Consider the following 51,159-nt stretch of genomic DNA (forward strand, 5'->3'; position numbering starts at 1 on the left):
AAAAAGTGACCCGCCGTAAGGGCGGAACCCTAAGCCGCCGTTACCGCAGCAACGGATATGTACTCAATCTACCTAACCCCCTCACAGGCTTAAAGCGACACAAAGAGGTGCGTAGATACCTATGCTCATCGCGGGCAAGCCCGGCTCCCACCTTTGATGCGTGCATACCTTCAAAATGTGCGCGCTGGCTTGCCTGCGATGAGGCTGGTACAGCCACTGCACATCAAACAGCCGGGAAGTGAATCTTGAACGCCGCACCACCCAATGGCGAATCCCCAAGGGTCAGGCGCGCGCTATAGCTTTCAATGATGTCCTTGACCACCGCCAGGCCGATCCCCTGCCCCGGGTGCTGGCGATCCAGCCGTTCACCCCTTTGCAGAATCCGCGCACGCTGATCAGGCGGTACGCCTGGGCCGTCATCTTCAATGCACAGCTCGATACCTTCGAGATTCTCCACCAGGCTGATGCGCACTTCGCTCAGGCACAGGCGATAAGCGTTTTCCAGCAGGTTGCCGAGCATTTCGAGCAAGGCGCCCTTCTCGATCGGTACATCGCACTCGGGCGGCAAGTCAAAAGACACGGTGACGCGCTTGTCGCGGTAAACCTTATCCAGGGTGTCACACAGGCTTTGCAACACCGGCTCGATACGTACCTGGTGACGCACCAGGCCACTTTTGCGCAAGCTGGCGCGCTGCAGTTGATAGCCAATCTGTTGGCTCATGCGTTCGATCTGCGATTGCAATACCCAGGCCTGACCGCGTTCTTCCGGCCGCTGGGCCATGTCTTCGCTCACACCCTGCAACACGGCCAGCGGGGTTTTCAGGCTGTGGGCCAAATCGTCAAGGGAGTCGCGGTAACGCGCACGTTGCTCACGCTCGCTGTGCAGCAAACGGTTGAGGGAGCCGGTCAGACGCAGCAGTTCACGGGGGTGTTCTTCGGTAAGGCTTTCGCGGGTGCCGCCTTCGATCTGGTCAAGTTCCTGACTCAGGCGCCGCAGGGCTTGCAAGCCCCAGGTCAGCCCCAGCCACAGCAGGGTCAACAATACGAGCAAGGCCGCGCCAAACCCGAGGTAGAGGTTTTCCTGCAGGCCTTCCAGGGTCAGCTGGTATTCGCGCACCGGTTGCAACGCCACGATACTGAACGCCGCGCTCTTGCCGCCCAGCAGCTTGACCTCGACGTCATACACGAAGAACTCCTGGCCACTGGCCTCGCGAATACGCGCAAACTCGTTGCCGCGCCCGTCATAGCGCGGCTTGTAGTTGATGTTTTCTTCCTGGGTCGCCCGCGAGCGCCAGACCAGATGACCTTCTCGGTCGTAGATATAACCGAGCAGGCGGCTGTCAGTGAGGTTGAAGCGCTCGTCCGGCAACTGCGCCGGCATCAGCAGGCGGTTGTTTTCGACCCGCGCGGCGGATATCAGGGTGGTGACGTCCGACGCCAGGCGCTGCTCGATGGAATCCTGCAGCGCCAGGCTGAACGCGCCTTGCATGGCGGGCAACAAGCCCAGCATAAACAGCACGGCCAGGGTGGTGGCCGCGAGCATCAAGCGCACACGTAACGAGCGAATCAACGGCAGCGCTCATTGAACAGGTAGCCCAGGCCGCGCACGGTGTCGATCGGCTTGAACCCGGCCGGGCCTTCCAACTTGCGGCGCAGGCGTCCGACCAGCACTTCGATCACATTCGGATCACGCTCGTCGTCATCGGGGTAGAGCTGCTCCATCAAGCGATCCTTGGCCACCACCTGCTGATGGTGACGCATCAAGTATTCGAGAATCCGATACTCGTAGGCGGTCAGCGCCAGCGGTTGCTCATCCAGAGAGGCTTGCTTGCGATTGAGGTCCAGCAGCAGCGGCCCGGCGACGATGGTCGACTGGGTAAACCCGCTGGAGCGGCGCAGCAAGGCGTTCATCCGCGCTTCCAGCTCTTCGAACTGGAACGGCTTGACCACGTAATCGTCGGCGCCGGCGGCCAAGCCCTCGACCTTGTCCTGCCAGTTGCCGCGCGCGGTCAGGATCAGGATCGGGAAGGTCTTGGCCTGGCTGCGCAGTTGGCGGATCAGGTCCAGGCCGCCCATACCGGGGAGGCCCAGGTCGATAATCGCCAGGTCATGGTTGAATTGCCCGGTCTGGTACAGGGCTTCCTCGGCATTGGCCACGGCTTCGACCACATGACCACTGTCAGTCAGGCGGGTGAACAGGTGATGACGCAGCAGCGCCTCATCTTCCACGACCAGCAATTTCATAAGGCTCTCCAAGGCGATTCAACTGTCCGACAGGGGAATATCATAGCGGCCCTGCAAGTCTTGCGGGCGCAGTTTAATGCCATTGTATTGGCCCGTCAGGTGTTCGTAGCCGGTGCGATAAGCGGGTTGAGGCGTGACTTGCCCCAGCGACTGCCCCCACGGCGCGGCCTGACTGCCCGCATCGTCGAAGCTGACACGCTGGATCAGGTTGCTGGATTTTTTGGTTTTTTCGCTACCAAATGCCGCAAATGCGCCGTCCGAAGCCTGGACCCCGGCCGTAGCACTGAGCATGGTTAACGCCAACATCAGCTTTTTGATCGCAGTCATGGTGCTTACCTCTACGCGTTTGGCTGTTGAAGCCAGACTACGCAGGCGCCCCTGAACTCCCCCTGAACGGGCTCTGAACCTGGCCTGAATCGTTGCGGGCTATCCACTGGCGTGGCAACTCGGCAAAATACCGCACATGACGCCCCTACCCGCTTGCTGTACCCCACTCGATGCCCACTGGCCGCTGCCCGTTCCGTTACCGGGCACGGTGTTTCTCAGCACTCGATTCGACCCGGCCTTACTGATCGCCGACGACTTCCAGCGCAGTGCCGTGCCGCCGCCGGCGAGCATCCAGCGCTCGGTGGCCAAGCGTCAGGCAGAATTCCTCGCCGGCCGCGTGTGCGCCCGCGCGGCGTTGCTACAGCTTGATCAGCTCGATTGCGTGCCGGCCATCGGCGAAGACCGGGCGCCGGTGTGGCCCGGGCATATCAGCGGCTCGATCACCCACAGCACCGGTCATGCGGCGGCGATTGTCGCGCACAAGGCGCAATGGCGCGGGCTGGGGATGGACCTGGAGAATGTGCTGACACTGGAACGGGCGGAACGCCTGGCCGGGGAAATTCTCACTGCCGATGAATTGCAGCGCATGGCCGCCTTGCCCCGCGAGCAGATCGCCTTGCTGGTGACGCTGACGTTCTCGGTCAAGGAAAGCCTGTTCAAGGCGCTCTACCCGATCGTGCAAAAGCGCTTCTACTTTGAGCATGCCGAGGTGTTGGAGTGGTCGGCGGCTGGGTATGTGCGGCTGCGGTTGCTGACGGATTTGTCTGCACAGTGGTGCCATGGCACGGAGTTGGAGGGGCAGTTTGTGGTGGACGGGGAGCAGTTGTTGAGCGTGGTCGCTATCAGCGCCTGATAGATAGCTGTCGCAGGCAAGCCAGCGCCCACAGGAGAATGCATTCCAACTGTGGGAGCGGGCTTGCCCGCGATAGCAGTGTCAGGGTTTATCCTGATCCCGCGGCCAACTCAGGCTAAAGCATGCCCCGCCCAAATTATTGCTCTTGCTGATCAACGCCCGCCCGCCGTGCCAATAGATAATCCGTCGCACAATCGACAACCCCAGGCCATGCCCGCCCGACGCACGGGTGCGGCTATCGTCCAGACGCAGGAATGGCGTAAAGATCCGCTCCCAGGCGCTTTCCGGCACGCCAGGCCCGTCGTCTTCCACATCGATGCGACAACGCACCTGGCCCACCTGATAGCTGATCAACACCTGGCCCTGGGCATGGCGCATGGCGTTGCTCACCAGATTTTGCAGGGCCCGGTGCAAGTAGCGCGGCTCGGCGTCGACCCAGGCGTCATCCCAATGTGCCGAAGACAGGCAGATGCCTCGGGCTACGCTGACCTGCGGGCGCAGTGGCGATAATTCGCCGATCACCTGATCCAGTAACGCATTGAGGTCGACCCGCTGGAAATTCAGCGCCGGTGCGCCTTGCTCCAGGCGTGCGTAGGTGAGCATTTCGTCCACCAGGCCGTCCAAGTCCTGGATGTCGCTGTCCATGCCTTCCAGATATTTGCGCCGCGCCTCAGGGGTGGCGGCGTCGCCGATCATCTCCAGACCAAAGCGCAGGCGTGCCACCGGGGTGCGCAGCTCGTGGGAGACCGCGCGCACCAGTTCGCGCTGGATCGCCAGCAATTGCTGCAAGTGCTCGGCCATGCCATTAAAGGCAGCCGCCAAGCGCCCCACCGAGTCGGCACCCCGAGCCGGTACGCGAACCTCGAGGTTGCCTTTGGCAATGCGGGTGGCCGCCGCCTCCAGGCCTTTGAGGCGTCGCTCAAGCTGACGCACCAGTAAATAGACGATCAAGCCAATCAAGGTCAGGCTGATCAGCGCGATCAGGATCAGCCATTGCGGCGGGTAAGGGCTCATTTGATACAGCGGGCCGATTTCCAGTACCCACGGCGTACCGACCATGCCGGCAAACACACGGATTGAATCGCCGCCCTTGCCCAAGGCCATCACCGTATCGCCTTCTGATACCCGGCGGCGCTGGTCGTCGTCCATGTCCGCCGCATCCAGGGTCATGAGGTGCATGTCAAAACCAAAACCCTTGGCTTCCTTGATATCTGCCAGTTTCTGCGGCTGCTCGGCGACAGGGAAGCGCACCAGTTCGTCCGCCAGCAGGTAAATAGTCGCGCGGGCCAGTTGTTCGCTGATCTGCTGGACTTCGCCGGTGAGTACCAGTTGCGACTGCTCACTGACCAGACGCAGCACGCGCGCCGCATGCGGCCCGGTCTGCTCCACCAGCACCTGGCCGCGTTGCAGGCGAGTGCGTTGGCCCAGGTCCAACTGCGCATCGGCCAGCGGGCGCAATTCCAGAGGGATGCCCAACAAACGCTCCCACACCGCCAGGGCGCGCTGGCGCTCGATCGGGCTCATGGGCTGCAGGTTGTCGCCCATCAGCGCAAAAGTGCCGTGGGCCAGGCGCTCACGGTACTGGCCGCTGCGCACTTCATTGAGCAGGTGCAAGGCCAGCACGCCCAGTAATGCGACTAAAACCAGGGCAGCACACATACCGCCGTAGATGCGCAGAAAGATCGAGTTCACAGCGGCATATCGGCGGCGGCTTCGGGGACGAACAGGTAGCCCTTGCTGCGAATGGTCTTGATCAGCCGTGGGTGGATCGGATCGTCGCCGATTTTCGGCCGAATGCGTGAGATACGCACGTCAATGGAGCGGTCCTGGCCGTCGTAGCCAATACCGCGCAGGGCGATAAAGATTTCTTCGCGCGACAGAATGCGCCCGGCATTGGCGACCAGCAGCCACAACAGGTCGAACTCGGCGCTGGTCAACTCGATGCCGCCCTCGTGCAGCCAGGCTTCGCGCAGGGCGTTATCCACCACCAATGGGCCAAATTGCAGGCGGCGCTGGTTTTCCACGGCAGCAGGTTCCGCGGGCTCGCTGCGCCGCAACAAGGCCTGGATACGTGCCAGCAACAAGCGCGGGCGCACGGGTTTACACACATAGTCGTCGGCGCCCATGTCCAGGCCAAGCACCTGGTCCATGTCGTCAGTGCGTGCGGTGAGCATCAAAATCACGCCGTCATAGCGCTCGCGGACTTTGCGGCAGATGCTCAGGCCATCTTCGCCGGGCAGCATCAGGTCGAGGATCACCAGGTCAGGCTGTTCGGCGATGATGCGTGCCGCAGCCTGGGCGCCATCGCTTTCTACCGACACCTGCAAGCCGTTGCTCTCCAGGTATTCACGGGTCAACTCGGCCAATCGCTCGTCGTCCTCGACAATCAATATTTGCCAGGCTTCTTGCTCCACGGGTGATCCTCGTCGCGCTATAGAGAGTCGTCATGAAACTGCGACCGAATGTGGGAGCTGGCTTGCCTGCGATAGCATCAACGCGGTGTAACTGATAGACCGCGGTGATGCTATCGCGGGCAAGCCCGGCTTCCACATTTTGATCTTCACCGGTCATACCCTATTTGTAATGTTGTACGGGCATAACAGCGACTGTAAGTAGGCCGATTGTAGCCACGGGCCAGCCCTCCAGCACAAGCCGGGAAATCCATTCGGTGATCACGTTTTTTTGTGATAGGGTTCGCGCCCCCAAAATTCCAATCGGCTGTTTTTACCTTGGAATATTCAGTGACAAACGGCGCAATCCAGCCGCACTGCGGCCTACACGGGCGTTCCATGTTTCATACACATTTTACCCACAGCGTTATCCACAGGTAGTGCGTTGCTAAGACCCCCAAAACGCATTATCTTGTACCTCGGCGCTAAAAAAACCCTACATGTAGGGTTTCAAGCGAAAAACCAAACACAGATCAGACAAGAAACTCAAGTGCTTTCTTGCTCCCGTTTGGTTGAACCAAAGCATTTTTTGAAAGCCCAAACCGCGCACGCGGATGGCAGCCGTTTTCCAGCCACAAGGGCGAAAAACGGTACGGGTGTTGCAGTGCTTGAAGCGAGCAACTGTCACCCAACAGGAATACGGCGCAGGGTTCTTTAAAGGCCCGAGCCGAAGACTTCGGCATGGAAGCGGCGCGATGAGCTCCCTTCCTCCTGTCCCGAAGTTGTTATGCCAGGCCAAGGCCTGTTGTAAGTGCTTCAGGACGGAACGGTGGGCACCGTGATGGTGCCCAAATAAATATAGAATGTGGAGACAACCCCCCATGCAAACCGACACAACTCGCGAGAACCCGCAGGGCTCCGTGCCGCAGGCCGCTGATTCGAACCTGGATCTGTCCGCCACCGCACCTGGCCAATTGCGCGTGATCAAGCGTAACGGCACTGTCGTTCCTTACACCGATGACAAAATCACCGTCGCCATCACCAAAGCGTTTCTTGCAGTTGAAGGCGGCACCGCTGCTGCCTCGTCGCGCATCCACGACACCGTTGCCCGCCTGACCGAACAAGTCAGCGCAACCTTCAAGCGTCGCATGCCATCGGGCGGCACCATCCACATCGAAGAAATCCAGGACCAGGTCGAACTGGCCCTGATGCGTGCCGGCGAGCAGAAAGTGGCGCGCGACTACGTGATCTACCGTGACGCCCGTTCCAAGGAACGCGCTGTACGCACCCCGGCTGAAGAAGCTGCCGTACAAGCTCACCCGTCGATCCGTATCACCCTGGCTGACGGCACGTTTGCGCCGCTGGACCTAGGCCGCCTGAACACCATCATCACCGAGGCCTGTGAAGGCCTGGAAGAAGTCGACGGTGACCTGATCCAGCGCGAAACCCTGAAAAACCTGTACGACGGCGTGGCCCTGACCGACGTCAACACCGCACTGGTGATGACCGCCCGCACCCTGGTTGAACGTGAGCCGAACTACTCGTTCGTGACCGCGCGCCTGCTGATGGACACCCTGCGTGCCGAAGGCCTGGGCTTCCTCGGCGTCGCCGACAGCGCTACCCACCACGAAATGGCCGACCTGTACGCCAAGGCTCTGCCTGCCTACATCGCCAAGGGTATCGAATTCGAATTGCTGAACCCGATCCTGGCCACCTTCGACCTGGAAAAACTCGGCAAGGCGATCAACCACGAGCGCGACCAGCAGTTCACCTACCTGGGCCTGCAAACCCTGTACGACCGTTACTTCATCCACAAGGACGGTATCCGCTTCGAACTGCCGCAAGTGTTCTTCATGCGCGTGGCCATGGGCCTGGCGATTGAAGAGAAGCACAAAGAAGACCGCGCCATCGAGTTCTACAACCTGTTGTCGTCCTTCGACTACATGTCGTCGACCCCGACGCTGTTCAACGCCGGCACCCTGCGTCCACAGCTGTCCAGCTGCTACCTGACCACCGTGCCGGATGACCTGTCGGGCATCTACCACGCGATCCACGACAACGCCATGTTGTCCAAATTCGCCGGCGGCCTGGGCAACGACTGGACCCCGGTACGTGCCCTGGGTTCGTACATCAAGGGCACCAACGGCAAGTCCCAGGGCGTTGTACCGTTCCTGAAAGTGGTGAACGACACCGCCGTAGCGGTCAACCAGGGCGGCAAGCGCAAAGGCGCTGTCTGTGCCTACCTGGAAACCTGGCACATGGACATTGAAGAGTTCATCGAGCTGCGCAAGAACACCGGTGATGATCGTCGTCGTACCCACGACATGAACACCGCCAACTGGATCCCGGACCTGTTCATGAAGCGCGTCTTCGATGACGGCCCGTGGACCCTGTTCTCGCCATCCGAAGTACCGGACCTGCACGACCTGACCGGCAAGGCCTTCGAAGAGCGTTACGAGTACTACGAGGCCCTGTCCCAGTACCCGGGCAAGATCAAGCTGTTCAAGACCATCCAGGCCAAAGACCTGTGGCGCAAAATGCTCTCCATGCTGTTTGAAACCGGCCACCCGTGGCTGACCTTCAAAGACCCGTGCAACCTGCGCAGCCCGCAGCAGCACGTGGGCGTGGTCCACAGCTCGAACCTGTGCACCGAGATCACCTTGAACACCAACAAGGACGAGATCGCCGTTTGCAACCTGGGCTCGATCAACCTGCCGAACCACATCACCAACGGCAAGCTGGACACCGCCAAGCTGGAACGTACCGTGAACACCGCCGTTCGCATGCTCGATAACGTTATCGACATCAACTACTACTCGGTGCCACAGGCGAAGAACTCCAACTTCAAGCACCGTCCGGTCGGGCTGGGCATCATGGGCTTCCAGGACGCACTGTACCTGCAGCACATTCCTTACGGTTCCGACGCTGCTGTCGAGTTCGCCGACAAGTCGATGGAAGCGGTCAGCTACTACGCGATCCAGGCTTCCTGCGACCTGGCCGATGAGCGCGGTGCCTACGAGACGTTCCAGGGCTCGCTGTGGTCCAAAGGCATCCTGCCGCTGGATTCGCAACAGATCCTGATCGAGCAACGTGGCCAGAAGTACATCGACGTTGACCTGAACGAATCCCTGGACTGGGCACCGGTACGTGCCCGTGTGCAGAAAGGCATTCGTAACTCCAACATCATGGCCATCGCGCCGACCGCCACCATCGCCAACATCACTGGCGTGTCGCAGTCGATCGAACCGACTTACCAGAACCTGTATGTGAAATCGAACCTGTCGGGCGAATTCACCGTGATCAACCCGTACCTGGTTCGCGACCTTAAAGCCCGCGACCTGTGGGACTCGGTCATGATCAACGACCTTAAGTACTACGACGGTTCCGTGCAGCAGATCGAACGCATCCCGCAAGAACTCAAAGAGCTCTACGCGACCGCCTTCGAAGTGGACACCAAGTGGATCGTTGACGCTGCCAGCCGTCGTCAGAAGTGGATCGACCAGGCTCAGTCGCTGAACCTGTACATCGCCGGCGCTTCGGGCAAGAAGCTGGACGTGACCTACCGCATGGCTTGGTACCGTGGCCTGAAAACCACTTACTACCTCCGTGCCCTGGCTGCGACCAGCACCGAGAAGTCGACCATCAACACCGGTAAGCTGAACGCTGTTTCCAGCGGCAACCACGGTGATGATTCGGTACTCGCCGCCCCAGCCGGCCCGGCCCCCGTGCCAAAGGCTTGCGCGATTGATGAGCCGGATTGCGAAGCTTGCCAATAAGCTAAGCGAGTGAATAAAGCCCGTTAACCCTATAAGAGGTTAACGGGCTTTTTCGTTTTATTGCAGCGTGAAATGCCGCTTCACCTGCCGCTGTATAGCTATATAAATGCGTACGCCTCCCCGTGATCCTCCCGCTGAGGCCGACCGCCTCGCCCGCCCCATAGCTCTATCTGGCCGCCAATGACCGCCATCGAATGGCCGCCGTAGTTCACAACGCCCAACGCACCGCTGGCAAGCTCATCGCTCGTCGTCTGCCGGTACAGGCCTTTGAGGCCCAGACGATCCAGCCCCTCATTGGCGTGTTCACCGTCGTTCAAGCTCACCAACGCATCCATGTAGCTTCGGCGAGCGTTATGATCGTTACCGTAACCTTGCCCGTTATTACCTTCCATATGAGCCCGCATGGCGCTGGCGGCGTACATGAAGTTGGCGTCGGTCATCATGGCCGGATCGTCCCCCATGAACCGAGCCTGTTGTGCCGCCTGCTGTAATTGCCCCTTGCTCAAATGGAGCTGAAACCCGTCCCGCATCTGCACATCATAGCCATCGCCTGACGCTTTCACGTCCTTGAAAACATCGGTGGGCTTCTGGCCGAACTTCATCATTGCGCTCTTTATGGCTGAAACAGTGATGCAGTTTCCGTCCGGCCCCTGTTTGAAACCACTCCAGATATTGCCGGCTTCTCTGCCCATACCCGGTTTTTTTGCAGGATTGCTATTGTCAGGCTTGTAGTCAGTGAAATTAGCCCCTTTGGTAAACGGCTTGTTACTCATGGACTCTACGGAGCCAAAATTCTTCGGGTTAACTCTACCGCCTCCACCACCGCCACCACCGCCCGGCGATGGTTTTGGAGAAGGCGCCGGAGACGGAATCGCCTCTTCCGGAAAAAGATCCGGAAACAGCCTCTTCATCCGCGTGAGCCAATCCTCAAATATTTCTTTTTTCAGCTGCTCGAGGATTTCTTTGAATTTTTCATCTCCGAGCGCTTTCCGCTGTTCATTCAGCTTGTCTCGCAGATCCTTGACGGTCTGGCTCTTGGACGTTTTCTCGGCATCATCAAGCTCTCTGAGAAGCTTACCGACAACATCCTTATTGGCATCTACGTCGTCCTTTTTGTCCTCAGAGCGACTTACGCGCCCCAGGTGCTGCCCTGCCCCACCCACGTCATAACGCACACCCCCAGCCCCATGGCCAGGCACCGATGAATTCCACATACCAAGCCCCTTTTAAAGACAGGATCCAACGCCTTTCGGCTTGATATGTGGAAAGAACGGTGTAGTCAGTTCCAATCAGCGCGTGTCATCTCGCGAACGGGCAGGTGGTGGGAAAAGGGCTAAATGCCAAATGACAGGCAAAAAAAAGCCCCTCGACTGAGGGGCTTTCGCTTCGCTTGCGCGTCAGGGCTACAGCATCAGGTCATCTGAATGATGGTCTGCATGATGGTGCTCTGGGTGGAGATCGTCTTGGCGTTCGCCTGGTAGTTGCTCTGGGCCTTGATCAGGTCCACCAGTTCGTTGGTCAGGTTGACGTTGGAGTTCTCCAGGGATTTGGACACGATCGAACCCAGCGTACCGGCTTGCGGGGTGTCGTAACCCGGCTGGCCCGACGCGAAGGTTTCTTTCCAGGCCGTGCCGCCAGCCGGCTGCAGGCCCTGCTCGTTGTTGAAGCTGGCCAGGGAAAGCTGGCCGATGGCCTTGCTCTGCTGGTTGCTGAAGGTAGCGAACAGCACGCCGTTACCGTCAATGCTCAGGCCGGTGATCTGGCCGGTGGCGTAGCCATCGGTGACCGGCGGGTTGCGGTATGTGGCCGAGTTGTACTGGGTAATGTTGGCCATGTTAATGGCAATCCCGCCAGGGTTGGCGTTCGCACCGTTTTTGGTCCATACGCCGTTGGTCACGGTGCCCGGCACCCAACCGGTCAGCTGCAAGGTGGTGCTGGACGTTGTACCGGTGATAATCCCGGTGAGTTTGCCAGAACCGTCGAAGCTCAATGTCGATGCAACCGGAGGCGTCGAACCCGTGCCGGTAGGCGCCGAACCGTCAGGGTTACGACCATCGATCAGGGTGTAGGACTTCCAGGTGTTGGAATCCGTTTTGACCACGTACTGCACCATTGGGTGAGCGTTACCCTGGGTGTCATACAAAGTGGTGTTGTACTGGGTGCTGAAGGTGGTGGAATCGGTCGGATCAAACGGCTTGACCGTCTGGTCGATCACCGGCGACGAGGAATTCAGGTTACTGGTGGAATCCACCTTGCTGGAAGCCTTCGGCGGCAGGTTCGACAGGTTCAATTGCAGGTCGGTCAGCGCGCCTTTGACGATGTTGCCATCGCCGTCCGCCGCGTAGCCTTGCAGGCGCGAGGTGCCGGTGTTGTTGGTGATGTAGCCGTCTTTATCCGAGTGGAAGGCACCGTTGCGGGTGTATTCCAGCGAACCGTCGCTGCCCTTCTGCACAAAGAACCCGCCGCCCTGGATCGCCATGTCCAGCAGACCGCCGGTGTTGTTGACGTCGCCCTGGGTGAACTGCTGTGACACTGCCGCCAGGTTCACACCGCTGCCGACACTGTTCTGGCCGGTGCCCAGCTTGGACGCCGCGTAAATGTCCGAAAATTCCGCGCGGGACGATTTGAAACCGGTGGTCGCAACGTTGGCAATGTTGTTGCCGGTTACGTCCAGTTGTTTGTTGGCCGCATAGAGGCCGCTAAGGCCGATGTTAAAAGACATGTTTCTCTCCCTCTGCCGTATTTAGGCGGCTCTATGTACCGATAGTCTGGATTTGCGACAGCTTGACGCTGCCCATACCGCCTGCAAGATTCAGGAGCATTTCGCCGCCGGTCTTGCTCAACGTCACGCTGGTCACCGTTGCCGGCAGCGACGTTAGCAGGGCAACCGCGTCGCCCTTGTCATTCTTGGTGCTGGCCGCGAAGGTGTAAGTCCCGGCTGGCGCGACCTCACCGTTGTCGTTCTTGCCGTCCCAGATAAAACTGGAATCGCCGGCGCTTTGGGCGCCCATGTCGATAGTGCGCACCGCATTGCCGTCCTTGTCGGTGATCTTGACGGAGACGTTGCCTGTCGCCGCCGTCACCGCCACCGAGCCGGTCATGCTCTTGCTGGTATCCACCATGGCCGTGTTGGTCTGGGTGATGATCGAACGCCCGACCAGCGACGACGCCTGCAGCGCTTGCGAAGAGCTGAAGTTGCTGGAGATCGCATTCACCGAGTCGTTCAGGGTGTTAATGCCTTCCAGGCTGCTGAACTGCGCCAGCTGCGCCACGAACGCACCGTTATCCTGAGGCGACAGCGGGTTCTGGTTTTTCAGCTGGGTTACCAGCAGTTGCAGGAACGCATCCTTGCCCAGCGCCTGGTTACCCGTGGCCGCCGAGGCAGCCGAGCTGAGGCTGCTGTTGTCCGTCGCGGTCTTGACCTTGGTGTTGAACAGGTCCTGAACCGCCGTGTTGGGTGTAGAAGTGGTATCAACGATGGCCATTATTTGGCGCCCCTTATCACTGACCCAGGGTCAGGACCTTCTGCATCATGGTTTTGGCGGTATTCATCATTTCCGCGTTGGTCTGGAACGAGCGGCTGGCGGAAATCATATCGGCCATTTCCTCGACCACGTTGACGTTGGGGTAGTACACGTACCCCTTTTCGTTCGCGGCAGGGTGGTTAGGCTCGTAACGGGCTTCCAGGTTGCTCTGGTCTTCGACCACACCGAGTACCTGCACGCCCTGGCCTGCGGCATCCTGATTCTGGAACAGCGAATCGCCGCTACCGCTCTGGCTACCTTGGCCGCCCTGGAACATGGTGGCGAACACCGGGTGACGGGCACGGTAAGTCTGATCAATGCTCGAAGACACGGTCTCGGCGTTGGCGATGTTACTGGCGACGGTGTTCAAACGCGTGGTCTGCGCGCTCATGCCACTGCCGGCAATATTGAAAACACTGGCTAGGGACATGGCTTACTCTCCACGCAGGGCTGACATCAGCCCTTTGAATTTGCTGTTGAGCAGGGTGAAGCTGGCCTGGAAGTTCACCGAGTTCTCGGCGTAGGCCGATTGCTCAAGTTGGGCATCGACGGTGTTCTGATCGATCGACGGTTGCATCGGCGTGCGATACAGCAGCGACTCGTCACTATTGCCCAGGCCTTGCGCTTCAATATGACGGCTGTTGGTCATGTTCAAGGCAAAGGTGCCGTTCTTGGTCTTGTCCTGCTGTGCAGCGAGCACAGCGGAGAAGTCCAGGTCCCGAGCCTTGTAGTTCGGGGTATCGGCGTTGGCAATGTTGTTGGCCAGGACTTCAGCACGCTGGGCGCGGAAGCCCAGGGCTTGTTCGTGGATACCGAGCGCTTTATCGAAGCTGATGCTCATGGCGGAAACCTTTAGGCTGACCTGCTTTTCGTATCTGGGTTATAGCAAGGCGCATGCCAATTCGTTCAAAGCCCCTAATTCAAGGGTTTGCGAGGGGAGCGCCTGCGGCATTGCCAGAAAAGCGGCAACGAACTTCCGCGTTGCGCCAGGAAAGCGGCAACCGTGTTTGCCGCTTTTACGCAGTGGCGGCAAACGAGCATAAACACGGTGAGCCCGTTACCGGAGTTTCTTACCGTCCGTCTGCACTGTCATTTCTAACAGTTGTGAAGCACCGCTTCTTCGAAGCCTTATTGGAGCGGAAATCACTTCACTCAAGGCAGAGGCTCACAACGATGAACGTACCGCCGCTCGGTTTCACACTGCAAGATTCCGCACAGCCGATTCCAAACCTGAATACCAACCTGCTGGTTGGCAACTGCGCAGAAGTCAGCTGTAATTTCCCCCTGCTGCCCATGGACTTTGTAAATATAAACATGATCAGCAGCATCCTGGGCGGCGACCATAACCAAAGCTTTTCAATTGGCCAAGCCTCACCCTCTCTCACTGCCCTGATACCCCGAGACCGTGTTGAAGCCAATGAGGGCAACAGCGTGCGACTACGGCTGACCATCAGGCGTAACGGGGTCTCCACACCTGCAAATGACGCGACCGTGACCATCAACCGTCGCCCGGTTGTCACGCCGACGCCAGATACAGTCTGGGATTTCAACGACGGCACGCTCCAGGGCTGGGTGCCTCAAGAGAGCTACGTGGGATTACTACGTGTTATCAATAATGAAGTGGTCGCAAACTTGCCCAACAGTGTGCCGGGTGCCTCCCACATCATTACCCGCTCAGTGCCGGTGATCGCAGGGCGCACCTATAATTGCAGCTTCAACGCCCGAACAGACTTGCCCGCTGCCGACGGCTCACGCTTGTATATGACGATGAATGGCAAATCGATCGGCCGCGCGGCACCGCTCCTGCCAGGCTTCACGCTATTAGAAAGCGGGATGTTCATCGCGCCGATTACCGGCAGCGTGCATCTGGGTATTTTCAACGAAGCGGTACCTAGGGGTATTCATCAATTGGCCTTGGACAATATCAGTATCACGCTCATGCCCTGAGTACGGCCAACGAAGCAGCACCGATACGTTGCGCCAATAAAAAACGGGAGGCCTTTTTCGGGCCTCCCGTTTTTTATTGCTTAGACGCCAATCACTTGGCCTGGTAAATGATGCCGGGACTGCACTGCACCATCTGGTAATGATCCGGCAGGCCGTTCAACGCCTCCGACGCACCGAGGAACAGGTAACCGCCGCGCTTGAGCGTGCCGTGAATACGCAGCAGGATGTCCTTCTTCACTTCGGCCGAAAAGTAGATCAGCACGTTGCGGCAAAACACCATGTCGAACTTGCCCAGGCTGGCGTAGCTGTCGAGCAGGTTGAACGAACGAAACTCCACCCGGCTCTTGATCGGCGCCTTGACCGCCCAACGCCCGGCCCCTTTCGGGTCGAAGTGACGTTGCAGTCGCTCCGGGGACAAACCACGGCCCAGGGCCAGGCTGTCGTACTCGCCAGTCTTGCAATTGGTGAGCATGGTGCCGGACAAATCCGTGGCCACAATTTGCGCACCGGCCTTTAATTGCCCCATGTTGGTCCGCTCGAACTCGTCGATGGACATCGAAATCGAATACGGTTCCTGCCCCGAAGAGCAGGCGGCCGACCAGATACGCAGTCGCTGGCCCGGGCTGGCCTTGATGGCCTCCGGCAGCACCTTGTTCTTGAGCACTTCGAAGGGGTAGGTGTCGCGAAACCACAAGGTTTCGTTGGTGGTCATGGCATCGACCACCATTTCCTTGAGCCCACTGCGCGGTTGACCCTGAATGCGCTGAACCAACTCACCCAGGGACTTGATGCCCTGCTGCTCCATCAGTTTGTTGAGACGGCTGGATACCAGGTATTGCTTGTTTTCACCAAGCAATATGCCACAGGCTTTTTCCAGGAAGACCCGGAACTGTTCGAAATCTAAATTACCCGTAGACAAGGATACCGCCTCTTTAATCGTGTGACCGCCAGGAGGAACTCCCCCTAGCCGTGATCTGCTGCCTTGATCCGGTCGACTACCCGGGATGCCAGGTCATCAGGGCGGAATTTGGCCAAAAAGTCATCAGCACCGACCTTCTTGACCATCGCCTGATTGAATACACCCGACAATGAAGTATGCAGGATGATATGCAATTTTTGCATGCGTGGATCGTTACGTATCTCGGCCGTCAGGGTGTAACCGTCCATTTCCGGCATCTCGATGTCGGAAATCATCATCAGGAATTCTTCTTCCGGCTTCTTGCCCTCATCCACCAGCTTGCGCAGGTAATCCAGGGCTTGGCGACCATCGTTGAGCGCCACGACTTCCACACCGACGGTTTGCAGGCAGCGACTCACCTGTTTGCGCGCTACCGAGGAATCATCCACCGTGAGTACACGCAGGGAAATCGCCTTGTGCGCGGTCTCGGCGTCCACTACACCCACCGAGATCGATTCCGAGGTAGGGGCCACTTCGGCGAGGATCTTCTCCACGTCGATGATTTCCACCAACTGGTTATCGACCCGCGTCACCGCCGTGAGGTAGTGATCGCGCCCGGTGCCCTTGGGTGGCGGATGGATCTCCTCCCAGTTCATGTTGACGATGCGCTCCACCGAGCGCACCAGGAAACCCTGGGTCTTGGTGTTGTACTCAGTGATGATCACGAACGGATTCTGGCGATCCTGCAGACCGGCGGAACTTGTGGCCAAGGCCAGGTCAAGAATGGGTATGGTCGCGCCACGAATGTTGGCCACGCCGCACACCACGGGGCTGGATTTGGGCATTATGGTGAGCTTGGGGCACTGCAGCACTTCCCGCACTTTAAACACATTGATGCCATACAGCTGCTTGCCATCAAGGCGAAAAAGCAACAACTCCAGGCGATTCTGCCCTACCAGCTGTGTGCGCTGGTTTACTGAATCCATTACTCCTGCCATGCCATGACTCCTACGCTAAAACCTGGGGCGATACCTACAGGGCAGCGCGTACCCAACACTAAACGGCACGAGCTTTGCTATTTATTGATTTATGAATCTTAAAACGCCAGTTTCCCGACGCCTTCGCCTCCCACGGTACCGCAGATTGCTCTGCGTCTCGATGGCACTGCTCGCCCTGGGCTCGGGCATCACGGCACGTGCAGATAACGTCACATTGCCTGATCTCCTTATCGGCGTCACTCAAGGCTTTCTTGAGTTCACTGTAGAAGATTATCTGACGACCACCCAGACACCTGGGCGTTATGAAATCCAGGTCAACCAGTTAGACCCGCGCCTGCGCATGCCAATGTGCGACAAGGAATTGACGGCCTCACTGGAAAGCCCCGCCCAGCCCATCGGCCGCGTGACGGTAAAGGTGCGCTGCGAGGGCGCATCGCCCTGGACCGTGTTCGTGCCGGCGCAGGTCAAACTGTTTCGCGATGTAGTGGTGGTCACGCGCCCGCTCAAGCGCACGGGCATCATCGGTTTTGAAGACGTCGCCCTGCGCGAGCGGGATATCAGCCTGATCAATCAGGGCTACCTCACCTCGCTGGATCAGGCCGTCGGGCAGAAACTTACCCGACCAATGGTCACCGACCAGGTCATCACACTGGTTCATCTGGAACAGGCTGAAGTGATTCGCAAGGGTGATCAGGTGGTGATTTCCGCCAGCAGTGGCGGGCTGACCGTCAAAATGCCGGGCGAGGCGCTGTCCAACGGCGGCATGAGCGAACAGATTAGAGTCAAGAACCTCAACTCCAACCGGGTGATAAAGGCGCAAGTGACCGCGCCTGGCCAAGTTGAGGTCGCGTTATAGATCACTGGTGTCAAACGCCAGCTTTTCCTACACTGTGCGTTGGATGTCGGCCTGTACAGGTTTATTGTCAAACGAACCTAAAGTTTGTCCGGGTATGGCCGAAAACATGGCAAGCGTCCAAATACCCAGAGGTTTTTTTATCATGGTCATTGATTTCAGTCGTTTAAATAACACCCCGGCTTTGCCCGGCAATACGCGCACCAGCGGTGCCAAGGACAGCGTAGAAGCCAAAGCCCAGCCCGTGCCCGTCAAGGCAGAACAGGCCGGCGCCAGCCAGAGTGGGGAATCGGTACACCTGAGCAATGAGGCTCAACAGTTGCAGAAGGTCACTGACTCGCTGCGCGATCAACCCGTTGTCAATAAAGCCCGCGTGGCCGAATTGAAGCAGGCCGTCGCCGATGGCAGCTATAAAGTCGACAGCAACCGTGTAGCCAGCAAGCTGCTTAACTTCGAAGCCGAGCGCTAGGCAAAGGCCTGCGCAGGGCTTTTGGACGCTTAAAACCCAAGGCCAGCCATGCACCACGACGAACATTTGCTTCAACTGATCATTGATGATCTGGCGCCGACGCAACATTTGCTCGAGCTGCTCAAAGAAGAATCCCTGGCCCTGTATGGTCGGGATATGCGCTTGCTGGAAGAAATTCTGGCGCGCAAGCAGTCGCTGATTGTGCTGCTGGAGCAGCATGGCAAGAAGCGCAGCGAAATTCTGATCAGCCTCGGCCTGCCGGCTGATCACGACGGCCTCGCACAGCTCGCCAGCCATTCTTCGGTCGGCGATCAGTTGCTGGCGCAGAGCACCGCACTCAATCAATTACTCGCCCAGTGCCAGGAAGCCAACCTGCTCAATGGCCAGTCGATCCAGCTTCAGCAAGCTACGACCGCCAACCAGCTGCGTATACTTCACGGCGGAGAGCCTCCGGCGCTGTACAACGCCCAAGGTTCCACCTCGCGGCTGGTCAAGCCAAGCACCCGCAGCCAAGCCTGACGCCGGTTTACAGCGCGCCCTATCCAAGGCGCGCAACATACTGGCAAAATGCCGGTTCTTGCGTGTAGTCGTACTTTGTCTGGAGATGGAAGAACCGTGTTCAACGCCCTTAACGCGGAAGATGCTCCGCAGCCACCCAAGGTGCTCACCACGCCTCTGGAAATCGCCAGCACGTTGCGGATGCTGCAAGAAAGTCATGATCCGCTGATCATCACCTTCCACGAACGCAGCCAGCGCTTCCAAAGCTACCTGGTGGACGTTGACCGGGACAGCAAGACGCTGGCCCTGGACGAAATGATTCCCCGCGACGGTGAACGCTATCTCGAGAATGGTGAACCCTTTCGTATCGAAGGCTTCCATGACGGTGTGCGGGTCGCTTGGGAAAGCAACGGCACGCTGACCATCAGCGAAAAAGACGGTCATCGCATCTACACCGGCAGCATGCCTGCCGAGGTGGTCTACCATCAGCGCCGCAATGCCTTCCGCGCCGCGTTGAAGCTGGCGCAATTGGTCAGCATCGAGTTGGGCGGCGAAAAGCTCAAGGCCCCCATCAGCGGCAAGCTGCTGGATATATCCGCCACTGGCTGCAAGTTGCGCTTTGAAGGTGATATTTCCGAGCGCCTGCAACTGGGCCAGGTCTACGACCGTTTTATCGCCGCCCTGCCCTTCGGCAGCATGACCACTTCCGTCGAGCTGCGTTACCTGCACTTCGAAGACAAGATCAACACCACCTTCGCCGGTGTGCGTTTCCACAACATGAGCGGCCTGGTGCAGCGCCAGGTGGAACGTTTTGTGTACCAGCTGCAGCGCGAAGCGCGGCGGTTCGACAAGGATGACGATCTTTAAGCCTTAACGACCGCGGTAAAAAAACGGGCAGATCCTGATGGGATCTGCCCGTTTTTGCTATCAGGGGCGCGCCCTGCTCAAATCGTGGGGGTGGTCGTCCGGGCCCAGAGGCTCCGGTGGCCCTTCGAAAGCCGGCTCATCCACTGGCGGTTGCGGATCAGTTTCAGGCTCCGGGTCCGGGACGGCGTTCTGCATCTGCTCTTGCACCACCGCCTCGTCCACGCGTGGGTCCAGGCACGCGACCAGCGGCGAGCTGGACATGCTGTCGGGCATCGCCACGTGATGCAGTGGCGCATCGTCCACTTGATGCAGGTTGGTCACCGCTTTTGGCCGGATACGCCACACCAGAATCAACGCACACAGGCTGAAAAACGCATACAGCATGTGACTGCCAAACAGCTTCATGACCACACCGGCCAAGAGCGGCCCGATACTCGCACCGACCCCGTAAGTCACCAGCAACATGGCCGTCAGCGACACTCGGCGATCACCCTCCACATGGTCGTTGGAAAATGCTACCGCCAGCGGGTATAGGCAGAATTGCACCAGCGAACACAAGAACCCTGCCACGAACAGCACTTCCAAAGGCACGTGGGTCATCACGGCCAACGGCAACGCCGCCACCGCCAGGCACAAGGCAAAGCAGCGAATCAACAAAGCTCGGTCATAGCGGTCCGACAACCAGCCCAACGGCCATTGCACCAGCAGCCCCGCGAAAATACAGCTACCCATAAACAGACCGACCTGCTCGGTGGTCAGCCCCTGCTGAGAGGCATAGAGCGGCGCCAAACCGTAGAACGAACCCACGATCAAACCCGCGCCCAACACCGTACTGAGCGACTGCGGCACCCGCTTGATAAAGAAGCGCGGCTCCATCGGAGCAGGATGCAGAGGCGCCGGGTGAATCCGCCGAGTCATGGCCACCGGCACCAGGCACAACGCAAAGCACAGAGCGACCAGCATCAGCAATTCGAGACCGAGCTCGGGGTGCATCACCAGGATCAACTGACCCAACACCAACCCCAGATAGGACGCGATCATATAGCCGCTGAACACCACGCCCCGCTGCTTGGCATCCGCCTGCTCATTGAGCCAACTTTCGATGACCATGTACTGGCACATCATGCCCAGACCCACGATCATCCGCAGCACGATCCAGGCTGGCAGCCAGTTGATCAGGCCATGTCCCAACACCGCCGCGCCGACAATCCCGGCGCAGGTGGCATATGCACGGATGTGCCCGACCCGGGCGATCAGGCGATGCCCGATCTTGCCACCCAGCACCAGGCCAAAGTAGTTGGCGGCCATGAGCGCACCCACCCACAGGCTGTCGACATGGTCGGCCGCCAGGCGCAAGGCAAGGTAAGTACTGAGCAGGCCGGACCCGATCAACATCATCAAGGAGGCGAAATAAAGGGCTCGAAAAGATTTCCAGATTTGGCGCATCGGCGTTCCGAGCGGCTCCTTGCAGTGAGGGACAGGGCTATCGGCATGATAGTCCGGTGTGACCAGGCCCGGACAGGCGATATAGGCTGTTTTCCGGGAATATTTTACTTAATAGCTCAGACGCTGCCTGGCCGGTTGCAAGGTACAAAGGTTGCGATAAATACCCACGCACCTGCTGTGAACGCTGATCACCGGCAAGGTTCGACCGGTGTTCGTCAAGCACGCACAAAAAAGCCCCGCCAGAGCAATCTGTACGGGGCTTTATGTGCGAGGCTTTTTATACGGGCCACGAATCTGGTGTCCCAGGGCCGGTTCGAACGGCCAACCTTCCCCTTAGGAGGGGGATGCTCTATCCAATTGAGCTACTGGGACAAATGACAGCCATCCGGCCTACGGCGCAGCGACGGACGGCGTGCATGTTAACGGCCGAGGTGGGTTTTGTCATGTCGTCCGTAGGCTTTTTGAGTGTAGGCCGATCCTTGTTCGCAGAATGCCTGCTTCGCCCCGTAACCACGGGCACCTGGGCACCATCGTGCAAAATGCACTCCCCCAAAATGCCATCATTGCAAATTGCAACCTGTCGATCCTTTGAAGTAGACTCAAGCCATTGATTTTATTGAAATAATACATTGGCACGAGACCTGCAATACTTCTCCTACAAGACCCATTCAGCCACGGCGTTAAGCGGAGAACATGACCATGAACAGTGCACTTCTGTTAGCCCTCAACACCATAGCCCTGGCTGCACTGGTGATGTTCCATTTTCAGTCGACTGGCAGCAACGATCCGGCCCAGATCAGCCAGGCAGTGCCGCACCATCTGCAACAGCGCCCGCAACTGGCGGTGATGACGCCCGACGCGCAATCGCCGGTACGCCTGACCCAAGGCACCCAGGCCGCGCCCGCATCCGAACATTGGGTATTCTGAGGAAACCGCTCGTGACCAAATCCGCCTGGCTATTTTTATGCCTGACCATTGCCGCCGGCATCCTGGGCCTGGGTACCCGTTCGGAAGATGGACAAACGACCGCTTATGTTGCCGCTGGCGTGTTTGCCAGCCTGCTCCTGCTGACGCTCATCGTGGGCCGCAGAATCAAATTCGACCCGGTTTTACGCTGACCCCGCCTGCGCCCCATCTCTCCCGACCTTATGTCGCCCCGTCCTAGTAAATTAGCAAATTGCCACTAGTCTTAAAGGTAAGGGCAAAATGCCACTTTGCGATAGGATGTGCGGCCTCAACCCCTGAGCAGACTTGGACTTACGGGAAGTTCCGTTGAAGAATCGCTCGTCGAAAAGTTTTCCAACCAGTCCGCAAAAATGCAAATGAGTGCTGGCATTACGCCTTTAGGCAGTTCAATATTTGTCACAGAATTGACGCCAAGGAACTGTCAAATCTGAGGCATGATGCGATCTCTTTGCAATTCGGGTTGAACTTTGGTCGTGAGCCTTGTCATAACACTCATCTTGCGGCCAATTCCAAAAACCGCTCCCCTGAACTAACCGGTTAAATATATGCGCCCATTGAAACAGGCAATTTATTCCAGCCGTACGGCTGACAAGTTCGTCGTACGTCTGCCAGACGGAATGCGGGAACGCATTGCCGAGGTGGCTCGCAATCATCACCGCAGCATGAACTCCGAAATCATCGCGCGCCTGGAACAGAGCCTTATTCAGGAAGGTGCGCTGGGCGAAGAGTTGAGCATGCGCCTGGACAGCCCAGAGCTGTCACTGCACGAACGCGAACTGCTGCAGCGTTTTCGTCAGCTCTCCCACCGCCAGCAAAATGCTCTCGTCTCGCTTATCGCGCACGACGTTGAGGCGGCCGCAGAAGCCAATTAATCTGCAGTTGAAAGCCGAAGCCAGCCATGTGCTGGCTTTTTTTTGCCTGCGATTTGGGAAAGGAACGTCAGAAAGAGCAAGCAAAGCGGGAGCAGATCTGCTCCCGCTGTAATGGATCAGAGCAGGAAGATGGTCGCCAACCCCAGGAAGATGAAAAACCCACCACTGTCGGTCATGGCCGTAATCATCACACTCGCACCCATGGCCGGGTCGCGCCCGAGGCGGGCCAGCGTCATGGGGATCAGCACCCCCATCAGCGCAGCCAGCAGCAGGTTGAGGGTCATGGCGGCCGTCATCACGACGCCCAGCGACCAACTGCCATACAGCAAGTAGGCCACCACGCCGATCACGCCGCCCCACACCAAGCCGTTAATCAGCCCCACTACCAACTCTTTGCGCAGCAAGCGCGAGGAATTGGCCGTACTCACCTGGTCCAGTGCCATCGCGCGCACGATCATGGTGATGGTCTGATTACCGGAGTTGCCGCCGATACCGGCCACAATCGGCATCAGCGCCGCCAGGGCCACCAGCTTCTCGATAGAGCCTTCAAACAGCCCGATCACGCGCGAGGCGATGAAGGCCGTGATCAGGTTGATCGCCAGCCAGGCCCAACGGTTATGCAGGGAACGCCAGACCGATGCAAAAATATCTTCCTCTTCACGCAAACCCGCCATGTTGAGGACTTCGGTTTCACTCTCTTCACGAATCAGGTCGACCATTTCATCGATGGTCAAACGGCCTATCAGCTTACCGTTTTTGTCGACCACAGGGGCCGAGATCAAGTCATAGCGCTCAAACGCCTGCGCGGCCTCGTAGGCGTCTTCATCCGGGTGAAAACTCACCGTATCGCTGGCCATCAAATCCGCAACTTTCTTCTCGGGATCATTCACCAGCAGGCGCTTGATCGGCAGCACCCCCTTGAGAATGCCTTCGTAGTCGACCACAAATAATTTGTCAGTATGGCCGGGCAGCTCTTTGAGGCGGCGCAGATAACGCAGTACCACTTCCAGACTGACGTCTTCGCGGATGGTGACCATCTCGAAGTCCATCAGCGCACCGACCTGGTCCTCGTCATAGGACAGCGCAGAGCGCACGCGCTCACGCTGCTGACTGTCGAGGGCCTCCATCAGCTCATGGACGACATCACGAGGCAGCTCAGGGGCCAGGTCAGCCAGTTCGTCGGCGTCCATCTCCCTGGCGGCGGCCAGGAGCTCATGATCGTCCATGTCGGCGATCAGGGTTTCACGGACCGAGTCGGATACTTCGAGGAGGATGTCGCCGTCACGGTCAGCCTTGACCAACTGCCAGAGGGTCAGTCGATCACCCAGTGGCAACGCTTCAAGGATATAGGCGACGTCGGCAGAGTGCAGGTCATCGAGCTTGCGTTGCAGCTCGACGAGGTTTTGCCGGTGAACCAGGTTTTCAACGCGGTCGTGGTGCGGACCTTCCTGGCGGTGCGTGAGGTCTTCGACCACGCGCTGACGCTGCAGCAGCTCGATGACTTGAGCCAGGCGATCCTGCAGGCTGTCTTGTGTTTTCTTTACTTCTACTTCGGTCATAGGCGAACTCCACTCCCAGCAGCGGGGCACGCCGGAAGGATCAATCAGTCAATTCATGATTGGTAAAGCGGGGTACTGAGTAACTACTGGGTAAGTCCATGGAGGTATTCCACAAGCCCCGGCGGGGCTGACGGGCGCAATGATACACGCTGCGTGCGCCTTAACGCTAAAAAACTGGAAAGAACAAGCGCTTGCGAGCCAAAACTGAACATCGGCCGCACTTATGAACTGCGACGACACAGCGCGAAGGGAAAACACATGGGACGCAAGAAAAGATGAAGCCCAGGATCAATCCTACACAAACCCCAGACGGCAAAAAGCCCGCACTAGGCGGGCTTTTTGTTTGTATGGTGCACTCGACAGGATTCGAACCTGTGACCGCTCGGTTCGTAGCCGAGTACTCTATCCAGCTGAGCTACGAGTGCAGTTTGTGTTTTTAGACCAGATCACAACTGGTTGAAGCCGAATCACCTGCATTACTGCAACTGACTCTTAAATGGTGCACTCGACAGGATTCGAACCTGTGACCGCTCGGTTCGTAGCCGAGTACTCTATCCAGCTGAGCTACGAGTGCATTTGTTGCCGCGCATTATAGGCCGTTCAATCTCTATGTAAAGCTATTTTTTCGATTAATTTCAACAACTTACCGAAAAAACCAGATTGCAACGTACTAAGCAAATAATGGCGGAGAACGGGGGATTCGAACCCCCGACACCCTTTTGAGGTGTACTCCCTTAGCAGGGGAGCGCCTTCGGCCACTCGGCCAGCTCTCCGCAACACGGGGCGTATATTAACCACGTTCATCCCCGTTTGCAAACATAAAAAACGATAAAAATTAAAGGCTTGGTTCTTCGTCCTTCTCTTTCTTGATCCGCAGGTAGATTTCCTCGCGGTGGACAGCTACCTCTTTCGGAGCGTTAACCCCGATACGTACTTGATTGCCTTTGACGCCGAGCACGGTCACGGTGATTTCGCCATCACCGATAATCAGGCTTTCTGCGCACCGACGAGTCAGAATCAGCATACCTTTCTCCTCACGCATTTCAGTTCAGGAACAACAGTCTGCAAAAAAAAGGCGTTCGACCTACAGCCTGATGGCCATAGCCCTAACGGCCTAAGTATCGTCGAGCGCACGCAAAAGACCATGCGCTCCACAAAAAATGAAAGGCGCGGTAAACCGCGCCTTCCTGGCATCGCATCACTCGCCCGGTCGGGCCGGAGCGTCCAGCTCAAAAGCGGTATGCAGCGCGCGCACAGCCAGCTCCAGGTACTTCTCTTCGATCACCACCGAGACTTTGATTTCCGAAGTGGAGATCATCTGGATGTTGATGCTTTCCTTGGCCAGGGCACCGAACATACGGCTGGCAACACCGGCATGGGAACGCATGCCCACACCCACGATCGACACCTTGGCAATCTTGATATCCCCGATCACTTCACGGGCGCCAATCTGGCTCGCAGTGTGCTCCAGGATCTTGTGAGCCGCATCGTACTCGTTGCGGTGCACGGTGAAGGTGAAATCGGTGGTGTTATCGTGCGAAACGTTCTGCACGATCATGTCGACTTCAACATTCGCGTCGCTGATAGGCCCGAGAATCTTGAAGGCCACGCCCGGGGTGTCTGGCACGCCACGGATCGTCAGCTTGGCTTCATCGCGATTGAAAGCGATGCCGGAAATGATCGGCTGTTCCATGGATTCCTCTTCATCAATAGTAATGAGGGTGCCCGGACCCTCTTTGAAGCTGTGCAATACGCGCAGCGGAACGTTGTACTTGCCGGCGAATTCCACCGCGCGGATCTGCAACACCTTGGAACCGAGGCTGGCCATTTCCAGCATCTCTTCAAAGGTGATCTTGTCCAGACGCTGGGCCACGGACACCACACGCGGGTCGGTGGTGTACACGCCGTCCACATCGGTATAGATCTGGCACTCATCAGCCTTGAGGGCTGCTGCCAGCGCCACGCCGGTAGTGTCCGAACCGCCACGACCGAGGGTGGTGATGTTGCCCTGCTCATCCACACCCTGGAAGCCAGCTACAACTACCACGCGCCCGGCTTTCAGATCTGTACGGATTTTCTGATCGTCAATCTGCAGGATGCGCGCCTTGGTATGCGCGCTGTCGGTGAGGATGCGTACCTGGCTGCCAGTGTAGGACACCGCCGGCACACCACGCTTGTTCAGCGCCATGGCCAGCAACGCGATGGTCACCTGCTCACCGGTGGACACGATCACATCCAACTCACGCGGCAGTGGCTGTTGATCACCACTGATTGCCTTGGCCAGTTCGATCAGGCGATTGGTCTCGCCGCTCATGGCCGACAGCACCACCACCAGGTCGTCGCCGGCATCGCGGAATTTCTTAACCTTGTCGGCGACCTGCTCGATTCTTTCGACAGAGCCGACCGAGGTGCCTCCAAATTTCTGTACGATCAAAGCCATTTCTAAGCCGCCTCAGCCCGTAAAGGGGCGCCCAATAAACAAATCGTCCAGCACCTAAGCAAGCCCATGACTAGACCATGGGCTCGTTAACAGTGCCTTAAATGCCAGCCTCGACAAACGGCACGGTCAGGGCCAGGGCCGCGTCCAGGGCACCGGCGTCTACACCACCGCCTTGTGCCATGTCCGGACGACCACCGCCCTTCCCGCCCACTGCCGCGGCGGCTTGCTTCATCAAATCACCGGCCTTGAGTTGGCCAGTCAGGTCCTTGGTTACACCGGCAACCAGAACGACCTTTTCCTCATGGACACCGCCGAGCAGGATCACTGCGCGGCCGAGCTTGTTCTTCAACTGATCGACCAAGGCCAACAGCGCCTTGCCATCCTGACCGTCCAGGCGCACCGCCAAAACTTTCACACCCTTGACGTCCAGGGCGGAAGCCGACAAATCGTCGCCCGCCGCGCTGGCCGCCTTGGCCTGCAACTGCTCCAGCTGTTTCTCCAGCGCACGGTTGCGCTCCAGAACGGCCGACAGCTTGTCGATCAGGTTGTCGCGGCTGCCCTTGACCAGGCCGGCCGCTTCCTTGAGTTGTTCTTCAGCCGCATTGAGGTAGGCCAGGGCCGCAGCGCCGGTCACCGCTTCAATACGACGTACACCGGACGCCACACCGCCTTCGCTGATGATTTTCAGCAGGCCGATGTCGCCGGTGCGGTTGGCGTGGATACCGCCACACAGCTCCACGGAGAAGCTGCCGCCCATGCTCAGTACGCGCACTTCGTCGCCGTACTTCTCACCAAACAGCGCCATGGCGCCTTTTTTCTTGGCGGTCTCGATATCGGTTTCTTCGGTTTCCACCGGCGTGTTTTTGCGAATTTCAGCGTTGACGATGTCTTCCAGCGCCTTGATCTGCTCAGGCTTGATCGCTTCAAAGTGGCTGAAGTCAAAACGCAGGCGCTGGCTATCGACCAACGAACCCTTCTGCTGCACATGCTCACCCAGCACCTGACGCAATGCGGCGTGCAGCAAGTGAGTGGCCGAATGGTTCAAAGCGGTTGCATGCCGTACGTCGGCATCGACCTGAGTATCGACCGGCGCACCGACCGTCAGGTTGCCCAGTACCAGCACACCGTGATGCAGGAATGCACCGCCGGTCTTGGTGGTATCGCGCACTTCAAAACGGCCCGACGTCGAGCTCAGGAAACCACAATCACCCACCTGGCCACCGGACTCGGCGTAGAACGGCGTCTGGTCGAGGACCACCACCGCTTCCTCGCCTTCATTCAACACGTCGACCGATTTACCGTCTTTATAGAGAGCAACGATCTTGGCCGAACCAACGGTCGCCTGGTAGCCGACGAACTCGGTAGGTACATCAACCTTGACCAAGGTGTTGTAGTCCAGGCCAAAGGAGCTGGCGGAACGGGCGCGTACACGCTGCGCCTCCATCTCACGCTCAAAACCGGCCTCATCGACGGTCAGCTCACGCTCACGGGCGATGTCGGCGGTCAGGTCCATCGGGAAACCATAGGTGTCATACAGCTTGAACACCACATCGCCCGGCACCACGGTGCCTTTGAGCTCGGCCAGGTCCTGCTCCAGAATCTTCAAGCCATGTTCCAGGGTCTTGGAGAACTGCTCTTCTTCAGCTTTGAGCACGCGCTCGATGTTGGCCTGCTGCTGCTTGAGTTCCGGGAAGGCATCGCCCATCTCGGCCACCAGCGCAGCAACGATTTTGTAGAAGAAGTTACCCGTGGCGCCCAGCTTGTTACCGTGGCGGCAGGCGCGACGGATGATACGGCGCAGCACATAGCCGCGACCTTCGTTCGACGGCAGTACACCGTCAGCGATCAGGAAGCTGCAGGAACGGATATGGTCCGACACCACCTTGAGCGAAGACTGGTTGTCGTTGGCGCAGCCAATGGCCGCCGCCGAAGCACTCAGCAGGTTGGTGAACAGATCGATTTCGTAGTTGGAGTGAACGTGCTGCATCACCGCACTGATCCGCTCCAGGCCCATGCCGGTATCGACCGACGGCGCCGGCAGCGGATGCAACACGCCATCGGCGGTGCGGTTGAACTGCATGAACACGTTGTTCCAGATTTCAATGTAACGGTCGCCATCTTCTTCCGGCGAGCCGGGTGGGCCGCCCCAGATGTCGGCGCCGTGATCGTAGAAAATCTCGGTGCAGGGGCCGCACGGGCCGGTATCGCCCATGGTCCAGAAGTTGTCGGAAGCGTAGGGCGCGCCCTTGTTATCGCCGATGCGGATCATGCGCTCGACCGGTACGCCGACTTCTTTGGTCCAGATGTCATACGCTTCGTCGTCCGTCGCGTAGACGGTGACCCACAGCTTTTCCTTCGGCAGCTTCAACACGCCGGTCAGGAAGGTCCAGGCGAACGTAATCGCATCTTTCTTGAAATAGTCGCCGAAGCTGAAGTTACCCAGCATCTCGAAAAAAGTGTGGTGGCGAGCGGTGTAGCCGACGTTTTCCAGGTCACTGTTCTTGCCGCCGGCGCGTACGCACTTCTGGCTGCTGGTCGCGCGGGTATAAGCGCGCTTTTCCTGGCCCAGGAAGCAGTCCTTGAACTGGTTCATCCCCGCGTTAGTGAACAGCAGGGTTGGGTCGTTGCCTGGGATCAAGGAGCTGGAGGCTACACGGGTGTGACCTTGCTCTTCGAAGAAGCGAAGGAAGGCTTCACGGATTTCTGCGCTTTTCATTAGGTTCTTCCACGGAGTCTGCGGCCAAAGGCCAGTGCGCAACATCATCAGACGGAGCGACGGCAAAGGGCCGCATTATATCGGCCCTTTGCCAGTGGTACAGCGTGTTTATGTGATAGAAACAGTCAATTAGACGGTCTGCACTGTCATTTCCGGGAAAACTCGACAAATGTCTGCACGACCTGCTCGATCTGCGCCCGGCTGACATCCATATGAGTGACCATGCGCAGGCGCGGCGCGGCGCTCAACTTGATCCCGCGCTCAGCAGCAAACGCCTTAAACGCCTGTGCCTGGTCGCCGATCTGCACATACACCATGTTGGTCTGAACCGGCTCCACCGCGTAACCGGCCTTGCGCAACGCCTCCCCCAGCCATTGGGCATTGGCGTGGTCATCGGCCAGGCGCTGCACCTGATGATCCAGCGCATACAGCCCCGCTGCCGCCAGGGAACCGGCCTGACGCATACCGCCGCCGACCATCTTGCGCAAGCGGCGCGCCCTGGCGATCAAGGCCGTGGAACCGCACAACACCGAACCCACCGGTGCGCCAAGGCCTTTGGACAGGCACACCGATACGGAATCGAAATGCTGGGCAATCTCCCGCGCCGGCACCCCAAGCTTGACCGCCGCGTTATAAATACGCGCGCCATCCAGATGCAGCGCAAGGCCGTGTTCATGCGTGAACGCTCGCGCCTTCGCCAGGTACTCCAGCGGCAGCACTTTGCCCTGCATGGTGTTTTCCAGGGCCAGCAGACGGGTGCGGGCGAAGTGGAAATCATCGGGTTTGATTGCCGCCAGCACGTGATTCAGGTCAAGGGAGCCGTCCGCCTGCACCTCCAGCGGCTGCGGCTGGATCGAACCGAGGACGGCCGCGCCGCCGCCTTCATATTTGTAGGTATGGGCTTGTTGCCCGACGATGTATTCCTCGCCGCGCTCACAGTGGGCCATCAACGCCAGCAAGTTGCTCATGGTGCCGGTGGGCACAAACAACGCTGCCTCGAAGCCCAGGCGCTTGGCCAACTCGGCCTCCAAATGGTTGACGCTGGGGTCTTCGCCGTAGACATCGTCGCCACTGACGGCACTGGCCATCGCGTCGAGCATGCCGGGGGTGGGTTGGGTCACGGTGTCGCTACGCAGGTCGATCACAGACATGAAACAAGCCTCTAACGGGTATGTAAGTTCCTTTTATGGATGATTACTGCGGGTAAAGCCACGGAATATCAAGCCCCCGTTAGCATCAATCGAATACCAACCAAACAAACCGATATAGGTTATCGATAAGGCGATCGTGCAGTTTTTGAAAAACCATGTTAAAAACTCTCCGCCGCCAGGGTTCTGGCGGCAACGTTCTCAGGGCGGGGTGTAATTCCCCACCGGCGGTAATTGCACGCAACGTGCATAGCCCGCGAGCGCTTGGCGCCTTGAACTGCTCACGCAGGACGGCGGCAAGGTCAGCAGACCCGGTGTGATCCCGGGGCCGACGGTCATAGTCCGGATGAAGAGAGAACGGGATTGGCACCTAAGGGCCGCGCGCCGGGTTCATGCTTGCATGGCGTGGCTGTTCGTACCCTTAAATCCCATTCGATTCATAACGCCCTGTTTTTTTCTTAAACAGGAGTCAGAACATGCAACCCACCGCAATCGACAGCAAAAGCAAAAACCACCACGGCGAGCGCCTCGCGTTTATCCAGGCCTGCTGGCACAAGGATATTGTCGACCAATCGCGTAAAGGTTTCCTCGCCGAAATGATCGCCCAGGGCTACCAGGAATCGGACATCGATTTCTTCGAAGTCGGCGGCGCCTTTGAAATGCCCCTGCACGCCAAGCTGCTGGCCAAGACCGGCCGTTACGCCGGTATCGTTGCCGCCGCACTGGTGGTGGACGGCGGGATCTACCGCCACGAATTCGTGGCCCAATCGGTAGTCAGCGGCCTGATGCAGGTGCAGTTGGAAACCGAAGTGCCGGTGTTCTCGGTGTCCCTGACCCCGCACCATTTCCACGCTGGCAGCGAACACCACACGTTCTTCTACGAGCACTTCGTGCACAAGGGCCAGGAAGCTGCGCGCACCTGCGCCGACACCCTGCACAAGGTCCGTGCGATCCGTCGCAGTGAGCCACGCGCCTTAGCCGTTTAAGCTACAGCGCAAAACCAATGTGGGAGCGGGCTTGTGTGGGAGTCGGGCTTGCCCGCGATGCAGTCACCTCGGTGTGTCAGCCACACCGCGGTGATGCTATCGCAGGCAAGACAGCTCCCACATTTGACGGAGCCCGTCTCGCAGGCTCAGGCCAACCCGGCATCCGTGGTCGGCACAATCAATATCCCCGCGCGCAAACCATTCTTCACCTTCGGGTTCGGGAAGATGATGCGAGCACCCTCCTCCTCGATCACCCAACGGGTCTTGGCCACGTCTTCGGCCAGCAGATACCCCTTCGCCAACGGCGAGAAGTTTTCCACATCCGCCGGCAAGTGCAGCAGGAACGCATCGCTGTGCTTGATGACTTCACGGGACACGGCAAACAGCTGCAAGCCATCCAGGCTCACGGTCTCGGGCTCGGTGCCCTCGATGATCTGCTTGAGCCGGGTTTCCAGGCGGGACACATCCACACCCTGGTTCTGCCCGAACGGCCGCGCCTTGCCCAGTTCCAGCGTGAAGGCTTCGGCCTCCAGCTGCTCGTAGGTAAACGCCGTGAAGGTGATGGACGTCTTGTTCTGCAGCAGCACTGCTTGCATGCCGGCAGCGCACAGACGGGCCAGTTCGTGGCGCGAATGCTGACGCCCGTCTTTCCACGGGTACAGCGCAAACTGCTCGATCTTCGAGCCGCGAATGGCGGTGTGCAGGTCGTAATGCAGGCGCGAACGGCCGGGCAGGCTGAAAAAGCTGCGGGCCAGTTGCTCTAGCTCGGCGGCGCGCATGGCCTCCGGGCCGATGTTTTGTTCATGACGGCCGTTGAACAGCCGGTTGACGTCCAGTTCCAGGTAACGCTCGCCGCGCCGCATGGCCTCGGGGTTGCCGAACAGGAACAGAATACGGGTGCGGGGCTTGATCTCGCCACGGGCGATGCCATGCAACAGGCGGTCGAGCAGTTCGATCGGCGCCGTTTCGTTGCCATGGATGCCGGATGACAGCAGCACGTCGCTGCCATTGTCCAGGGCCTGCGGCGGGCGCACTTCAAGTGCGCCCTCGCTGAGCCAGCGCATCTGCACGCCGTCGACAGTCAGTTGAATTTTTTGCGCCGGTTCACGACCGGCGAGGGTCAGTTCAAGCAATTTGCCGAGGGCGAGCATAAGCAGCTTCCTTAGTGGTTGCAGCCTGGGCCGTGGACGTGATCGTCGTCGTCACCTTCGACGTCGGCCGGTTCCATTTCCAGTTGCAGGCTCATCAGGTTGGTGGCCAATGGGCGCATCAGCAGGTTGGCGTACTCGGCGTCGCCTTCTTCCACATCCACACCGATCAGCAACTGGCCACGGCCGTCGTGCTGGATCCAGATTTCCTTGCCCTGCCAGACCACGGCGACGCGGGTGCAGGAGGTTTCCAGCTGGGTGCCATCGGTGTCTTCAAGGATCAGTTTCAGGGTGTCGGTGGTCATAAAATAGTTCTCAGCCCTAGGGTGTAAAAAGAGGTGGCGTTAATTGATCTGGAAAGGATAAACCGAGCCCAGTTTAAGGATTTGCGTCAGTTCATCCAGTGCCGTCCGGCACTCAAGCAGCAACTGCGGGTCAGCCAGGTCGGTTTCACGCAGGCTGTCGCGGTAGTGCTTGTCGACCCATTGGGTCAGTGTTTCGTACAACGGCGCGGTCATGATAACGCCTGGGTTCACCGCCGCCAGTTCAGTTTCGTTCAACGCCACACGCAGCCGCAGGCACGCCGGGCCACCGCCGTTCTGCATGCTTTGCTTGAGGTCGAAGACTTTCACTTCGCGGATCAGCCCACCGGATGCGGTCAGGCCTTGCAGGTACTGCCAGACGCGCTCGTTGGCGCGACACTCTTCCGGCACGATCAGTAGCATCGAGCCGTCGGCGCGGGTCAGCAACTGGCTGTTGAACAGGTAGGAACGCACCGCGTCTTCGACACTGACTTGAGCGCGAGGCACGCACACCGACTGGAAGTTGCCGCCCAGCTTGCCCAACTTGCCTTGCAGTTCGCCCAGCATCTGTTCGGTATTGAGGAAGGCATCCTCGTGATAGAACAGCACCTCGCCGTTGCCCACGGCGATCACATCGTTATGGAACACGCCGGCATCGATCACAGCCGGGTTCTGCTGGGCGTAGACCACGCCGTCATCCTCCAAGCCGTGCAGGCGTGCGACGGCCTGGGAGGCTTCGAGTGTCTGGCGCGCCGGGTATTTCTGCGGGGCTGGGTAACGGGTGTCGAACGCACTGCGGCCGAACACGAAGAACTCGACACCGGCTTCGCCATAGTCACGGCAGAAGCGCGTGTGGTTGGCCGCGCCTTCGTCGCCGAACTGCGCCACCGCCGGCAACGCGGCGTGGTGGGCAAAGTGCTTCTGGTCGGCAAACATCGCCCCCAGCACGCGGCTGGTGGTCGGGTGTTCGATGCTGCGGTGGTATTTGCAGTTGAGGTTGGCGGCGGTGAAATGCACGCGGCCATCCGCCGTATCGGCACTCGGGCTGACAGTGGCGGCGTTGGCCACCCACATGCTCGACGCCGAGCAACTGGCAACCAGCAGCGGCATGGCGTGCTTGGCTGCTTGCTGGATTACCTGGGCGTCGGTGCCGCTGAAACCGAGGTTACGCAAGGCGGCCACGTCAGGTCGTTCCTGCGGCGCCAGCACCCCTTGCACAAAGCCCATGTCCATCAGGGCTTTCATTTTCTGCAGGCCCTGCAACGCCGCTTCCTTCGGGTTCGAAGACTGCTGGCTGTTGCTCTGGGACGCGACGTTGCCGTAGGACAAACCGCCGTAGTTATGGGTCGGCCCCACTAGACCGTCAAAATTGACTTCATAGGATTTCATCGGCGAGGCTCCACGAACATCTGTTTTTATAGGCATCTGGTGCAGATCTATAGCTGTAAACCCATTCAACTGTGGGAGCTGGCTTGCCTGCGATCCAGGCGACTCGGTCTTTCAGTAAAACCGAGGTGACGCTATCGCAGGCAAGCCAGCTCCCACATTTAGATCAGTGTCAGCTTCACTTCAGCGTTATACCTGGCGTCAGCGTGGCTGGAACCACCAGGCTTGGCGTTTCCAGGGACGCCACCGGGTACGCGCAATAATCCGCTGCGTAATAGGCACTGGCGCGGTGGTTGCCCGAGGCCCCTACCCCACCGAACGGCGCGGTGCTGGCGGCGCCGGTCAGCTGTTTGTTCCAGTTGACGATACCGGCACGGCTTTCCAGCCAGAACTGCTGGTAACGCGCTTCGGAATCCGACAACAAGCCAGCGGCCAGGCCGTACTGGGTGTTGTTGGCCTCGGCAATCGCCGCGGCAAAATCAGCGTAGCGGATCACCTGCAACAGTGGGCCGAACAGCTCTTCATCTTCGCGCTCGGTCACACCGGTCACGTCGATGATGCCTGGGGTCAGCAACGCGGCCTGATCCTGCGGCTGAGTCATTTCCAGCAGTGCCACAGCACCATTGGCCAACATCAGTTCCTGGGCGTCCATCAAGGCTTTCGCCGCACCAAGGGAAATCACCGAGCCCATGAATGGCGCTGGCTGCTGGTCGAATGCGCCCACTTCAATCGTCGCGCTGACCGCCACCAGACGCGCCAGCAACGCATCGCCCCAGGCGCCTTCCGGCACCAGCAAGCGGCGTGCACAGGTGCAACGCTGGCCAGCAGAAATAAACGCCGACTGGATGATGGTGTAGACCGCCGCATCCACGTCGGCCACTTCGTCGACCACCAGCGGGTTGTTGCCGCCCATTTCCAGGGCCAGGATCTTGTCCGGGCGCCCGGAGAACTGCTGGTGCAGGTGGTTGCCGGTGCGGCTCGAACCGGTGAAGAACAAACCGTCGATACCCGGGTTGGCCGCCAGCGCGATGCCGGTTTCCCGCGCACCTTGCAGCAGGTTCAGCACACCTGCCGGCAAACCGGCTTCGATCCAGCACTGCACGGTCAGCTCGGCGACTTTAGGGGTCAGCTCGCTCGGCTTGAACAGCACGGTGTTACCCGCCAGCAGCGCCGGGACGATATGCCCGTTCGGCAAGTGGCCCGGGAAGTTATAAGGGCCGAACACCGCCACCACGCCGTGGGGTTTGTGGCGCAATACGGCGGTGGCGTCGCCCAGGGGGCCGCTCTTTTCGCCGGTACGTTCACGGTAGCTTTGCACCGAGATCGCAATCTTGTTGGCCATGCTGGTGACTTCGGTGGCCGATTCCCACAGTGGCTTGCCGGTTTCCTCACCGATGCAACGGGCGATTTCATCGGCACGGCTTTTCAGCGTGACGGCGAAGGTTTCCAGCACGCTGATGCGTTCTTCCAACGGGCGCCGGGCCCAGCCCGGGAATGCCTGGCGCGCAGCCTGCACGGCGGACTCGACCTGCTCGGCGGTGGCGCCATTGCCGGTCCACAGCACCTGCTGGGTCACCGGGTTGCGCGATTCAAACAGTTCACCCTGGCCGGTCAGCCAAGTACCTGCGATATACAGCGAATTCATTACTTGGACTCCCGGGCAGCAGACAACGGAACAGCACGCACTTGATCACCCACCACCAGTTGCAGGCGTTTGGCGGTCAACGGATCGACCACCAGGGTGCCTGCCGCCAGACGGGCCGGTGCGGCGGTAATGCGGCACTCTTCGCGCTTGCGGTTATGGATCAGGAACGGCGTGGCGTCGTCCCCCGGCGTGCCGATGGCCAACACCAGTGACTGGCTGTCGCGCACCGCACGGATTTTGCTGGTCTCACATTCCACCGCCGGGCCGGCGTCGAAGATATCGACATAGCCCTGGTAGCTGAAACCTTCGCTCTTGAGCATGCTCAGCGCGGGCTCGGTATCGGGGTGGACCTTACCGATCACATTGCGCGCGTCTTCGGAAAGGAAGCAGCTGTACAGCGGAAACTTCGGCATCAGCTCGGCGATAAACGCCTTATTGCCCACGCCGGTCAGGTAGTCGGCCTGGCTGAATTCCATCTTGAAGAAGTGCCGGCCCAGGCTTTCCCAGAACGGCGAACGCCCGGCTTCGTTGGACACGCCGCGCATCTCGGCAATGATCTTGTTGCCGAACAGCTGCGGGAATTCAGCGATAAACAGCATGCGCGCCTTGGCCAGCATGCGGCCGTTGAGGCCGTTGCGGTAATCGGCATGCAGGAACAACGAGCACAACTCGGAATTGCCGGTGAGGTCGTTGGCCAGAAACAGTGTCGGAATCTCACGGTAGATGTTCAGCTCCTGGGAAGCGCTGACGGTCAGCCCCACCCGGAAGTTATACCAGGGCTCACGCAGGCCGACGGCACCGGCGATGGCAGAAATACCCACCACGCGGCCTTCGTCGTTTTCCAGCACGAACAGGTAGTCGGCATCACCCCGCCCGGCTTCGCCGCGAAAGGTTTTTTCCGCCCAGCCAACCCGGTGGGTCAGGCGCTCTTCGTTGGCCGGCAAGGTGGTGAGGCCGGTGCCGGTGCTGCGCGCCAGATCAATCAGGGCCGGTAAATCGCTGCTGCGTACGGGACGAACGATCATGCTATCTCCTCAAACAGGCCGCTGTTGCCAGCCACCCGCGAAACTCTGTGTTTAAACCGCAACCAGACGCACGCTGGCACCTTCACCGACGCCCAGGGCCTCAGCGGTGTCCAGGTCCAGGGTCACCGGTTTGCCGGGCGCGTAGTCCAGGTCCAGCATCACCGCGCGGTAATCCTGCAACTGCGCGTTGCTCACCAGGTACTGGCGGCCGACACCCTTGAGCATCTCGCCGATCTTCACCGGCACCACGCGGCTCTGCGCGATCGAACGAATACCCGAAACCCGCGCGTGCAGCGTCGGGCCGCCGTCGAAGATGTCGATGTAATGGTCGGTCTCGAAGCCTTCGCGCATCAGGATGTCGAAGGTGATCTGCGCACGCGGGTGCACCTGGCCCATGGCTTCCTGCGCTGCGTCCGGCAGCAGCGGCACGTAGATCGGATAATGCGGCATCAGCTCGGCGAGGAACGTGCGGCTTTTCAGCCCGCACAGGCGCTCGGCGGCGGCGTAGTTGAGGTCGAAGAAGTTGCGGCCAATGGCGTCCCAGAACGGCGAGTCGCCGTTCTCGTCGCTGTAGCCGACAATCTCGGTCACCACCGAGTCGGCAAAGCGCTCGGGGTGGCTGGCGACGAACAACAGGCGACCACGGGAATTGAGTTCCGACCACGCTGAACCGACCAGCTCCGGCACCACGTAGAAACTGGTGAGCAAGCTGTTGCCGGTGAGGTCGTGGCACTGGGAAAGCACGTGAATCTTGTTGTGAATTTTCAGCTCGCGGGAGGCGTGCACGAAGGTTTCGTTACGGAAGCTGTAGAACGGCTCCGAGTAACCGGCCGACGCGACGATGGCCGAGCAGCCGGCGAGCTTGCCGGTGTCGGTGTCTTCGAGCACGAAGAAGTAGCTCTCTTCACCGTTGAAACTGACCTCGGCCGCGAAGGACGCTTCGCTGGCGGCGATCTTGTCGCTCAGGCGTTCCACATCATCCGGCAAGGAGGTGACACCAATCGGGCTGTCCGCAGCCAGACGCTGTACCTCGCCCAGATCAGCCATTTGCGCGGGGCGCATCACCAGCATGGTGTCACTCCTTAACTCGAAAAACTCACAGGAAAAAATGCCAGGCACGAATTTGAAACCAGCGAAGGACAAGTGTGGGAGCGGGCTTGATCGCGAATGCGGTGGTTCAGTCACCTGAAATGTTGAATGACACACCGCTTTCGCGAGCAAGCCCGCTCCCACATTGGATCTTCACGGCTCCAATCAAGAGGCCCGGCACAAAAATTTAGGTTCGATGCCCAATCGATTGAGCACCGAACGGCGTATCAAGCTTGCGTCAACGTCTTCACAGCACGTTCAAAACGGTCCAGGCCTTCCTGGATGTCTGCGTCGTCCACCACCAGGCTCGGGGCGAAACGCACCACGTCGGGGCCGGCTTGCAGGATCATCAGGTTTTGTTTTTCGGCCGCGTTGAACACGTCCTTGGCCTTGCCTTTGAAGGCATCGCTGAGCACACAACCTATCAGCAGGCCCAGGCCGCGCACTTCGGTGAAGATGCCGTATTGCTTGCCGATCTGCTCCAGGCGCGCCTTGAACAGGTCGTGCTTGGCGTTCACACCGGCCAGCACTTCTGGGGTGTTGATCACGTCGATCACTGCTTCCGCCACTGCACAGGCCAGCGGGTTGCCGCCGTAGGTGGTGCCGTGAGTGCCGACCACCAGGTGCTTGGCCAGGTCTTCACGGGTGAGCATCGCCGCAATCGGGAAACCGCCGCCCAGGCTCTTGGCGCTGGTGAGGATGTCCGGCACCACGCCGTAGTGCTGATAGGCGAACAGGTGGCCACTGCGGCCCATGCCGGTTTGCACTTCGTCGAACACCAGCAGCGCGTTGTTCGCGTCGCACAGCTCGCGGGCGCCTTGCAGGTAAGCCAGTTCGGCCGGCAATACGCCGCCTTCGCCCTGGACCGGTTCCAGCACCACGGCGCAGGTCTTGTCCGACACAGCGGCTTTCAGCGCCGCCAGGTCGTTATAAGGAACGTGGGTGATGCCGGTGATTTTAGGCCCGAAACCATCGGAGTACTTCGACTGACCACCGACGTTAACGGTGAACAGGGTGCGCCCGTGGAAGCTGTTCAGCGCAGCGATGATCTCGTACTTCTCAGTACCGAAACGGTCGAACGCGACGCGACGGGCCAGCTTGAAGGCGGCCTCGTTGGCTTCGGCGCCGGAGTTGCAGAAGAACACCCGCTCGGCAAAGGTGGCGTCGATCAGCTTATGCGCCAGGCGCAGGGCCGGCTCATTGGTGAAGACGTTGGACACGTGCCACAGCTTGTTGGCCTGTTCGGTCAGCGCACCGACCAGCGCCGGGTGGGCGTGGCCCAATACGTTAACCGCGATGCCGCCGGCAAAGTCGATCAGCTCGCGGCCCGCCTGGTCCCATACGCGCGAACCTGCGCCACGCACGGGGATGAAGGCGGCAGGTGCGTAGTTGGGAACCATGACCTGGTCGAAATCGGCACGTTGCACCGGGGCTTGCTCAACGGACATCGGAGTCTCCTGAAGAGGAACGCCTGCCTGGAACTGGCGGGCGATGCAGGGATTGTAAGGACAGTTTTCAGTGCGGCCTTGCCGCCAAGCGACAACTTCTTATAGCGCCAACCCCGGTTTTACGCGGGTTTACGGCAATGCGACAAATAGCGTCGCAATGGCGCAGTGTAAACCAGCGGCAGATTTTTCGGCACAACGCCCCGGGATCAGAACAACCCATGCCCATTGCAATAACCCAATAACGCCGCCGCACCATCGCTTGCCGATTTACTGGCGCTCTTTTATGACGCTCAAGGATTGGCAACATGCTCGACTCTGCACAACAAACGCCGCAAGCCACCCTATCGAACCAACCTGATAGCCACTACCAACCGCTGCAAAACGCCGTGCCGCGCTGGCTGGGCGAAACCTCCCCGCGCCACCGCCAAGCCTTGAGCAGCAACGTTGCGCGCCTGCCTCAATCCGTGCGCGATGCGAGCCCGGGCAACCGCGCTGAACTCAAACGCCTGGCCAGCGCCCACTGGGACGCCCAGAACACAGTCGAACACGCCCTGGCCAATGTGCTCGATGCCCCAGACTTTGCCGAGCCGATCCTCACCCTGGCACTGAAGACACGGTTCGACCTGGACCTGGACGTCAAAAACACCTTCCTGCGCCTCTACATTCCGCAGACGATTCCCGGCTTCCCGATCCGTTCGGGCGCGGCGCGCACCTGGACGGTGTCGCTGCTGGACGCCGTGTTGCACAACTTTGAACCCGAGGAAACCCAGGCAGATGCCTATGAAGCGGAGTCGACCTTCATCACTCGCCCCGACGCCAGGGGCCATTTCGACACGTTGCCGGCCATCAAGCGCGCACTGTCCATCAGCGCCTTTGCCCAGCTCTGCCGCGATCTGGACATCGGCGCACTGTACGCCACCTACCTGCGCGAACAGCTCGGCCTGAACGAGCCCGTCGCCAAGGCCGTCGTGCGCAGCAAGGTTGAACACAGCCAGAAAACCGAATTACAGACTGCACTGCAGTGGGCCTTGATCACCGGCGACATCCAGCCGGATTATTTGCGCCTGATCCAGGGCCTGCTCGATGGCCTGGCCGGCATGCGCCTGGACGGCCAGGCGCTGCACTACCACGACCTGAGCCTGATGGGCGCGGACTTGCCCGGCATCATCGTGTTTGCCCCCAACCTGGAGACCACCCGTTCAGCGGCGCGTGTCGTGGCCTACATACCTGGCGACCCCGATCACCCGATCAAGGAATACCCCTCCTCCCAGGCGATGCAAAAAGAGCTGGTGCGCCAACTGCGCGACGTACGCTATCAACAGTTCTTCAGCCGTTTTGTGGCCCATGATCAGCGCGGTTTTTTCTTTGCCAACCTGGGTCAGTTGCTGAACAAGGTGACCTGGCACCCTTACGTCCAGGGCAGCAGCCTGCCGACCTGGCGGGAGACGCCCACAAATAATCCACGGCTGCGCTTTGTTGCGACACCACGCAGCGGCGACCTCAAGCGCCATCAGTACCAGCGCAAACTCAATCAACTCATCAACGACGGTCGTACCACCGCAATCGCCACGGCAACCGTCGACCGCAATGCCCGATGGGCGCGGTGGGATTCATGGGTCAACGTCGCGTCGTCAATCCTGGAAGCTGCCGCGCTGATCATCGCGCCGTTTGTGCCGTTTGCCGGCGAATTGATGATGGGCTATATGGCCTATCAACTGCTCGACGAGGTATTCGAAGGGATCATCGACTGGAGCGAAGGCGTGGGCAGTGAGGCCGTCGAGCATCTGGTGGGCGCGGTTGAAGCGCTGCTGCAATTGGGGGCCTTCGCCGTCGGCAGCACCATTGCCCTCAGCGAGTTCCGCAGGGTTTTACCCAAGCGCCTGGTCGCCTTCATCGACCGGCTTAAACCGGTAACGCTCGCCAATGGCCGCACGCTCTACTGGAAACCCGACCTTACGGTGTACGAACAGCCGATCAGCGTGCCTCCCGGAACCTATCGTGACAAGGCAGGCCTGTTCCAGCATCGCCAGCAAAGCCTGTTGCCCGTGGGCACCGGGGTCTATGCCGTGGAAAAAGCCCCGGCCTCCAGGTCCCTGCTCATCGAGCACCCTTCGCGTCCCGACGCCTACCGTCCAACCGTGCATCACAACGGCCATGGCGCCTGGCACACAGAACTGGAGCATCCGCTGCAATGGGACCGGCAAACGCTGCTTCGCCGTCTGGGGTACAGCGTGGAAGGCATCAGCGAAGCAGACCAGGCGCTGGCACTGAACATCAGCGGCGTTGACGAAAACGCGCTACGCAAAATGCACGTCAACAGCGAGACGCCTCCCGCCCTGCTCACGGATGCCTTGGACCGCTTGCGGCTCGACCGGGAGATTCAAACGCTGATCGACCGGCTTGATAGCGACGACCCCCAGGCATACGGCAAGGTGGACCCTCAGACCAACCTGCAGTTACTGACCAGCTACAGCTACTGGCCTGAAACCCGGCGCCTGCAATTTATCGATACCCAAGGGAAAACCGCCTGGACGTTTGGCGACACCTCACTGCCCTCCATCCAAATACCCGAAAGCCTGTTGAACAATGGCGGCCTGCTCAAGGCAATACTCACCCAACTGCCACCTGAGGAGGCAGCCCGTGCGTTTGGTGCAGCGGTGGGTGATTCGCGCCTGAGCCTGGACACACGCGCCGCTCATCTGCGAAAAAAACTCGCGGCCATTGCCGAGGAAAAGCGCGTTTCCTTGTTCGAATCACATTACGCAACCCTGCAAGCCACCCGCAACCCGCGGGCACAACGCCTCATGGACACCGCCCCAGACCTGCCCGCCAGCGTTGCGGAGAAACTGCTGGAGCGCGCCACCGCACAGGAACTGGAAGAACTCGATAACCAACGCACGCCACCGCGCCTGAACCAGCTCGCGCGCAACGCCCTCGAAGAGGTACGCCTGAGCCGGGCCTATGAAGGCCTGCATTTTGGCGGCGAGAGCCTGGACACCCAACGTGCGGCCATGCACTCGCTGCCCTCACTGCCGGGCTGGTCAGACCAGGTGCGCCTGGAGCTCAGGGACTACTCCGCCACCGGCAACCTGCGCGACCAGGTCGGCGCTGCCGAGGCGCCGATTGTGCGTACGTTGGTGCGTAGCGAAACCGGCGACTACACGCTCCACGACACCCTCAGTACGCTCAACGCCCCCACCGATTTTTACTCGGCCCTTCTCAGTGCGCTGCCCGACAGCCAACGCCAGGCCCTTCAGGTGGATGTCGGTGAAGGTTCACGCCTGCGCCAGCGCATTCGCCAACACCCAGTGGCGCGCAATCAACTGCGCGAACTGCTCAGCGCAGACCCAGTCCGTAAACCGACGTATGACCCGACCCTCATGAAGCTTCTGGGCGGCATGGATGGCTATGAGGCCCAGACGCCTTACGGTGAGGGCCCGCCGCCGCTGGCGGCGCAGGTACGCGAGCTGTTTCCCGCACTTGACGATGCTCAGGTAGAGACCACACTGGCCTACCTGCAAACGCAACCCGGCGGCGCCAGCAATGAACTTGCGCGCCTGCGAGAGGAACGCCGGATGTTGCGCCAAAACCTGCAAACCTGGCAGGAAGCCATCCCCACCATCGACCCCGAAACCCAGCGTGTCATGACCCCTGAGCGACGCGATTACGAGGAAAGAACGCGCCGCCTGGTAGCCGAACAATTGGAAGAGTGCTGGCGCAGGGAAGCCGAACGCGACGAGTACTTCATGGACCCCAATGCCAACGGTTATAGCCTCAGACTTCAGGCCGAAGGGTTAGCCGACCTGCCGGATCCGGGCTCAACGTTGAACCATGTCTCACTGCTGTCTATAACCGGCAGCCACCGCCTACTGGGCGTCGATAGTTTTTTGCAGGGTTTCCCTCGGCTGCGCCACCTGGAACTCAGGGCCATCCCATTGGGAGACGTGCCGCCACAGATCAGCACGTTCTCCACGTTGAACAGCCTGATCCTGAACGACTGCAACATCACCCTCACCCCGCAGAGCCATGCCCGATTAAACGCAATCAGTGCCTTGCACGCGCTGGACCTCCACAACAATCCACTGGGCCTCATACCCGATGTCCAGGCCATGCCCGAGCTGACCCTGCTGGACTTGTCGGCCACCGGTATCGACCGCTTGCCCAACGGCGTGCTTGATCGCCCTCAGATGCAGGCGGTTATGCTGAATGACAATGAAATGACCGAGCTCCCCCCGGCCCTATTCAGCGTGACGCCCGAAACCGCAAGAAAGTTCGACCTTTCCGGCAACCCGCTTTCACGGCAGACACTGGACCAGATCAAGACCTACTGCCAGACCCACGGCGAGTCTTTCAGCGCCCAAGCCCCCAATACAGAACGTGCCAGAGTCATGAGCCTGTACCCGACCTTTTCGGACGCCGAAGCTGATCTCGCGATCTTCCGCCTGCCCGGCGACATGGACGCCGTTGCCCCGGCATTGACCCTGCTTGAAGCCGAGTACGCTCAACTGGGCACCGACCTTCAACAATGGGCCCTGAACGTACCTGACCGCCATCCCGTCCTCGGCATCCTGCTAGATGATCAGACCATCGCCCAGGAGCAACTGGCGCGCCAGCGCGTCAAGACCTTGCTGGAAGAGGCTTGGCGTCGTGAAAGCGAGGTGGACCAGGAAAGCCTGTCGGATGACCTGACCCATTCAGTGACCATCGAAACATCAATCATAGGCCGCCTGCCGGAACTGAACGCCTCGTTCGATTATGTCACCAACCTTGAAATCGACGGCAATGGCGTGACTAACGGTGTCGATGGCACTTTGCGCTGCTTCACCAAACTGGAAACACTGACACTCAGCCATTGCAGGCTCGGAAAGTTGCCGGTGGCCTTGGCCCACATGCCGAAGCTCTCCACCCTGAACCTTGAAGAATGCGGAATCACCTTGGCTGCGCCGGACATCAACCTGCTGGGCGAAATGACCCAACTCGAGTACCTGAGCCTGACCAGTAACCCGCTGAGCCTGGCACCTGACATCAGTAACCTGCATCAGTTGAGCGCGCTTCATCTACGCAACACCGGGATAAACCAGGTGCCCCGCGGGCTGTTCAGCCTTCCGGAACTGGAGACGCTGGACCTGAGCGACAACCTGATCAGCGACATTCCCGCCGACCTGCTGGAAGCGACCACGGCCTATGGCCAGGATTGCGATTTCAGCCGCAACCCATTGTCGCCACAAAGCCTGAATTATCTGAGGCAGCACTACGCGCGCACCGGCATTGATTTTCAGGTAGATGCCGCCACCGTGGATGAGCAAGGCGTGCCCATCGTCGTAGTGGGGCCGCAGCCGATGGAAGAATGATCAGCCGCGCTCGGAAGGCACCGACGATAATTCGAACGGGCTGCTGCTGCGCCGCTGGTTGCGGTCTTCACGCGGGGTGGCACCGAAGAAGTTGCGGTAGGCGCTGGAGAAGTGCGGCCCCGAGGAGAAGCCGCACGACAGGCCGATCTGGATGATCGACTTGCTGGTTTGCATGAGCATCTGGCGCGCCTTGTTCAGGCGCAGCTCCAGGTAATACTGGCTGGGGACGCGATTGAGGTATTGCTTGAAGATCCGCTCCAGTTGTCGTCGCGACACGCACACATGCTGGGCGATTTCGTCGGTGGTCAGCGGTTCTTCGATGTTGGCTTCCATCAACAACACCGCCTGGGTCAGCTTCGGATGGCTGGAGCCCAGGCGGTTTTGCAGCGGAATGCGCTGGCGCTCGCCGCCTTCGCGGATCCGCTCCACCACCAGTTCTTCGGAGACCGCACCGGCCAACTCGGCGCCGTGGTCACGGGCCAGCACCGCCAGCAGCAGGTCGAGCACCGACATGCCGCCGCAGGCGGTCAGGCGATCACGGTCCCAGTCGAACAGATGGCTGGTGGCGATGACCTTGGGGAAACGCTCGGCAAAATCGTCCTGCCAACGCCAGTGCACGGCGGCGCGATAGCCGTCGAGCAGTCCGAGCTGGGCCAATGGATACACACCGGCCGAGAGGCCACCGATCACACAACCGGCGCGCACCAACTGCTTGAGCGCGGTGCTCAGTTGCGAAGCAATGACGGTGGGCGGCTCATCCGCCAGCAGGAACAGCTTCTGGAAGCCCTCAAGCTTGCCGGCCCACGGCTCACCGGGTAATTGCCAAGCGCCATCGGTGCGCGGTTCCGCCAGCAAAAAAGACAGTTCGTACACCACGTCCGGATGCACCCGCTGAGCAACGCGCAAAGCCTCCTCAGCCAGCGAAAGCGTCAGGGCTTTTGTGCTGGGCCAAATCAGGAAACCAATTCGATGGGCGGTCATGGAGGGCTATCCGAAGCGAGTAACAGTAATGGAGACAAAGGCCAATGCTAGCCCGTAAACGAACACAAATCTCAAAACATATGGAGATCCAATGTGGGAGCTGGCTCGCCTGCGATAGCGGTGCATCAGAAACAGATGTGCCAACTGATCCACCGCTATCGCAGGCAAGCCAGCTCCCACAAGGAATTGGGGCCTATCTTAAGACTGCGAAGCATGCACTACTTCAGTGCACAAAAGCAGTCTTGACTATTTCAAGCTGCCCGAAAGGAACTGCTGCAAACGCTCGGACTGCGGGTTAACCAGCACTTCGCGCGGGTTACCGCGCTCTTCGACGATGCCTTTGTGCAGGAACACCAATTGGTTCGACACTTCACGGGCAAAGCCCATTTCGTGGGTCACCACCACCATGGTGCGGCCTTCCTGGGCCAGGTCCTGCATCACCTTGAGCACTTCGCCAACCAGCTCGGGGTCGAGGGCCGAGGTGGGTTCGTCGAACAGCATCACCTCAGGCTCCATCGCCAAGGCACGGGCAATCGCCACGCGCTGCTGCTCACCGCCGGACATGTGGCCCGGGAACGCATCCTTGCGATGGCCCACGCCGACTTTGGCCAGGTAGTGCTCGGCCTTTTCACGGGCGTCTTTTTTCGACATGCCCAACACATGCACCGGCGCTTCCATCACGTTTTCAAGCGCGGTCATGTGCGACCACAGGTTGAAATGCTGGAACACCATCGACAGGCGCGAACGCATGCGTTGCAGTTGCTTGGGGTCGGCAGCCTTCATGGCGCCGTCCTTGTTGGCCACCAGTTTCAGCTCTTCGTTATTGAGCAGAATCTTGCCGGCGTGGGGTTGCTCCAGCAGGTTGATGCAGCGCAAAAAGGTACTTTTGCCCGAACCACTGGAACCGATGATGCTGATCACATCGCCGGCCGCGGCGGCCAGGGACACACCTTTGAGCACTTCATGACTGCCATAGCGTTTATGCAGGTCTTGGACTTCAAGTTTGTACATGCGGTCGGTTCTCACAAAAACAGGTGGTCAGTCGTTGAGCAAGCGCCCGTGACGCAGCGCATCGCGCCCCGCCACCTTGGCCAGCCAGAAACCCGCTTGGGCATAACGTAGCCGTTCAACGGCAAACAACACCCCTGAGGTGCCCGCGCAGACAATGCTGACGCGGTCGGTCAGGGGATCAATCACTTCAAAAATCGGCTCGCCGGTATCGACCCAGTCACCGGCTTTACGCAGGTAACTGATCACGCCGGCGTGGGGCGCAAACAACAACTCCGTGCCTTCGAAGGGCAAGCCTTCGCAGGGTTCGTGTTGCGGCGCAGGCCATTCGCCCTTGATCAGGCCTTGTTCTGCGAGGAACGCGAGAATGCCTTCAGCGTGGAAGATGGCTTCGTCGCGACCGGTGTCGGCCTGACCGCCCAATTCCAGGGTCGTCGCCAAACACGCCAGCGGAATCTGCGCCTCGGGGAACGCCCGGGACAGACGCAACCACGGCAACGAGCAGGCTTCATCAAACGAGCTGCCGCCGGAATCTTCCGCCAGCAGGCCGACTTTCACATTCAAGTGCGCCGACAGCGAACGCCACTGCGGCCAATGCTGGGGCAGCGCGTACATGTGCAGCGCGGCGTCGGCGTCGCAATGCAGGTCGAGGACGATATCGGCGGTGCACGCGTGGCTCAGCAGTACCCGTTGCATGCCTTGCAGCTGGCTGCTCGGCTCGGGCAACGCGTCGAGAGCATCGGTCATCGCCTGGCGGATCAAGCGCACGTTGGCATGCGGATCATCGCCCAACGCGCCCTTGAGCAACTCGACAACCGGCTCGCTCAGCTCGACAAAATCGCGATTGAAATTCTTGCCGCTGCCAATCTCGAAACGCCCCTGGTGGCTGCCTTGCAGCAACTGGCCCAGGCCCATCGGGTTGGCCACCGGCACCAGCTCGATCACGCCGTTGAGCGCGCCTTGCTGTTCCAGTTCGGTGAGGCGCTTTTTCAACTCCCACGCCGCGCGCATCCCCGGCAATTCATCGGCATGCAGGCTGGCCTGGATATAGGCCTTGCGCTCGCCACTGCCAAAACGAAACACGCTCAGTTGGCGCTCGCAGCCCAGGTGACCCCAGGGCAACAGGTGATCGATACGTTCCATATCAATGCTTCCTTGGAGCCAGGTAGCTCAGCCAGCGGCCTTCGGCCAACTTGAACAGGCGCACCAGGATAAAGGTCAGGCACAAGTAGAACACGCCGGCCGTGATATAGGCTTCGAACGGCAGGTAGAACTGGGCGTTCACCGTGCGCGCGGCACCCGTGATGTCGATCAAGGTGACGATGGAGGCCAGGCTGGTGGTCTGCAGCATCATGATCACTTCGTTGCTGTACTGCGGCAGCGCACGGCGCAGGGCCGACGGCAGCAGGATGCGGCGGTACAGCTTGTAGCGCGACATGCCCATGGCCTTGGCCGCTTCGATCTCGCCATTGGGCGTGGCCTTGAGGCTACCGGCAATGATCTCGGCGGTGTAGGCACTGGTGTTGATCGCAAAGGCCAGGCACGCGCAGAAGGTGGCGCTGGACAGCAGCGGCCACAGGAAACTTTCGCGTACGGCCTCGAACTGCGCCAACCCGTAGTAGATCAAAAACAGCTGCACCAGCATCGGCGTGCCGCGGATCACGTAGGTGTAGAGCCAGGCAGCGCCATTGACGATCGGCTGCTTGGACACGCGCATCAAGCCCAGGGGCAAGGCGGCGAGCAGGCCAAAGAACAAGGAGATGGCGAGCAATTTCAGGGTGGTCACCAAGCCGCCGAGGTACAGCGGCATGGCATCCCAAATGACGTTGTAGTCGAAGATCATAGATCAGCCGCCCTTACGCCTACCGAGTAGCGCTTCTCAAGATAGCGCAGCGCCAACAACGACACGCTGGTAATCACCAGGTACATCGCCGCCACTGCGAGGAAGAAGGTAAAAGGCTCGCGGGTGGCATCTGCCGCCTGCTTGGCCTTGAACATCATGTCTTGCAGGCCCACCACCGAAATCAACGCAGTGGCCTTGGTCAATACCAGCCAGTTGTTGGTGAAACCGGGGATCGCCAGCCGAATCATCTGCGGCACCATCACCCGGAAAAACACCTGGAAGCTGCTCATGCCATACGCAAGGCCGGCCTCGGCCTGGCCCTTGGGAATGGCCATGAAGGCGCCACGGAAGGTTTCCGAGAGGTAGGCGCCAAAGATGAAACCCAGGGTGCCGATCCCGGCGGCCAAGGGGTTCAAGTCGATATAGTCGTCATAGCCAAGCAGCGGCGCGACGCGGTTCAGCAAGTCCTGACCACCGTAGAAAATCAGCAGGATCAGCACCAGGTCGGGGATCCCGCGGATCACCGTGGAGTACAAGTCACCCAGCCAGGCCAACCAGCGCACCGGCGACAGGCGTAACGCGACCCCGATCAGACCCAGAACAATGGCCAAGGCCATGGACGACAAGGCGAGCTGAAGCGTCAACCATGCGCCATCGAGGATGACGGCCCCGTAGCCTTTCAACATGATTCAGGTCCTCGAAAAGGGGGATGAAAAAATGGCGCAAACCGCAGGAATTCTGTTGCTTGCGCCATTCTGGACAGACAGCTGCGTCGAGTTACTTAGGGTCAGCGCCGTAAATATCGAAGTCGAAGTACTTGTCCTGGATTTTCTTGTATTCGCCGTTGGCACGGATCGCCGCGATGGCCGCGTTGATCTTGTCCAGCTCAGCCTTGTCGCCTTTGCGTACAGCGATGCCGATGCCGTCGCCGAAGTACTTGGCGTCGGTGAACTGTGGGCCCACGAACGCGTAGCCTTTACCGGCCGGAGTTTTCAGGAAACCGTCTTGCAGCAAGGTAGCGTCAGCCACGGTGCCATCAAGGCGACCGGCTTCCACGTCCAGGTAGATTTCGTTCTGCGAGCTGTAAGGAACAACCGTGACGCCTTTAGGGGCCAGGACTTCCTTGGCGAAACGATCGTGGATCGAGCCGCGTTGCACGCCGATTTTCTTGCCTTTCAATTCATCCAGGCTGTCGCTGACCGTGGTGCCTTCCTTCATCACCAGCTGCGCTGGGCTCAGGTAATAGCGGTTGGTGAAGTCCACGGACTTCTTGCGGTCTTCAGTGATGGACATGGACGACAGGATCGCATCGATCTTGCGCACTTTCAGTGCCGGGATCAGGCCGTCGAACTCTTGCTCGACCCACACACACTTGACCTTCATCTCGGCGCACAGGGCGTTGCCGATGTCGTAGTCAAAACCGACGATGCTGCCATCCGGCGCCTTCGAGGCAAACGGAGGGTAAGCCGCTTCGATACCAATCTTCAGGGGCTTTTCATCAGCGAAGGCCTGCATGGACAGCACGGACAGCGCCAGGGCGCCCAACAGCACAAGTTTCTTCATCTTGGGACTCCATCGGTATAGGGCAAAAAAGCAGTATGAGCCGTGGCCCACGATGCGACTTAAGTGAAACCGAATAGCGGTGCTGCGTCCTACCCCGTTTCAACACTGGAGACGACGAGCGAGTGATCGGCATTCTAACGACAGGCCGGAAGCCGATATTTCCTCAATGCGACAACAATTTACAGAAGCACTGAGAAAGCGGTTCCAGCACATTGACAGCCTCTGAATTTTATGCAGAGACAAAAGATATTAAACCTGTTGATGCTGCAAATTGCGGGCCTATTATTCGCAAACCCTTCTAGCACGGCAAGTCTGGCGTTTAATCTTATTTCCTGGGGTGTCTAAAACGCGGTTTTTAGGGGCGTTGGCGTAGCACTTTGCCCCAGGTTTGGGCCTGGGGTTACACATTTAGGCTTCTCGGTAACATTCAGAAACGTCCTACGAGAGAAGTCGATATTTATTGGTTTGAGGGTGATGCAGGTCTGTCAGCCCACCACTTCAGCCAGCTTGAAATACCGTCCAAATGTGGGAGCGGGCTTGCTCGCGAATGCGGTGTATCAGTTAGCAGATGTATAGCTGACCCACCGCATTCG

43 protein-coding genes, 4 tRNA genes and 1 riboswitch are annotated in these 51,159 nt (G+C 59.4%); of the genes, 12 read left to right on the forward strand and 35 right to left on the reverse strand.

Translation table 11 applies throughout. From position 1 onward, the window contains the following. Window positions 1-223 precede the first annotated feature (223 nt). Genes ACDZ94_RS00915 through ACDZ94_RS00925 form a run of 3 tightly spaced genes read right to left on the reverse strand, consistent with a single transcriptional unit; the run spans window position 224 to window position 2,571 of the window. Entirely contained in the window at window positions 224-1,570 is a 1,347-nt protein-coding gene (locus ACDZ94_RS00915; RefSeq protein WP_064453766.1) for an ATP-binding protein, read from the reverse strand. Beyond that, window positions 1,567-2,244, reverse strand: coding sequence for a response regulator (locus ACDZ94_RS00920; RefSeq protein ID WP_017138377.1), 678 nt, complete (start codon window positions 2,242-2,244; stop codon window positions 1,567-1,569). Before ACDZ94_RS00920 ends, ACDZ94_RS00915 begins: the two co-directional genes overlap by 4 nt. Before the next feature lie 18 nt (window positions 2,245-2,262). Continuing rightward, window positions 2,263-2,571, reverse strand: coding sequence for a hypothetical protein (locus ACDZ94_RS00925; RefSeq protein ID WP_221295484.1), 309 nt, complete (start codon window positions 2,569-2,571; stop codon window positions 2,263-2,265). Window positions 2,572-2,707: 136 nt separating this feature from the next. Between ACDZ94_RS00925 and ACDZ94_RS00930 the strand changes: the two genes are divergently transcribed. Beyond that, window positions 2,708-3,424 (forward strand): 4'-phosphopantetheinyl transferase family protein, encoded by a 717-nt coding sequence (locus tag ACDZ94_RS00930; RefSeq protein WP_432750946.1) that lies wholly within the window; start codon window positions 2,708-2,710, stop codon window positions 3,422-3,424. 81 nt (window positions 3,425-3,505) lie between these two features. On the opposite strand, the gene ACDZ94_RS00935 is transcribed toward ACDZ94_RS00930, so the two are convergent. Both ACDZ94_RS00935 and ACDZ94_RS00940 read right to left on the reverse strand, forming a co-directional pair. Then, window positions 3,506-5,116, reverse strand: a complete 1,611-nt coding sequence (locus ACDZ94_RS00935; RefSeq protein ID WP_064453769.1) for an ATP-binding protein — start codon at window positions 5,114-5,116, stop codon at window positions 3,506-3,508. Beyond that, complete coding sequence (locus tag ACDZ94_RS00940) at window positions 5,113-5,838, reverse strand: response regulator (protein WP_064453770.1); 726 nt, start codon at window positions 5,836-5,838, stop codon at window positions 5,113-5,115. Before ACDZ94_RS00940 ends, ACDZ94_RS00935 begins: the two co-directional genes overlap by 4 nt. Before the next feature lie 857 nt (window positions 5,839-6,695). Between ACDZ94_RS00940 and ACDZ94_RS00945 the strand changes: the two genes are divergently transcribed. Further along, window positions 6,696-9,590 carry a ribonucleoside-diphosphate reductase subunit alpha gene (locus tag ACDZ94_RS00945; RefSeq protein ID WP_064453771.1) on the forward strand — a complete coding sequence of 965 codons (2,895 nt, stop codon included), beginning with the start codon at window positions 6,696-6,698 and terminating at the stop codon, window positions 9,588-9,590. A gap of 98 nt (window positions 9,591-9,688) precedes the next feature. Here the strand turns inward: ACDZ94_RS00945 and ACDZ94_RS00950 are convergent, their stop codons facing one another. From ACDZ94_RS00950 to flgB, 5 genes are all read right to left on the reverse strand, one after another. After that, window positions 9,689-10,804: a hypothetical protein gene (locus ACDZ94_RS00950; RefSeq protein WP_432750947.1), complete on the reverse strand. Its 1,116-nt coding sequence runs from the start codon at window positions 10,802-10,804 to the stop codon at window positions 9,689-9,691. A 197-nt stretch (window positions 10,805-11,001) separates the two neighbouring features. Further along, window positions 11,002-12,312, reverse strand: a complete 1,311-nt coding sequence (flgE, locus tag ACDZ94_RS00955) for a flagellar hook protein FlgE (protein ID WP_064453773.1) — start codon at window positions 12,310-12,312, stop codon at window positions 11,002-11,004. 31 nt (window positions 12,313-12,343) lie between these two features. Next, entirely contained in the window at window positions 12,344-13,075 is a 732-nt protein-coding gene (gene flgD, locus ACDZ94_RS00960) for a flagellar hook assembly protein FlgD (protein WP_064453774.1), read from the reverse strand. A gap of 16 nt (window positions 13,076-13,091) precedes the next feature. After that, on the reverse strand, window positions 13,092-13,544 hold the full coding sequence (gene flgC, locus ACDZ94_RS00965) for a flagellar basal body rod protein FlgC (protein WP_064453775.1): 453 nt from the start codon (window positions 13,542-13,544) through the stop codon (window positions 13,092-13,094). 3 nt (window positions 13,545-13,547) lie between these two features. Beyond that, a complete protein-coding gene (flgB, locus tag ACDZ94_RS00970; RefSeq protein ID WP_432750948.1) occupies window positions 13,548-13,955 on the reverse strand; it encodes a flagellar basal body rod protein FlgB in 408 nt (135 codons plus the stop codon). 332 nt (window positions 13,956-14,287) lie between these two features. Between flgB and ACDZ94_RS00975 the strand changes: the two genes are divergently transcribed. Beyond that, window positions 14,288-15,061, forward strand: a complete 774-nt coding sequence (locus ACDZ94_RS00975; RefSeq protein WP_432750949.1) for a hypothetical protein — start codon at window positions 14,288-14,290, stop codon at window positions 15,059-15,061. A 91-nt stretch (window positions 15,062-15,152) separates the two neighbouring features. On the opposite strand, the gene cheR is transcribed toward ACDZ94_RS00975, so the two are convergent. Together cheR and ACDZ94_RS00985 are read right to left on the reverse strand one after the other, a co-directional pair. Further along, window positions 15,153-15,980: a protein-glutamate O-methyltransferase CheR gene (cheR, locus tag ACDZ94_RS00980; RefSeq protein WP_064453777.1), complete on the reverse strand. Its 828-nt coding sequence runs from the start codon at window positions 15,978-15,980 to the stop codon at window positions 15,153-15,155. A gap of 44 nt (window positions 15,981-16,024) precedes the next feature. Continuing rightward, window positions 16,025-16,957, reverse strand: coding sequence for a chemotaxis protein CheV (locus tag ACDZ94_RS00985; protein ID WP_064453778.1), 933 nt, complete (start codon window positions 16,955-16,957; stop codon window positions 16,025-16,027). A gap of 91 nt (window positions 16,958-17,048) precedes the next feature. Between ACDZ94_RS00985 and flgA the strand changes: the two genes are divergently transcribed. The 4 genes from flgA to ACDZ94_RS01005 all read left to right on the forward strand — a co-directional run bounded on the left by flgA (window position 17,049) and on the right by ACDZ94_RS01005 (window position 19,644). Continuing rightward, a complete protein-coding gene (gene flgA, locus ACDZ94_RS00990) occupies window positions 17,049-17,813 on the forward strand; it encodes a flagellar basal body P-ring formation chaperone FlgA (protein WP_262666061.1) in 765 nt (254 codons plus the stop codon). Window positions 17,814-17,955: 142 nt separating this feature from the next. After that, the gene (flgM, locus tag ACDZ94_RS00995) at window positions 17,956-18,279 is read left to right on the forward strand and encodes a flagellar biosynthesis anti-sigma factor FlgM (protein WP_128588425.1); all 324 of its coding nucleotides are present in this window, start codon (window positions 17,956-17,958) and stop codon (window positions 18,277-18,279) included. Window positions 18,280-18,327: 48 nt separating this feature from the next. Continuing rightward, complete coding sequence (locus tag ACDZ94_RS01000; RefSeq protein WP_071483206.1) at window positions 18,328-18,798, forward strand: flagella synthesis protein FlgN; 471 nt, start codon at window positions 18,328-18,330, stop codon at window positions 18,796-18,798. Window positions 18,799-18,894: 96 nt separating this feature from the next. Next, window positions 18,895-19,644, forward strand: a complete 750-nt coding sequence (locus ACDZ94_RS01005; protein WP_064453782.1) for a flagellar brake protein — start codon at window positions 18,895-18,897, stop codon at window positions 19,642-19,644. A gap of 60 nt (window positions 19,645-19,704) precedes the next feature. Here the strand turns inward: ACDZ94_RS01005 and ACDZ94_RS01010 are convergent, their stop codons facing one another. Together ACDZ94_RS01010 and ACDZ94_RS01015 are read right to left on the reverse strand one after the other, a co-directional pair. Next, on the reverse strand, window positions 19,705-21,090 hold the full coding sequence (locus ACDZ94_RS01010) for an MFS transporter (protein ID WP_064453783.1): 1,386 nt from the start codon (window positions 21,088-21,090) through the stop codon (window positions 19,705-19,707). 295 nt (window positions 21,091-21,385) lie between these two features. Further along, window positions 21,386-21,462 (reverse strand) — tRNA-Arg (locus ACDZ94_RS01015). A gap of 327 nt (window positions 21,463-21,789) precedes the next feature. On the opposite strand from ACDZ94_RS01015, the gene ACDZ94_RS01020 reads away from it, so the two are divergent. The 3 genes from ACDZ94_RS01020 to ACDZ94_RS01030 all read left to right on the forward strand — a co-directional run bounded on the left by ACDZ94_RS01020 (window position 21,790) and on the right by ACDZ94_RS01030 (window position 22,928). Continuing rightward, on the forward strand, window positions 21,790-22,017 hold the full coding sequence (locus ACDZ94_RS01020) for a hypothetical protein (RefSeq protein WP_064453784.1): 228 nt from the start codon (window positions 21,790-21,792) through the stop codon (window positions 22,015-22,017). An 11-nt stretch (window positions 22,018-22,028) separates the two neighbouring features. Next, window positions 22,029-22,208 (forward strand): PA3371 family protein, encoded by a 180-nt coding sequence (locus tag ACDZ94_RS01025; protein WP_432750950.1) that lies wholly within the window; start codon window positions 22,029-22,031, stop codon window positions 22,206-22,208. A 393-nt stretch (window positions 22,209-22,601) separates the two neighbouring features. Next, the gene (locus ACDZ94_RS01030) at window positions 22,602-22,928 is read left to right on the forward strand and encodes an Arc family DNA-binding protein (protein ID WP_003193592.1); all 327 of its coding nucleotides are present in this window, start codon (window positions 22,602-22,604) and stop codon (window positions 22,926-22,928) included. A 116-nt stretch (window positions 22,929-23,044) separates the two neighbouring features. On the opposite strand, the gene mgtE is transcribed toward ACDZ94_RS01030, so the two are convergent. The 8 genes from mgtE to ltaE all read right to left on the reverse strand — a co-directional run bounded on the left by mgtE (window position 23,045) and on the right by ltaE (window position 30,794). Beyond that, window positions 23,045-24,487, reverse strand: a complete 1,443-nt coding sequence (gene mgtE / locus ACDZ94_RS01035; RefSeq protein ID WP_064453786.1) for a magnesium transporter — start codon at window positions 24,485-24,487, stop codon at window positions 23,045-23,047. A 348-nt stretch (window positions 24,488-24,835) separates the two neighbouring features. Next, window positions 24,836-24,912: transfer RNA gene (locus tag ACDZ94_RS01040), tRNA-Arg, on the reverse strand. 72 nt (window positions 24,913-24,984) lie between these two features. Then, a tRNA-Arg gene (locus tag ACDZ94_RS01045) sits at window positions 24,985-25,061 on the reverse strand. A gap of 108 nt (window positions 25,062-25,169) precedes the next feature. After that, window positions 25,170-25,260, reverse strand: a tRNA-Ser gene (locus ACDZ94_RS01050). A 62-nt stretch (window positions 25,261-25,322) separates the two neighbouring features. Then, window positions 25,323-25,511, reverse strand: a complete 189-nt coding sequence (gene csrA / locus ACDZ94_RS01055; protein WP_003175645.1) for a carbon storage regulator CsrA — start codon at window positions 25,509-25,511, stop codon at window positions 25,323-25,325. 174 nt (window positions 25,512-25,685) lie between these two features. Further along, window positions 25,686-26,927, reverse strand: a complete 1,242-nt coding sequence (locus ACDZ94_RS01060) for an aspartate kinase (RefSeq protein WP_064453787.1) — start codon at window positions 26,925-26,927, stop codon at window positions 25,686-25,688. Window positions 26,928-27,024: 97 nt separating this feature from the next. After that, entirely contained in the window at window positions 27,025-29,643 is a 2,619-nt protein-coding gene (alaS, locus tag ACDZ94_RS01065; protein WP_432750951.1) for an alanine--tRNA ligase, read from the reverse strand. 146 nt (window positions 29,644-29,789) lie between these two features. Then, entirely contained in the window at window positions 29,790-30,794 is a 1,005-nt protein-coding gene (gene ltaE, locus ACDZ94_RS01070) for a low-specificity L-threonine aldolase (RefSeq protein WP_432750952.1), read from the reverse strand. 190 nt (window positions 30,795-30,984) lie between these two features. After that, a riboswitch (FMN riboswitch) is annotated at window positions 30,985-31,154 on the forward strand. A 113-nt stretch (window positions 31,155-31,267) separates the two neighbouring features. Here ltaE and ACDZ94_RS01075 point away from each other — a divergent pair. Then, complete coding sequence (locus ACDZ94_RS01075) at window positions 31,268-31,777, forward strand: 6,7-dimethyl-8-ribityllumazine synthase (RefSeq protein ID WP_432750953.1); 510 nt, start codon at window positions 31,268-31,270, stop codon at window positions 31,775-31,777. Window positions 31,778-31,923: 146 nt separating this feature from the next. Here ACDZ94_RS01075 and astE read toward each other — a convergent pair whose 3' ends face one another. The 7 genes from astE to ACDZ94_RS01110 all read right to left on the reverse strand — a co-directional run bounded on the left by astE (window position 31,924) and on the right by ACDZ94_RS01110 (window position 39,820). Then, window positions 31,924-32,928 carry a succinylglutamate desuccinylase gene (gene astE, locus ACDZ94_RS01080; protein ID WP_064453791.1) on the reverse strand — a complete coding sequence of 335 codons (1,005 nt, stop codon included), beginning with the start codon at window positions 32,926-32,928 and terminating at the stop codon, window positions 31,924-31,926. An 11-nt stretch (window positions 32,929-32,939) separates the two neighbouring features. Then, window positions 32,940-33,230 carry a hypothetical protein gene (locus ACDZ94_RS01085; RefSeq protein WP_003214319.1) on the reverse strand — a complete coding sequence of 97 codons (291 nt, stop codon included), beginning with the start codon at window positions 33,228-33,230 and terminating at the stop codon, window positions 32,940-32,942. A 39-nt stretch (window positions 33,231-33,269) separates the two neighbouring features. Then, window positions 33,270-34,616 carry an N-succinylarginine dihydrolase gene (gene astB, locus ACDZ94_RS01090; RefSeq protein ID WP_432750954.1) on the reverse strand — a complete coding sequence of 449 codons (1,347 nt, stop codon included), beginning with the start codon at window positions 34,614-34,616 and terminating at the stop codon, window positions 33,270-33,272. A gap of 175 nt (window positions 34,617-34,791) precedes the next feature. Further along, window positions 34,792-36,258, reverse strand: a complete 1,467-nt coding sequence (astD, locus tag ACDZ94_RS01095; RefSeq protein WP_262666076.1) for a succinylglutamate-semialdehyde dehydrogenase — start codon at window positions 36,256-36,258, stop codon at window positions 34,792-34,794. Continuing rightward, window positions 36,258-37,283: an arginine N-succinyltransferase gene (astA, locus tag ACDZ94_RS01100; protein WP_053257616.1), complete on the reverse strand. Its 1,026-nt coding sequence runs from the start codon at window positions 37,281-37,283 to the stop codon at window positions 36,258-36,260. The genes astD and astA overlap by 1 nt, the downstream gene beginning before the upstream one ends. Window positions 37,284-37,334: 51 nt before the next feature. Continuing rightward, on the reverse strand, window positions 37,335-38,354 hold the full coding sequence (aruF, locus tag ACDZ94_RS01105; RefSeq protein WP_064453794.1) for an arginine/ornithine succinyltransferase subunit alpha: 1,020 nt from the start codon (window positions 38,352-38,354) through the stop codon (window positions 37,335-37,337). Between the two features lie 245 nt (window positions 38,355-38,599). Next, window positions 38,600-39,820 carry an aspartate aminotransferase family protein gene (locus ACDZ94_RS01110; RefSeq protein ID WP_064453795.1) on the reverse strand — a complete coding sequence of 407 codons (1,221 nt, stop codon included), beginning with the start codon at window positions 39,818-39,820 and terminating at the stop codon, window positions 38,600-38,602. 305 nt (window positions 39,821-40,125) lie between these two features. Here ACDZ94_RS01110 and ACDZ94_RS01115 point away from each other — a divergent pair, with 305 nt between their 5' ends. After that, window positions 40,126-45,171: a dermonecrotic toxin domain-containing protein gene (locus ACDZ94_RS01115; protein ID WP_432750955.1), complete on the forward strand. Its 5,046-nt coding sequence runs from the start codon at window positions 40,126-40,128 to the stop codon at window positions 45,169-45,171. On the opposite strand, the gene argR is transcribed toward ACDZ94_RS01115, so the two are convergent. The 6 genes from argR to ACDZ94_RS01145 form a co-directional block, all read right to left on the reverse strand. Next, window positions 45,172-46,152, reverse strand: a complete 981-nt coding sequence (argR, locus tag ACDZ94_RS01120) for a transcriptional regulator ArgR (RefSeq protein WP_064453797.1) — start codon at window positions 46,150-46,152, stop codon at window positions 45,172-45,174. It abuts the gene before it with no gap. Window positions 46,153-46,398: 246 nt separating this feature from the next. Then, a complete protein-coding gene (locus ACDZ94_RS01125; protein WP_003214336.1) occupies window positions 46,399-47,163 on the reverse strand; it encodes an ABC transporter ATP-binding protein in 765 nt (254 codons plus the stop codon). 27 nt (window positions 47,164-47,190) lie between these two features. Further along, the gene (locus ACDZ94_RS01130; RefSeq protein WP_432750956.1) at window positions 47,191-48,303 is read right to left on the reverse strand and encodes a succinylglutamate desuccinylase/aspartoacylase family protein; all 1,113 of its coding nucleotides are present in this window, start codon (window positions 48,301-48,303) and stop codon (window positions 47,191-47,193) included. A gap of 1 nt (window position 48,304) precedes the next feature. Then, window positions 48,305-49,003 (reverse strand): ABC transporter permease, encoded by a 699-nt coding sequence (locus ACDZ94_RS01135; RefSeq protein ID WP_064453799.1) that lies wholly within the window; start codon window positions 49,001-49,003, stop codon window positions 48,305-48,307. Then, window positions 49,000-49,689: an ABC transporter permease gene (locus ACDZ94_RS01140; RefSeq protein WP_053257623.1), complete on the reverse strand. Its 690-nt coding sequence runs from the start codon at window positions 49,687-49,689 to the stop codon at window positions 49,000-49,002. Before ACDZ94_RS01140 ends, ACDZ94_RS01135 begins: the two co-directional genes overlap by 4 nt. 91 nt (window positions 49,690-49,780) lie before the next feature. Continuing rightward, the gene (locus tag ACDZ94_RS01145; protein WP_017138432.1) at window positions 49,781-50,566 is read right to left on the reverse strand and encodes an ABC transporter substrate-binding protein; all 786 of its coding nucleotides are present in this window, start codon (window positions 50,564-50,566) and stop codon (window positions 49,781-49,783) included. Window positions 50,567-51,159: the final 593 nt, after the last annotated feature.

The sequence above is a fragment of the Pseudomonas sp. UBT genome, from assembly GCF_050915955.1.
Classification (GTDB): Bacteria; Pseudomonadota; Gammaproteobacteria; order Pseudomonadales; family Pseudomonadaceae; genus Aquipseudomonas; species Aquipseudomonas antarctica_A.

What these genes read in the sequence shown, in the direction of transcription:
- ACDZ94_RS01000 (WP_071483206.1), top strand. Translation starts at nt 18,328, where the DNA reads ATGCACCACGACGAACATTTGCTTCAACTGATCATTGATGATCTGGCG.
- ACDZ94_RS01030 (WP_003193592.1), top strand. Translation starts at nt 22,602, where the DNA reads ATGCGCCCATTGAAACAGGCAATTTATTCCAGCCGTACGGCTGACAAG.
- ACDZ94_RS00975 (WP_432750949.1), top strand. Translation starts at nt 14,288, where the DNA reads ATGAACGTACCGCCGCTCGGTTTCACACTGCAAGATTCCGCACAGCCG.
- ACDZ94_RS01075 (WP_432750953.1), top strand. Translation starts at nt 31,268, where the DNA reads ATGCAACCCACCGCAATCGACAGCAAAAGCAAAAACCACCACGGCGAG.
- ACDZ94_RS01145 (WP_017138432.1), bottom strand. Translation starts at nt 50,566, where the DNA reads ATGAAGAAACTTGTGCTGTTGGGCGCCCTGGCGCTGTCCGTGCTGTCC.
- alaS (WP_432750951.1), bottom strand. Translation starts at nt 29,643, where the DNA reads ATGAAAAGCGCAGAAATCCGTGAAGCCTTCCTTCGCTTCTTCGAAGAG.
- ACDZ94_RS00920 (WP_017138377.1), bottom strand. Translation starts at nt 2,244, where the DNA reads ATGAAATTGCTGGTCGTGGAAGATGAGGCGCTGCTGCGTCATCACCTG.
- flgD (WP_064453774.1), bottom strand. Translation starts at nt 13,075, where the DNA reads ATGGCCATCGTTGATACCACTTCTACACCCAACACGGCGGTTCAGGAC.
- flgB (WP_432750948.1), bottom strand. Translation starts at nt 13,955, where the DNA reads ATGAGCATCAGCTTCGATAAAGCGCTCGGTATCCACGAACAAGCCCTG.
- aruF (WP_064453794.1), bottom strand. Translation starts at nt 38,354, where the DNA reads ATGCTGGTGATGCGCCCCGCGCAAATGGCTGATCTGGGCGAGGTACAG.
- ACDZ94_RS01140 (WP_053257623.1), bottom strand. Translation starts at nt 49,689, where the DNA reads ATGTTGAAAGGCTACGGGGCCGTCATCCTCGATGGCGCATGGTTGACG.
- ACDZ94_RS01130 (WP_432750956.1), bottom strand. Translation starts at nt 48,303, where the DNA reads ATGGAACGTATCGATCACCTGTTGCCCTGGGGTCACCTGGGCTGCGAG.
- astB (WP_432750954.1), bottom strand. Translation starts at nt 34,616, where the DNA reads ATGAAATCCTATGAAGTCAATTTTGACGGTCTAGTGGGGCCGACCCAT.
- mgtE (WP_064453786.1), bottom strand. Translation starts at nt 24,487, where the DNA reads ATGACCGAAGTAGAAGTAAAGAAAACACAAGACAGCCTGCAGGATCGC.
- ACDZ94_RS01060 (WP_064453787.1), bottom strand. Translation starts at nt 26,927, where the DNA reads ATGGCTTTGATCGTACAGAAATTTGGAGGCACCTCGGTCGGCTCTGTC.
- ACDZ94_RS01010 (WP_064453783.1), bottom strand. Translation starts at nt 21,090, where the DNA reads ATGCGCCAAATCTGGAAATCTTTTCGAGCCCTTTATTTCGCCTCCTTG.
- ACDZ94_RS01110 (WP_064453795.1), bottom strand. Translation starts at nt 39,820, where the DNA reads ATGTCCGTTGAGCAAGCCCCGGTGCAACGTGCCGATTTCGACCAGGTC.
- ACDZ94_RS00930 (WP_432750946.1), top strand. Translation starts at nt 2,708, where the DNA reads ATGACGCCCCTACCCGCTTGCTGTACCCCACTCGATGCCCACTGGCCG.
- flgM (WP_128588425.1), top strand. Translation starts at nt 17,956, where the DNA reads ATGGTCATTGATTTCAGTCGTTTAAATAACACCCCGGCTTTGCCCGGC.
- astE (WP_064453791.1), bottom strand. Translation starts at nt 32,928, where the DNA reads ATGCTCGCCCTCGGCAAATTGCTTGAACTGACCCTCGCCGGTCGTGAA.
- ACDZ94_RS00985 (WP_064453778.1), bottom strand. Translation starts at nt 16,957, where the DNA reads ATGGCAGGAGTAATGGATTCAGTAAACCAGCGCACACAGCTGGTAGGG.
- ACDZ94_RS01020 (WP_064453784.1), top strand. Translation starts at nt 21,790, where the DNA reads ATGAACAGTGCACTTCTGTTAGCCCTCAACACCATAGCCCTGGCTGCA.
- flgE (WP_064453773.1), bottom strand. Translation starts at nt 12,312, where the DNA reads ATGTCTTTTAACATCGGCCTTAGCGGCCTCTATGCGGCCAACAAACAA.
- csrA (WP_003175645.1), bottom strand. Translation starts at nt 25,511, where the DNA reads ATGCTGATTCTGACTCGTCGGTGCGCAGAAAGCCTGATTATCGGTGAT.
- ACDZ94_RS01085 (WP_003214319.1), bottom strand. Translation starts at nt 33,230, where the DNA reads ATGACCACCGACACCCTGAAACTGATCCTTGAAGACACCGATGGCACC.
- ACDZ94_RS00950 (WP_432750947.1), bottom strand. Translation starts at nt 10,804, where the DNA reads ATGTGGAATTCATCGGTGCCTGGCCATGGGGCTGGGGGTGTGCGTTAT.
- ltaE (WP_432750952.1), bottom strand. Translation starts at nt 30,794, where the DNA reads ATGTCTGTGATCGACCTGCGTAGCGACACCGTGACCCAACCCACCCCC.
- ACDZ94_RS00925 (WP_221295484.1), bottom strand. Translation starts at nt 2,571, where the DNA reads ATGACTGCGATCAAAAAGCTGATGTTGGCGTTAACCATGCTCAGTGCT.
- ACDZ94_RS01135 (WP_064453799.1), bottom strand. Translation starts at nt 49,003, where the DNA reads ATGATCTTCGACTACAACGTCATTTGGGATGCCATGCCGCTGTACCTC.
- flgC (WP_064453775.1), bottom strand. Translation starts at nt 13,544, where the DNA reads ATGTCCCTAGCCAGTGTTTTCAATATTGCCGGCAGTGGCATGAGCGCG.
- argR (WP_064453797.1), bottom strand. Translation starts at nt 46,152, where the DNA reads ATGACCGCCCATCGAATTGGTTTCCTGATTTGGCCCAGCACAAAAGCC.
- flgA (WP_262666061.1), top strand. Translation starts at nt 17,049, where the DNA reads ATGAATCTTAAAACGCCAGTTTCCCGACGCCTTCGCCTCCCACGGTAC.
- ACDZ94_RS01125 (WP_003214336.1), bottom strand. Translation starts at nt 47,163, where the DNA reads ATGTACAAACTTGAAGTCCAAGACCTGCATAAACGCTATGGCAGTCAT.
- ACDZ94_RS00945 (WP_064453771.1), top strand. Translation starts at nt 6,696, where the DNA reads ATGCAAACCGACACAACTCGCGAGAACCCGCAGGGCTCCGTGCCGCAG.
- ACDZ94_RS01115 (WP_432750955.1), top strand. Translation starts at nt 40,126, where the DNA reads ATGCTCGACTCTGCACAACAAACGCCGCAAGCCACCCTATCGAACCAA.
- astD (WP_262666076.1), bottom strand. Translation starts at nt 36,258, where the DNA reads ATGAATTCGCTGTATATCGCAGGTACTTGGCTGACCGGCCAGGGTGAA.
- astA (WP_053257616.1), bottom strand. Translation starts at nt 37,283, where the DNA reads ATGATCGTTCGTCCCGTACGCAGCAGCGATTTACCGGCCCTGATTGAT.